This window comes from Pseudomonas sp. PDM32 (genome assembly GCF_019219225.1).
GTDB classification, from domain to species: Bacteria; Pseudomonadota; Gammaproteobacteria; order Pseudomonadales; family Pseudomonadaceae; genus Aquipseudomonas; species Aquipseudomonas laurylsulfatiphila.
The window spans coordinates 1-43487 of record NZ_JAHUWE010000022.1 but is presented as its reverse complement, the minus strand read 5'-3'; the positions used below and the strand labels follow the sequence as shown (position 1 = coordinate 43487).

The window sequence follows — 43487 nt, the reverse complement described above, 5'->3', positions numbered from 1 at the left end:
GACCGGCACATCCAACAGAGATGTCGACGGACCCACCGCTTTCGCGAGCAAGCCCGCTCCCACAGTTTTGATCTTCAGTGAACGCCAATCCCACGGCTGGCCACAATCCCTGTGGGAGCGGGCTTGCTCGCGAAGAGGCCGGCACATCCAACAGAGATGTCGACGGACCCACCGCTTTCGTGAGCAAGCCCGCTCCCACAGTTTTGATCTTCAGTGAACGCCAATCCCACGGCTGGCCACAATCCCTGTGGGAGCGGGCTTGCCCGCGCAGAGGCCGGCATATCCAACAGAGATATTGGCTGAACTACCGCCTTCGCGAGCAAGCCCGCTCCCACAATTCTGATCTTCAGTGAACGCCAATCCCGCGACCGGCCACAGTTGACCTGTTTACTTCAAATACCACCCCCACGGCTGGTCACTGACGTACTCGGTCACCTGCTTGACCTCCAGGTAATTGTGCAACCCCCATTGCCCCAGTTCCCGGCCGATGCCGCTGTGTTTCATGCCGCCCCAGGGGGCTTCGACGAAGGTCGGTTGCGAGCAGTTGACCCAGACGATCCCGGCGCGCAGCTGGTTGGCGACCCGGGCGGTGCGCTGCAAGTCGGCGCTCATCACGGCGGCGGCCAGGCCGAAGCGGCTGGCGTTGGCCATTTGCACGGCTTGCTCTTCGGTCTTGAAACGCTTGATGCACAGCACCGGGCCGAACACTTCTTCGCGCCACAGAATGCTGCTGTGGCCGGGTTCATCGAAGATCGTCGGTTCGACGAAGTAACCTTCGCGCAAGTGCGCCGGGCGCCGTCCGCCGGTGAGCAAACGGGCGCCACTGGCCAAGCCCTGGTCGATGAAACCGAGCACCTTGTCGTACTGGCCCTGGCTGACCAGCGGCCCCAGCAGAACCCCGGGCTGCATACCGGGCCCGATACTGATCTTGCGAGTTTCCTCCACCAGCCGTTCGACCAGGCGCGGGGCGAGGGATTCCTGCACCAGCAGGCGTGACGTGGCGCTGCACACCTGGCCTTGATTCCAGAAAATCCCAAACAGAATCCACTCCACGGCGGCGTCGACATCGGCGTCATCGAAGACGATGAAGGCCGACTTGCCGCCCAGTTCCAGGCTGATGTTCTTGATGTCCCGCGCTGCCGCCGACATGATTTTCGCCCCGGTGGGCACGCTGCCGGTGAAGGCCAGTTTGTCCACGCCCGGATGCTCGGTGAGCGGGCTGCCGGCGTCGGCACCGAGGCCGGTGACCAGGTTCAACACCCCGGCTGGCAGGCCAATACGATCGGCGGCGGCGGCCAGTTCCAGGGCGGTCAGCGGCGTCAGCTCGGACGGTTTCAGCACCACCGTGGCCCCGGCGGCCAAGGCCGGTGCCACTTTCCACGCGGCCATCAGCAGCGGGTAGTTCCAGGGGATGATCTGCCCGGCCACGCCAATCGGTTCGTGGCGGATGCGGCAGCGGAAACGTTCGTCCGGCAAGGTCAGCGGCTGGTCCTGTTGCTGGTCCAGATCGCGGGCCAGGCCGGCGTAGTATCGGAAGCAGGCAATGGCGTCGCCGATGTCCCACTGCGCTTCGGGCAGCGGTTTGCCGTTGTCGCGCACTTCCAGTTCTGACAGCGCTTGCTGGCCATTTTCGAGCTCGGCAGCCAATGCTTCCAGCCACTGCGCACGCTCGGCGCCGCTGGTTTGACCCCAACCATTGTCGAAGGCCCGCCGGGCCGCGCGCACGGCATGGTCGACATCTTCCTCAGTCCCCGCCGCTACGCGGTGGAAGACCTGTTCGGTGGCCGGATCGATCACGTCCAGATAGCCGCCCAGGTCCGGGCTGACCCATTCGCCGTTGATGTAGAGCTGATCACGCATGGTGCGACTCCTGGACGCCGGTGCGGCGGTTTTGCAGATGGCGGGAAGTGAACAGCAGGGCCAGCGACACGCAGATGATCACCGTGGAAATCGCGTTGATCTCCGGTGTCACGCCGCGGCGGATGGAGGAAAAGATGTAGATCGGCAGCGTCGTTTCGGAACCGGCGACGAAGAAGGCGATGATGAAATCGTCGAAGCTGAAGGTGAAGGCCAGCAGGAACCCGGCCATGATCGCCGGGCTGATCTGCGGCAGGGTCACCCGCCAGAAGGTGTCCATTGGTGGCGCGTACAGATCCGCCGAGGCTTCCAGCAAGGCCTTGTCGAGGGAATCGACGCGACTGCGCACGATCACCATCACCAGGGCCATGGTGAACAGCGAATGCGCGGCGATCACGGTGAAGAAGCCCATGTTCAACTTCGGCACAGTCGGCAGCCAACTCGCCAGCAGCGGGTTGATCAGGTCGAACAGGCTGATGAAGGCGATCAGCGTCGAGATGCCGATGACGATGCCCGGCACGATGATCGCGCAGTAAGTCAGCGCATCGAACAGCAGGCGTACCTTGGCGCCGCAGCGCTGCAAGCCGAACACCGCCAGGGTGCCGAACAGCGTGGCGATCACCGCTGAACTGAAGGCGATGAGTGCGCTGTTGCCCAGGGCTTCCATGATGAACGGGTTGCCGAACGCGGTGCCGAACCATTGCACCGAGCAGCACTGGAAGGCCAGGCCACTGCGCCCGGCGTTGAAACTGAACAGCACGATCAAGGCAATCGGCGCGTAGAGGAACAGGTACAGCGAAGTCGAATAGCTGCGCAGCCACATGTCACAAGCCTCCGTCGGCAGGGCGGCCGCCGTAGCGCGCCACCAGTTTCAGATACACGCCGATGATCAGCAGCATCATCGCCACCAACGTCATGGCCAACGCACTGCCGAATGGCCAGTTGCGCGATTGCAGGAACAGGTCGACCAGCGCATTGCCGACAAAGAACACCTTGCCGCCGCCGAGAATGGCCGGGATCAGGAACTCGCCCATCAGCAGGATGAATACCAGCATCACCCCGGTGATGATCCCCGGCGCGGACAGCGGCAGGGTGATCCGGCGAAAGCTTTCGAAGGCGCTGGCGCCCAGGTCGGCGGACGCTTCGAGCAGGCGCTTGTCGAGTTTTTCCAGGCTGACGTAGATCGGGAACACCATCAGCGGCAGGTAGCCGTAGACGATGCCGATCAGCACCGCCCACGGCGTGTTGATCAGCCGCACATCCTCGAGACCCAGGCTGGCCAGCAGCGCCGGAATGCCCTTGCCGCTGAGGATGAAAATCCACGCATAGGTGCGGATCAGAAAACTGGTCCAGAACGGCACGATCACCAGGGTCAGCAACAGCGAACGGTTCCTGCTGACCTTGACCGCGAGGAAGTACGCCAGCGGATAGGCCGCCACCAGGCACACCAGGGTGCCCAGCGGCGCGAGCATCAGCGTGTTGCTGAACGCTGCGCCGCGAGAGCCGAGGTTCAGGTAGTTGGCCAGGGTGAAGCCACCGGCGTAACCGCCCACGGCGCTGCGCTCGCCGAAACTGAAGACCAGGATGATCACCAGCGGCATCAACAACAGCAGCAGGAACCACAGGGTCGAAGGCAAGAGCATCAGCAGGGTGATGCGCCGGCCGAGGCTGCGCCGTTGGCGAATCTCGGCCGACAGGGCATGGCCCGGCTGCACCGTTTGCGGGTGGGCGGCGGCATTCATGGATGACTCCTCATTGGCCATGGTCAGGCGATCAGGCGGACTTGAAACGCGCCATCAGTTCGGCACGCGCCGGGCTGGTCAGCGTCGCGGCGGCACCGAACTCCAGCGGGCTCAAGGCCTCGGCGGCCGGGTACATGATCGGATCGTCGAGCATCGCCACCGGCAGCAGCGCGTCGACACGCTTGTCGCCGCTCGGGTAGCCGTGGCTCAGCACCTCCAGCTTGTTGTGCTGCGGGTCGAGCAGGTAGTTGATGAACGCGTAGGCGGCATCCTTGTGCGCCGAACTTTTGGGAATCGCGAAGAAGTCGCTCCACAACTCGCCACCTTCCTTGCCCAGTTCGAACTGCATTTGCGCGTTGTCGCGGTGCAGTTGCGAAGCGTCGCCGGTCCAGGACATCGCCAGCCAGGCATCGCCGCTGCGCATCGACGGCTGAATGTCGGAGTTGATCGCGAACAGGTGCGGCTTGACCTCGATCAGCAGCTTTTCCGCGTCGGCCAGTTCTTTCGGGTCCAGGGAGTTGAAGCTGTAGCCGAAGCTTTTCAGGGCATTGCCGATAGCGGTCAACTGGTAGTCGTGGACCATCGTCCGGCCACTGGCCGGGCCCTGGGCGGCGACCCAGAATTCCTTCCAGCTGGTCGGGCCGTTTTTCAGTTTGCCGGTGTCGTAGAGCATGCCGGTGGTGCCCCAGTTTTTCGGCACCGCGTAGACCTTGCCATCCACCGTGCCCTGGGCCATGAATTTCTGCTGGAACGCCGAGGCATCGAAGTTGGGAATGCGCGACAGGTCCAGCGGTTCGATCAGGCCCAGCCCGACATAGGTGCTGATGGTGTAGTTGGTCGGCACCAGCACGTCCCAGCCACTGCCGCCGGCCTGCAATTTGGCGAGCATTTCCTCGTTGGAACCGAACACGCTCATCGACACCCGGGCGCCGGTGGTCTTGCCGAAGGCGTCGAGGTTTTCCTGGCTGTGGTAGTTCGGCCAGGTCGCCAGCGACAGGCGATCACCGAGCTTGGCCTGCTCGGCAGCCTCGGCGCTGGAGGTCAGCAGGCCGGGCATGTTGGTCGCGACCACGGCAGCGGCGATGCCGAGGCCGGTGCGGCCAAGAAACTCGCGGCGGCTGATCGAGCCGTTCTGCCAGCTGCGCAGGGTTTTTATAAAAGTCTTCTGGTCCATAGCACGCTCCACATCCGGTTGATGAAACGAATCGATGATTTACAACGCCATGGCCAGGCCATTGGCGTGATCCCAGCCGACGCGAACCGCTGCGCCGTGTTCGAATGCATTGGCGCCGTGATCCTGCTGGCGCGGCACCCGTACACAGACCACGCCAAAGGCCTGGGTGCGTACGCGGTATTCGGTGGAATTGCCCAGGTAAATGCGGTCTTCGACGCAGCCTGGCAGTTTCACTTCGCGGCTCATTTCGGCATGGGCGCCGGCGATGCTGATCAGCTCCGGGCGCACCGCAATGCAACCGGCGGCGTTGGCGCTCAGGGCTTTGCCGGTAGGCGTCAGCGGGCTGGTCAGTTCCAGCCCTTGCTCGGTACGCAGCACCACCGAATTGCCGTTGAGCTGGCGCACCGTGCCGTCGAACAGATTGGACTCGCCAATAAAGTCGGCGACGTAGCGGCTGGCCGGGGCTTCGTAGAGTTGTTCCGGGGTGGCGGTCTGGATGATCGAACCGTTGTGCATCACGCTGATGCTGTCGCTCATCGACAGGGCTTCTTCCTGGTCGTGGGTGACCAGCACGAAGGTGATGCCGACCTCGCGCTGCAACCGCAGCAGTTCCGATTGCATCTCCTTGCGCAGCTTGCGGTCCAGCGCGGCCAGCGGCTCGTCGAGCAGCAACACCGTCGGCTTGTTCACCAGTGCGCGGGCGAGGGCGACACGCTGTTGCTGGCCGCCGGAAAGCTCGCTCGGCTTGCGCTGGCCAAAGCCGCTCAGGCGCACCATTTCCAGCGCTTCATCGGCCATGCGCAGTTGCTGTTTCTTGTCCGGGCGCGGTGTGCGATAGCGCAGGCCGTAGGCAATGTTCTGCGCCACGGTCAGGTGCGGGAACAGCGCGTAATGCTGGAACACCATGTTCACCGGCCGCTCGAACGCCGGCACCCCGGCCACGCTTTTACCGGCCAGACGGACCTCGCCGCTGGTGGGCTGCTCGAAGCCGGCGATCATGCGCAGGGTGGTGGTCTTGCCACAGCCCGAACCGCCGAGAAAGGAATGAAACGAGCCACGTCGCACCGCGAAATCCAGACCGCTGACGGCCTGTACCTCGCCATAGCGTTTGACCACATTGCAGAATTCGATATCGCTTGGCGGGGTGTTGTTCACGAGGCGGGCTCCCTGGCAGTGATGAATCAGTGCGTCGGGGGCCAAACTAGCAATGGGGGTTTTGCGGTGTATATATCCCTACGGGGATAGAAGCAGATTGTTGTAGGAGCGAGCTTGCTCCGGGCGGCGTTCCGACGATGGACTCAAGAGCGCTGCGTTCAGCCAGTCATCCCGCGTATTCGTTAACGACCATCGCGAGCAGGCTCGCTCCTACACAAAATGCAGGTGCGTGTTTAAAGACATCCGGGGTTACTTCCCGCAAGCTACAACGGCTTGCGTCATTGCCTACAGGTACGCCAGAATCCGCCGGCTTGTGCGTCTGGAATGCGGGTCTTATCGTTTGCCGGTCACTGAAAAACAGTGATCGGGTTTGGTAGCCCGAGTTCGTTCTAGGCGCATTACGCCACCTGAATACAGTCATTTTTTTGGACTGTGCTTTATATGGTGGCCATGCGCGGGGCTCCCTTGCGGGCGCCGGGTTCTAGTGCGACCGGTCTACCAACCCGCGTGTGGCCGCCACCCTTCGTTTGGTAGCGAGGGTGATGGCTCCTTACATTCGCGCTAGAGGTCTATTCCATGTTCAAAGTCACACCCAACCCGCCGGACACCGATCCGGCATCCCCGTACGAAAGCCTCGATTCAAGCAAGCTCCACGAAGCCGCCGAGCGCGCGCTCAACCCAGGCCCCCACATCATGGCCACCCCTCACAAACCCAGCACGATGTTCATCGTCAATCCCGAGCTCAATGCCGAAACCTTGCTGGTGCACGCCTGCGAGTCGCTGGCGTCGGCCAATGTCATGGCCAACGATCTGGTGGATCATCTGGAGGGCACGAGCCGCAATGCGCTGCTTGGCATCGCGCAAGTGATCATGCTGGGCGAACTGGCGGTGAACCGGGCACTGGATCAACTCGATCCGCCTGAATAACCACACCTATCCAGGCAACACAAAGACCTGTGGGAGCGGGCTTGCTCGCGAAAGCGATATTCCAGTTGCCATATCAGTTACCTGACACACCGCTTTCGCGAGCAAGCCCGCTCCCACAGGGGGGGTGTGTTAACTGACAGGTATCAGGCCTGCAGTCTGAGGCCGGGCGCCTGCAATGGGTCCTCCGTCAGCTCCCGAATGAACAACCCCAGCAACTCCGACTGGCTGCCAATCCCCAGTTTGGCGTAGATGTTCTTGCGGTGAATTTTCACCGTGCCCGGGCTGATGTTCAGTTGTTCGGCCACCGAGGCGCTGGAGTGGCCGCGCAGCAATAGCTGCACAATCTCCTGCTCGCGCCCGGTGAGGATGTGCGCGCCGAAGTGGTCGAAGGCTTCGCGGATCTTGAAGTCCAGGTCTTGCGCCGGTCGCGGTTGCTGGGCCTGGCGCAAGCGCCAGGCTTCACTGATGACTTGCTCGACCACCGCTTGCGCGCACTCGACCAGTTGCATTTCGTCCCGGCTGAAGGCGCAACTGGCACTGGAGCGCATCAGCGATAACACCGCCATGGCACCACCACCGAGGTCGACGAAAAACGCCACTTCCTCGGCCAGGCCGGTCTGCTGGTAATAGGTCAGGAAGTATTCGCCAAGGTAGAAATGGTCGGGGGCGAACTGGCGCAGACGCCACAGTCCCGGTGCCTGGCCACGGGTGCAGGCCAGGTAGAAGGGATCGAGCAGGTAAGGCCCGCACTGGTAGTCGTCGACATACACCGCGCGCTTGTCCGCCGAAAACGTATCGAACAACGCCAGGGGCCGGTGATTGCCTTCGTAGACAAACAACACGAAATGATCGACCGGGCAGATTTGTCGAAGCCAGTGGCTCAACCCCGACAGCCGCGCATGCCCGGCAGGCAGGTCGAGCAGGTGGGCGACTCCGGTGGTCCAGAGTTTCAGTTCCTTGGGGCGCATGGCGGCTACAGGCAGAAGAGGATGGCCTTTGGATGCACAAAGTACGCCATGGCGGGTGGCCCCCTGTGGAGCGGGGTGGCAGACGGCAAGGCGTTTAAAAGATGCACCGCATTGGGGCCTGGTGTTACCGAGTGCTACAGGGCTGGTAGCAAAAATGATCAGGCGGTCGAGTGGTGCTGGACGATCTGGATGAGGTTGCCGCAGGTGTCGTCCAGTACCGCGAGGGTGATCGGTCCCATCACCGTCGGTGGGCGGGTGAACTGAACCCCGGCGGCGCTGAGCCGGGCATATTCGGCCTGCACGTCCTCGACACCGAAAAACGTGCAGGGAATGCCGTCCTGCTTGATCGCGCTCTGGAAGGTTTTTGCCGCGCCGTGGGCATTGGGCTCCAGCAGCAGTTCGACGCCATCGGGATCGCCCGGGGACGTCAGCGTCAGCCAGCGGTGTTCGCCCATGGGAATGTCGTGCTTGAGTTCAAAGCCGAGTACATCCCGGTAGAACGCCAGTGCCTTGGCCTGATCATCGACGAGCACGCTGGTGACTACGATTTTCATGGGGTGTTCCTCCTGATGGCTGGCCTGCAAAACCGAAAGGGTGCGCTCCTTTTCGGGAGAACACCATTTTGGCCATTCAAGCTCCCGACGGGCGTTGTCCAGTAGACGGCAACAGTATGGTCAGAATTCCCAGCAGCGGCAGGTACGAACACAGCGTGTAGACGTACTCGATGCCATGGATATCGGCCAGATGCCCCAGCAGCGCGGCACCGATCCCGCCGAAACCGAACATCAGGCCGAAGAACACCCCGGCGATCATGCCGACGTTGCCGGGCACCAGTTCCTGGGCGAAGACCACGATGGCCGAGAATGCCGAGGCGAGGATGAAACCGATGATCATGCTCAACACGCCCGTCCAGAACAGGTCGACGTAGGGCAGGGCGAGGGTGAACGGCGCTGCGCCGAGGATCGAGAACCAGATCACCCGCTTGCGGCCGATCCGGTCGCCGATCGGGCCGCCAAAGAACGTACCCGCCGCGACGGCACCGAGGAACAGGAACAGGTACAGCTGCGAACTGGCCACCGACAGGTCGAATTTCTCGATCAGGTAGAAGGTGAAGTAACTGGTGAAGCTGGCCATGTAGAAGTATTTGGAAAACACCAACAGCGCCAACACCACCAGGGCGAAGGTCACCCGCCGTTTCGACAGGCCGTGGGTGGCCTTGCTGCCTTGCTTGAGCTTGAACAGGTTCAGGTGATTGCGATACCAGAGGCTCAGACCGTATTGCACGAGGATGGCGAACACCGCGAACAGGCCGAACCAGGCGACGTTGCCCTGGCCATAGGGAATGATGATCGCGGCGGCCAGCAAGGGGCCGAAGGCGCTGCCGGCGTTGCCACCGACCTGAAAGGTCGACTGCGCCAGGCCGTAGCGACCGCCCGAGGCCAGGCGTGCCACCCGCGAGGTCTCGGGGTGAAAGGTCGACGACCCTACGCCCACCAGTGCCGAGGCCACGAGAATCGCCGGGAAGGTGCCGACCATCGACAGCATCAGGATACCGATCAGGGTGCAGACCATGCCGGCCGGCAGCAGCCACGGTTTGGGATGACGGTCGGTGTAGAAACCGATCCAGGGCTGCAGCAGTGAGGCGGTGAGCTGGAAGGTCAGGGTGATCAGGCCGACCTGGGTGAAGCTCAGGCCATAAGTGGCCTTGAGCATCGGGTAGATCGACGGCAGCACGGCCTGGATCAGGTCGTTGATCAGGTGCGCCAACGCACAGGCGCCGATCACGCGCATGACCAGGGGGCTGGCCTGGCTGGCGACCGAGACGGCGGGTGAGGGCGAGCTGAGGGTGGTGGTCGACATGGGCGGGTTTCCGGATAAAAAACGCGAGCGCGAACGCAAGGCGCAGCCAATTACAGGGTTCGGCGTTATCCTATGGCCCATAAGGTCGCCCGTCTCGCGCAACTCGGGCGCCGACCATCGCAAAAAGGGCGTCATGATCAAGCCATTGCAGACATTTCTTGCGGAGATCGACCAGGGCGGCTGGAGCGTTCGCAGCAGTGCGACCGACTACCCGGAAAACTGGTTTATCGCGCCGCATTCCCATGAAAAGCATCAACTGATCTATGCCATCGAAGGTGTGATGGTGGTGCACGCCGCCACCAGCCAATGGACGGTGCCGCCGAGCCGTGGCATCTGGATGCCGAGTGGGGAAGTGCACTCGATTCGCTGCGTGGGGCCGATCAAGATGCGCAGCGTGTTTGTGCATCCCGGCGCCAGCCCGGACCTGCCCGGCGAAACCCGCGCGGTGAGTGTGTCCGCATTGCTCAGTGAGCTGATCAAGGTCTCGGTGGACTTCGATTTCAATGGCGATCCGGACTCGCGGGAAGCCCGGGTGCTGCGGCTGATCCTGGATGAACTGACGATCCTGCCGACCTTGCCATTGAACCTGCCGCAGCCCACCGATCAACGGATCAACCAGATCTGTAGCGCGTTGCAGCAGGACCCAGGCGATGGCTCGACCTTGTCGGACTGGAGTGCGCGATTGAGCCTCGACGCCAAAACCATCCAGCGCCGCTTCCGCAAGGAAACCGGCATGACCTTCGGCCAATGGCGCCAGCAAGCGCGACTGCTGCTGGCGCTGGAACGCATCGCCGTCGGGGAGAAGATCATCGACATCGCCGGGGAGCTGGGGTACGACAGCCCGAGCGCGTTCACGACCATGTTCAAGAAGCAGTTCGGCAAGACGCCGAGTGATTTTTTCAAGTAAGGCGGCCGCCCGTGGGACGGCCGCTTGACGTCTGAATCCGTTCAGGACCCTTGCGGTGTTTCACCCCGCGCCAGTCGGGCATTGATGTCTTCGATGACCGCCGGCAGATCGACGATGGTATCGATCAGGTAGTGCGGGCGGGAGCCTTCGAACATCTTGACGATGCGGGCCCGCTCACTGTCCAGCCTGTCGGAAGGCAGGGCCTTGTATTGTTCGTAGGTCAAGCCCAGGGCATTGCCGGAACAGGTCAGCGCGACTGTCCACATCCCGGCGGCGCGGCCTTCGAGAATGCCGGGCCAGGTGTCGTCGACCTTGACGCAGGCGGCGACGTCGCTGATCCCCAGGGCAATCACGTTGGCCAGGGCCTGAGCCGGGTAGGGGCGGCCGTTCGGCACTTCGTCGGTGGCCACCACATGGTCCGCCACGTAGCCATTGTGCCGCGCCAGTTCGACCACCTTTTCCATGACCACGGCCGGGTAACCGGAGCAGGAACCGATTTTCAGGCCCTTGTCGCGCAAGGCATCGATGGTGTTCAGCGCGCCGGGAATCAGGGCCGAGTGCAGGGCGATTTTCTCGATTTGCAGCGGCATGAAGCGCTCGTAGAGTGCGGTGACATCGTCATCGGTCGGCAGGCGGTCAAACACGGCACGGTAGCGCTCGGCGATCTGCGGCTGATTGCACAGGGTGCGGATGTGATCCCACTTGCCCATGCCCATCGGGCCCCGCGCTTCTTCCAGCGAAACGGCGACGCCGAACTCGGCAAAGGCTTCGACGAAAATCTGCGTGGGGGCGAAGGAGCCGAAATCGACAACGGTGCCGGCCCAGTCCAGGACCACGGCTTGCAGTTGGGTCGGTTGTTGGTAATTCATGGTGTTTCTCCATTTTTTGTTGTGGGCAGGCCGTCCCTCCTGTCACCAGGAAGTAGGCCTGTGGATTGCTCAAGGGTGAGACGAAATCAGGTGGCCGGCGTTGGGCTCGAGTCGAACAGCTCGGCGATCATCGGCCGGTTTCGGCGAATGCCCAGGCAGCACAGGTGGTAGTCGATGGAAAACGGGTGATTGACGAAGGTGATCGGTTTGGTGCCGGGCGTTTCGGCGTACTCGACGGCCGAGACGAAACCGATACCGATGCCCTTGGCGATGGCATGGACGATGGCCTCGCGGCTGTTCAACTGCATGACGCAATTGAGGGCGACGCCCAGGCGCTTGCAGCTTTCCTCTACCAATTGGCGAGTGCGGGAGCTTTTTTCCCGCAGCACCCATTTCTCTTCGCTGATCTGCTCGACATGTACTTCTTTCTGCCGGGCCCAGGGATGGTCCTCGCGCACCACCGCAATGATCGGGTAGCGCCGGTAAAGCTGCGTGTCAAAACGCTGGTCGAATTCGGACAGGGCCAGGATCGCCACATCGATATCGAAGTTGAACAGGCGATCCAGGGTCTCTTTTTCCGGAGAAAACGAGGTTTCCAGCTCGATGTCCGGGTGCCGCTGCATCAGTTCGTAGGTCAGGTTCATCGCAATGGGCGGGGACACCGCGCCCAGGCGCAGCATGCCGGTCTTGCGTTGCTTGAAACTCTGCAGCAGTTGCACGGCTTCATCCTCCTGGCCGAACAGGCCTTGGGTGATCGCATAGAGTTGGTGCCCGGCGGCACTCATTTCGATAAAGCGGCCGCGGCGATGGAACAGCTCCACGGAAAACTTCTTCTCCAGGGCATTGACCTGCTCACTGACCGTGGGCTGGCCGACGCTCAAATACTCGGCGGCGAGGGTGAAGCTGCCGGTCTTGGCCACCGCATGAAATGAACGTAGCCACTTGTGGTACTGGTACATAGACAATCCTGTTCCTGAGCCGCTGCCACTGATTCAATCTGTCCAGCCAGGCAATCAACGCCTGATGAACAGCGCTACCGACGCGCTGCAGAGACAGGCAGCGGTGACCACGATGAAGATCAGCGAGGTGTTGCCGGTACTGTCGAGCATACTGCCGATCAGCGGTTCCGCCAGGCCGGCGAACAGGTATGACGAGAAGTTCATCACCCCGGTCGCCGTGCCGGCGCGCTTGGCGCCCACCAGGTCCGGGCACAGCGCCCAGAAGCTGGAAGCGGGGCCGTACACGAAGAAACCGCAGAGGAACAAGGCCACAAGGCCGGTCGCGCTGTGGGGGGCAAGGGTCCACATCCACAAGCTGGTAGCTGCACCGAGGAACATGTAGAGCATGATCGCCAGGTAGCGCTTGGAGCCGAACAGCTTGTCCGAGATCCAGCCGTTGCTCAGCGCGCCGATGGCCATGCCGACCGGAAGGGCCACGGTGATCCATTTCGGATCGATCATGCTGTCGCCGCTTTTCCAGTTGGCGCCCAGAAAGTGCACCGGCACCCAGACGATCAAACCGTAGCGGGCAGCGTTCTGGAACCCCAGGGACACGGCGGCGATGATCAGGCGAAGGTTCTTCAGTACCGCTTTGTAGCGTTGCGCCGATGTTTCGGTTTCACCGTGCGCCACCTCATGGTTCTTGTCCTCGGCGTTGGCCACGCCTGTGTCGGCCAGCGGTTCGAATCCCAGGTCTTGCGGACGCTCGCGGGCTACCAGGTAGAAGATGATGCCGCCGGCCAGCATGAGCAACACGGGCAGGCGGAAGATCCAGCGCCATTCCAGATGCATCACTTCCAGCACGACGATCGAGGTCACGTAGGAAAGAACGGAAGCGCAACCGGCCGCGAACACGTAGAAGCCGTAGACCTTGCCGCGTTCACCCGCGCTCCACCAGTTGGAGATCAGCCGGCTGCCCGGTGCCCAGCCCAATGCCTGGAAGTAGCCGTTGATGCCCCAGGGCAGGATCAGCCCGGCGAAGCCGCTGGCGAAACTGGTCACCCAGTTGGCGCCACAGGACAGCACGGCGCCCATGGTCATGATGCGTCGGCCACCGAATTTGTCGGCGAGGTTGCCGTTGATGGCCTGGCCAATGGCGTAGGCCCAGAGCATGGCGGCCGATGCCCAGCCAAGGTGCTCTTTGGTAAAGCCGAACTCGGCCTGGATACCGGGGATGGCGAAACCGAACGTTTGTCGCCCAGTATAGAAAAACAGATAACAAAACATGGCTGCCAGCAGCATGCGCCACTGGGCGACGCGAAACGATGCGCTGTGTACGGCGAGACCTGGCATGGTTTGGGCACGATTCATGATCTTTTCCTTATTCTTGTTCGTTCCCTGCGAGTTGCGTCGCAGGGTGCACTCTTTTTCAGGTGCGGCAGGAAATCGTCGCGGCTCGTTACGCCGCTGGCAGTGTAGTGTTTTGGGGGCTGTCGAGCCCTAGGCCGCTCGTGAGCCGATGAAGTTCTTGCCGCGTGCACCCTGCAGGGCGAAGTCGATCATGGCTTGCGCCTCTTCGGCTGTTACGCCGTAGTCGGCGAACTCGGTTTTCACATCCAGGCTGTGCAGGAAGGCGCGCAAGCGGGCCTGGGCTTTATCCAGGTCTGGCCCGAAAACCCGTTGCAGGGTCTTGTCGCGCGTTGCGTCGTGGCCCCAGGCGAGGCCCAGTACCAGTGGCAAGGTGAAGGAGCAGGCGATGCCATGGGGCAAGCCGTAGTGCAGGGTCATCTCATAGGAAATGGAGTGGGCCAGCGCGGTCTTGGTGTTGGAGAACGCCATGCCCGCCTTGAGTGCGGCGAGGGCCATCCGTGAACGCAGTTCCTGGCTGGACAGTTCACGCCGCAGCAAGGGCAGGCATTCGAGGATGTCTTCGATGGCAGAGATGGCGAAGGTGTCGGAAAGCGGGTTGGCGTTGATGTTCCAGATCGATTCCAGTGCGTGGGACAAGGCATCCAGGCCGGTGGATACGGTGACGCCGGCCGGCACTGTGAGCATCAATTGCGGATCGATGATCGCGACCTTTGGCCAGGTGCAGTCCAGGTGCAGGGAATACTTCTTGTGGTTGGCCGCGTCCCAGATCGTCGCCCAGGGCGTGACTTCACTGCCGGTGCCTGCCGTGGTCGGGGCTGCGATCAGCTGTTTGCTGCGTACCGGAACGAAGGGTTTGCCGCTTGCCAGCAATGCCAGCAGCTCATCGAAGCGGCCTGACTCGGTGCCGACAATCAGCGCTTTTGCCGTGTCGATGGCACTGCCACCACCGACGGCAATCACCGCATGGCAATCGCCGGCTTCCTGCCAGAAGCGTTCATAGGTCGCGCGCAGTTGCGCGACGTCGGGATTGGGCTGGACATCTTCGATCACGTAGACCAGACGTTCACCCAGCAACGCCTGGAGGCGATCCACCAGCCCCAGGTCACGGGCTTCGGGAAAGGTCACGACGGCAACGTTCTGGTGTTCGGTGATGGCGGCAAGCTCTTGCAGGCTGCCCCAGCCGAAACGGGTATCCACTGGGTTGTGAAATCGGGCGGTCATGGCGGGTCCTTGTTTTTGTTGTTGGAAGTGACGCCATGCTCGCGGTCCACGCACTGCTGCACAAATCGATAATTCGCAGGTTTGAATCGGCTGGGCCGATAGTGGGGCGAGCTCACGGGACACGTATCCACCTGTGATTCGAATGAACGAAAGCTGTCCGGCGTAAAGGAACTACCTAGAACACTGCGGAAAATGCCGTCACTGATGGGGTTAGTCTCAATATCCCGCCTGCGGGGGCTGCCTTAGGCTGTGGGCTTTTGGCAAACCAATGGGCGGAGTCGCCATGCGTTTTTATGAACTGATCACTTTCACCGTGCGGGTGCGCACGGTGGCGCAAGCATTGGCGCAGATCGAGGCGGCGCTGGACGATCCGAAAGTCGGCGGTACGCTGATGGGCTGCTGGGCCTCTGAGATCGGCCAGTTGAACCATATCGCTGTGCTGCGCGGCTACGCAGATGAGCACCTCAGGCAAGCGGAACGCGAGCGCTTCCTGCTGGGGGGCGGGGCGTTTGGCGTCAACGAGTTCATCACCGACCTGCGCATCGAAAACTACACGCTGTTTCCCTTCCTCAAGCCCTTGAGTGCCGGCCAGCACGGTCCGTTCTATGAGTTGCGCGTTTACGATCTGGTCAGTAGCGGCTTGCAGCCGACACTCGACGGCTGGAGCAACGCCATCGAGGCGCGAACCGCCGAGCAGTATTCGCCGGTGTACGCGGCGTTTTATGCCACCGACGGCGCGCTGCCGCGTTACCTGCACATCTGGCCGTGGCCCAGCCTTGAGCAGCGCTTGCAGGTGCGCACCCAGGCGGTTGCCGACGGCGTCTGGCCGCCGGAAAACTCCGGCCCGCAACTGCGCGACATGTGCTCGACGATCTACCTGCCGGCGAAGTTTTCGCCGTTGCAATGACGAGGGCTCGGCTCATGCGCAGTTGAGCGATGCGGATTAGCGACGCGCTGGGAATGGCTCTGTAAACTGGCGGCGCAAAAGGCGCTCGCCTTACCCTTTCCAGCAAGAGAACTTCCAATGGCAAACCACGACCTGACCTTTACGCCTGACCTCGATGCCGATTCGATTTCCTCCGACGTCGTCGGTTTCGCCGGTGTGCTGGTCTCCACCCAGATCCCCACCCGTGCCGACGGCAGCCTGGAACTGGGCGACATCACCCTGCAAAGCGAATGCACCCTGCAAGCGCTGAAGGTTGCCCTGGAACGTGCCGGCAGCTCCATGGACCGCGTGATGCACCTGACCATCTACCTCACTGACATGGCCGACCGCGCTGCGTTCAACGAGGTCTACAAGCGCTACTTCGCCAAACCGTGGCCGGTGCGCGCCGCTGTCGGGGTTGCCTCGTTGGCGGTGGAAGGCATGCGCGTGGAAGTGACCGCGATGGCGGCCAAGGCCTGATCGCTGCGATACGCACAAAACCCCTTGTGGGAGCGAGCCTGCTCGCGAAGGCGGAGTGTCAGCTTGCACAAGTGTTGACTGACCCAGCGCTTTCGCGGGCAAGCCCGCTCCCACAGTTGAATGTTGTTGTGCACAAATTCTGAGTACGACATAAGACCTTTTGTGGGAGCGGGCTTGCCCGCGATGGCGGCGTGTCAGTCGACATCAATTTTGGCTGTCACACCGCTTTCGCGAGCAGGCTCGCACACAGGGGATGTTGGGCGTGGGCTAAATTTTTGGTCAACGCCGATCAAATGCAGGAGCGAGCTTGCTCGCGATGAACACAAGGGCGACGCGTGCATACAGAATGCCCGCGTCATGGTTAACGTCCATCGCGAGCAGGCTCGCTCCTACAGGGATTGAGGCTGGCCAGGCTTGCCCGAAACGCCACCTGGCAGCATACGGGTGCCGGTCGGGCGTTTCGCCGCTACAATGCACGCCTCGACCGTGACAAGCCTGACTAAAAAAACTATGTCTTTGCCCAAACATCACCTGGAATTGCTCAGCCCCGCCCGCGATGTCGCCATCGCCCGCGAGGCTATCCTGCATGGTGCCGATGCCGTGTACATCGGCGGCCCGAGCTTCGGCGCCCGCCACAACGCCTGCAACGAGGTGAGCGAGATTGCCGAGCTGGTGGAATTCGCCCGTCGTTATCACGCGCGGATCTTCACCACCATCAACACGATCCTGCACGACAACGAACTGGAGCCGGCCCGCCAGCTGATCCACCAGTTGTACGACGCCGGCGTCGATGCGCTGATCGTCCAGGACCTGGGTGTGATGGAGCTGGACATCCCGCCGATCGAACTGCACGCCAGTACCCAGACCGACATCCGCACCCTGGAGCGGGCGAAGTTCCTCGATCAGGCCGGTTTCTCGCAACTGGTGCTGGCCCGTGAGCTGAACCTCAAGGAAATCCGCGCCATCGCCGACGAAACCGACGCGGCCATCGAGTTCTTTATCCATGGCGCGTTGTGCGTGGCGTTTTCCGGTCAGTGCAACATTTCCCACGCGCAGACCGGGCGCAGCGCCAACCGTGGCGACTGCTCCCAGGCTTGCCGCCTGCCGTACACCCTCAAGGACGAAAAGGGTGGGGTGATCGCTTACGAAAAGCACCTGCTGTCGATGAAGGACAACAACCAGAGCGCCAACATCCGCGCGCTGGTCGAAGCGGGTGTGCGCTCGTTCAAGATCGAGGGCCGCTACAAGGACATGGGCTATGTGAAGAACATCACCGCCTACTACCGCCAGCGTCTCGACGACGTCCTCGAAGACCGTCCGGACCTGGCCCGCGCTTCCAGCGGCCGCACCGCGCACTTCTTCCTGCCCGACCCGGAAAAGACCTTCCATCGTGGCAGCACCGATTACTTCGTCACTGACCGCAAGATCGATATCGGCGCCTTTGACTCGCCGACCTTCACCGGTCTGCCGGTGGGTGTGGTCGAGAAGGTCGCCAAGCGTGACATGCAGGTCGTGACGCACGAGCCGCTGTCCAACGGTGACGGCCTCAACGTGCTGGTCAAGCGTGAAGTGGTGGGTTTCCGCGCCAACATCGCCGAACCCAAAGGCGAATTCGAGGAAGACGGCGAGAAGCGTTATCGCTATCGCGTCGAGCCCAACGAGATGCCGGAGGGGATGTACAAGCTGCGCCCCAACCATCCGCTGAATCGCAATCTCGATCACAACTGGCAGCAGGCGCTGCAACGGACCTCGGCCGAGCGTCGCATCGCCCTGAGCTGGGTCGCTCGCCTGCGCGAAGAGCAGCTGGAGCTGACCGCGACCAGCGAGGAGGGCATCAGCGCCAGCGTCACCCTGGCCGGCCCGTTCGGCGCGGCCAACAAGCCGGAGCAGGCGCTGGAGCAGTTGCAGGATCTGCTCGGCCAGCTGGGGACCACCCAGTACCACGCGATCGACATCAAGCTGGATGCGCCGCAGGCGTTCTTCATCCCGAACTCGCAGCTCAAGGCCTTGCGCCGTGAAGTGATCGAGGCCTTGACCCAGGCGCGGGTCGCCGCCCACCCGCGCGGCAGCCGCAAAGCCGAAACCACGCCGCCGCCGGTGTACCCGGAGTCGCACCTGACCTTCCTGGCCAACGTCTACAACCAGAAGGCTCGCGACTTCTATCACCGCCATGGGGTCAAGCTGATCGACGCAGCCTACGAGGCCCACGAGGAAGCCGGCGAAGTGCCGGTGATGATCACCAAGCACTGTCTGCGCTTCTCCTTCAACCTGTGTCCGAAACAGGCCAAGGGCGTGACCGGCGTGCGCACCAAGGTCGCGCCGATGCAGCTGATTCACGGCGATGAAGTGCTGACGCTGAAGTTCGATTGCAAGCCGTGCGAAATGCACATCATCGGCAAGATGAAGGGCCACATCCTCAACCTGCCGCAACCGGGCAGCGTGGTCGGTCACATCAGCCCCGAAGACCTGCTCAAGACCATCCCGCGCGCACCGCACTGAGTGACCGGTGAGCGCGCTGCAACGGCGCGCTCACCTGTTGTTCAATACCCCGTGTAATTGAAGTAGACGACTGCCACAGCAGCCGCGAGGCCAAAGGCTGCCAGGGCTTTTGCCTGTGCGCTGGCTTGAAATTCACTCGACGCCTGCTCAAGGGGGGGCGCGTACGCGGTGGCGTCCTGGCGGCGCTGCCGCATGGCCCGATAGCTGTAGCGCAAGCCGATCAGCAGGGAAATGGCGATCAGGCCGAGGATCAGTCTGCGTATCGGTGGTTTTCCAGTGGCAGCCAGGCTGCCCTCGTGTTCACAGGCCGAGCTCCCGAATTCCACCACGGAAACCGGTTGGTAGGCCGCCGGGGACTGCTTTGCATCTTGCATCGCCGCCATCTGCTCCAGATCCAGTGCCTGATACTTCCACAGTGTCGACGATCCTTCCCGGCAGAAAGTGAACGCAACGGGGCTCGAGGCGCCAATGACGCACGCGTCACTGATGCCGATTTTTTTCAGGGTTTCGGTCGCAGACCGGGTGAAGTCCAGTTCGAGGACAGGAATGACGCCGTTGGCAGACACCGCGACCGACACCAGCAGGCCCGCGATGGCGCAGAGGGTTGATATTTTCAAGGTGTGGGCGTCCTCGTTTGTAGTTTTTTTTGTTTTAAACGCGGAGTCTGGTTGCAACCTGCTCTTGCTGGAGTCTAGACGCTGGCGACAAACCCGCAGCAGCAGTCGTTGCTATCCACAGGTCTCGAGGACGGCTTTTTCAGCTCGTTTGAATTCCTGTTTGATGTCGGTGGGGATGCGTTGCTTTTTGAGTTCCTGGCCGAGGAAGGGTTGATCGCTGCGGGAGTGGACTTCGGCGTCTTCGGCCGTTATCTGTGCTTCGATGGCGGCGGCGTGTTTGTCGATGACGGCATTGACCTCGGCTTCGTTCCTGGCCGTATCGAGTGCCAGTACCAACTGGCCGGCCTCGGCTTTTTCGGCCTCGGCATAGGCTTCGACCGTCAACCCGGAGGCCAGGGCCCGCGCCTGGGTTTCCAGGCCGTTGAGATGCTCCCGGGCGGCCCTGCAGACCGCTTCCTGTCGCTGGCTCTCGATGTGTTCCCAGGTGTTCAGTCCATAAATCGCGGCCCCGACCACCAGGATGGTTGCAAAGGTGCCCATCAGTTTGCCTTTCACATTTTGCGCCCTCAAATGGTAAAGGAGGGGTGTTGAGCAAACGATTTCCGATTCCATCCCCTAAAGGAAAAGCGTAGCAGACGTGATCGGGCCGAATGTGCGCCGAGCACTTCCCCGGGACTTGGCTGAACACTAAGCGTCTGTTTTAAAAAACAAATTGTTTTATTGGGGCTTCCCATACAAGGCAAAAGTTGGTAAATTGCCGCCCACTCTTGCACAGGCCCTCAGGGAGCCTGTCACGCAAGCCGGCAGCAGCGCTTGTTGCCACTCAGGAAAGCGAGTGCCTGGCACTCATCGCAACAGATACAGGGGCGTCGCCAAGCGGTAAGGCAGCAGGTTTTGATCCTGCCATGCGTTGGTTCGAATCCAGCCGCCCCTGCCATTTTTTCTTCCTGCTCAATCAGAAAACACTCGACCGACGGTTGTTATTCGTCGATTCGCCGGTTTTTTGCGCTCGTTATTCATGTTCCGGATGTTCCCTCGCAAACCCGCGTGCAGCCAATGCTCGCGCAAGGTCTTTGTGCGCGAGCCTCTAGCGAAAGCGCTCCGGGATGGCCTCGGCAAACGGATACCAGGCAAACCAGGGCCTTGCCTCGTCGATCACCCGCTTGACCGAGGGTCTTTCGGTCAACCTGTCGAAATAAGCGCGCAAGTGGCGCTGATCGTCGGCAAAGGGGACGAGGGTGCTGGCGTAGAACAGCGCCGGGGCGGCGGCGCAATCGGCCATGCTGAATGCCGGGCTGGCCACCCAGGTTCTAGCCGCCAGTTGCCGTTCAAGCAGGCCGTACGCCGTTGTCAGCGCGGCGCGCTCGCGGGTCAGGTCGCCGTTGGCGGCGTTCAGGCGGTCAGCGACGATCTTCTGCATCGGCACCTGGACATGGAGGTCGAAAAAGCGATCCCACAGCCGTACTTCCAGGGCGGCTTCCCAATCGTGGGGAATCAGGTGCGCCTGGCCGGCATGAAGCCGGTCCAGATATTCAATGATCACACTCGACTCCGGCACGTTCTTTTGCCGGGTGTGATCGCGAAGCACCGGGAACTTGCCGATCGGCCACAGCGCTTGAAGTTCGGCCCGATCGGCGTCGTTGCCCAGGTCGATCACCCTTTTTTCAAACTCGATGTCCAGTTCATAGAGAGCGATCAATGCTTTGTGGCAGAACGACGAGAGTGGGTGGAAATAAAGAGTCAGTGACATCCTTCCATTCCTCGGTGAGATGCAAACCGCTTCATTATCCGTCGCCATCGGCCAATGCGCGAGGCGCTCCATGATGTCCGGTGCGGGCTGTTCGGGTTAGAGTGTAGATCCTGGCCTGAATATCAGGCATGCCACGTTCAGGGTCATACCGCCATGCACCAGATCGGACTCATCGTTCATCCCGGTTTTCAGGTTCTGGGCCTGGCCATGTGTGCCGCCTTCGAATTGGCCAACAGTGCCGGTGACGAGCCGTTGTACCGCATTGCCTTGTTATCCGAGCCGGGTGGCCTGGTGCAAACGTCCGCCGGTTTTGCTGTGCAGACCGAAGCGTTCGACCAGCGTGCGTTCGATACGCTGTTGGTCCTGGGCGACAACCTGATCCGGCCGACCACTGCGGGCATGCTGGCGTTTTTGCGCCACGCCAGTCAGGGTACCCGACGCCTGGGCTCGATTTGCACAGGGGCGACGGCCTTGGCGGAGGCCGGTTTGCTTGATGGTCGGCGGGCGACCACCCACTGGGCGCATGTGCCGGCCTTTCGCAAGGCGTACCCGAACGTGAAGGTCGAGCAAGACCGGATCTTCGTCAATGATGGTCATCTGTGGACGGCGGCGGGCATGAGCGCGTGCGTGGACCTGGCGTTGGCGCTGGTGGAGCAGGACCTGGGCGCCGACCTTGCACGCAAGGTGGCCCGGCAATTGGTGGTGTACCACCGGCGTTCCGGCGGACAGTCGCAGTTTTCAGTGATGCTGGAACTGGCCCCCAAGACCGATCGGATTCAGGCCGCGCTGAACTACGCCCGGCAGAATCTCAAGTCCGCGTTGTCGGTCGAGGAGCTGGCCAGCGCGGCCAATCTCAGCCCCCGGCAATTCAGCCGGGTGTTTCATGCCGAAACCGGCCAGTCTCCGGCCAAAGCCATCGAACGCCTGCGGGTCGAGTCGGCCCGCTTGATGATGGAAACCGGGCGGCACTCCATCGATGTGGTGGCGACGGACACCGGTTTTGGTGACCGGGAGCGGATGCGTCGTGCTTTCATTCGTGCCTTCGGGCAACCGCCACAGGTGGTTCAGCGGGCCAGTCGAGGTTGATTTGTTGATGTCCTGAAAAGTGGTGTATACGACATTCAGGCCTTAATATGATGGGCGTAATCTGTATCTCGTTGAAACCCTTCCCTCAGTGAGATCACCGTCATGACCATTGTTAAAGCCGCCGCCGTACAAATCAGTCCCGTTCTTTACAGCCGTGAAGGCACCGTCGACAAAGTGGTGCAGAAAATTCTCGAACTCGGCGAACAGGGCGTGCAATTTGCCGTGTTCCCGGAAACCGTCGTACCGTACTACCCGTACTTTTCCTTCGTGCAGGCGCCGTTCGAAATGGCCGCCGAACACCTCAAGCTGCTGGACCAGGCTGTCACCGTGCCTTCGCCCGCCACCGATGCCATCGGCGCTGCGGCCAGGCAGGTCGGCATGGTCGTGTCCATCGGCGTCAACGAGCGTGATGGCGGCACGCTGTACAACACGCAGTTGCTGTTCGATGCCGACGGCTCGCTGATCCAGCGTCGCCGCAAGATCTCCCCGACCTACCATGAACGCATGATCTGGGGCATGGGCGACGGCTCCGGCCTGCGGGCCGTCGACAGCGCGGCAGGGCGCATCGGGCAACTGGCCTGCTGGGAGCATTTCAACCCGCTGGCCCGTTATGCCTTGATGGCCGATGGCGAACAGATCCATGCGGCGATGTACCCGGGGTCGTTTGCAGGTCCCCTGTTCGCCTCGCAAATGGAAGTCAGCATTCGCCAGCATGCCCTGGAGGCCGCGTGCTTTGTGGTCAATTCCACGGCATGGCTGTACCCCGAGCAACAGGCGCAGATCATGGCGGATACCGGCTGCGCCATCGGCCCGATATCCGGCGGTTGCTATACCGCGATCATCAGCCCGGATGGCACGGTGCTGGGTGCGTTGCAGGAAGGTGAGGGCGAGGTGATCGCCGACCTCGACATGGGCCTGATCGACAAGCGCAAACGCATGATGGATTCCCGCGGCCACTACAGTCGCCCGGAACTGCTGAGCCTGCTGATTGACCGTACACCGCATGCCCATGTGCATGAACGCAATGCGCATCCGACGCTGGCTGAACAGACCGGGATGGAAGAAGTGATGGGGTAGGTTGTTCAGGCAACTGCGGGGAGCCTGATACCCCGCGGTGCTCTCGGGTTTTTCGCGAGCAGGCTCGCTCCTACAGGGCCTCGTAGTTTGGTGGTGCACGCGCTCCCCTGTAGGAGCTGCCGAAGGCTGCGATCTTTTGATCTTGATCTTCAGCAATCTCCAGATCGCAAAAGCAAGATCAAAAGATCGCAGCCTGCGGCAGCTCCTACAGATATTTCGTGATCTGTCAGCGACGCCAGAAGTAACGCGCCAGCAAGGCATCGAGGCTGAGTTTGCCGGCACCGGACAGCAACAGCGGAGTGAGGGCCACAAGGTAGATCAAGGGCAGTTTGAAGTTGCCGTAACCCTTGTTGCTGATGGCGTAACCTTGGGCAAGTTCACTCAGGGTGTGCCAGTCGGCGGGCCAATGCACGGCGGCGGTGGCGACGACGGTCACCACCATCAGGCTCAACGCCGAGAAGCGTGTGCCAAGGCCCACCAGCAAGGTCATGGCGAAGATCAGTTCGGCCCACATCGACAGTTCCCAGTTCAGCGTCGCCGGAAGGTGGTCGAACGGAAACGGGAAGCGCTCCTGGATATCGGCGAACCAGTTCTGGCCGTTGAATTTTTCCAGGCCCGACTCGAGAAATTCCCAGGCAAGGAACACTCGCAGCGCCAGGGGCGCAACCCAGTTGCCGGCACGGTCGAGGTTCAGGTTCAGGCCTTTGACGGTCGAGGAAAGGGTGGTGTTCATGGACGATGATCTCCTTCAGGTCGGGGAGGCGGGGCAAGGGCATGACCCGTGAATTGGGCGTTTTGATCGGCCAGGCCAATCGACCGGCGTATTTCATCAACGGGGTGTATCTGCGGTGTGTCGTTGGGGTGGGGTTTTGCGTGCGGGGTGTGTCCGGGGCGGGGCTGTATACATTGAGATACGTAAGTGCACGATCAAACCAAAAAACACCACTGAACCCTTGTGGGAGCGAGCCTGCTCGCGAATAGCGGAGGTTCAGGCAGCATCCATGTGACTGATCTGACGCTATTTGCGAGCAGGCTCGCTCCCACAGGGAAATTGCTATACATTTTCCGGCCGCCCACTGCATGGTGAAACCGCTTCATGTCTCTCGCGCTCGAACGTCTAGTCGCTGGTACGCCCATCCCTTTTGCCGGCAATCGTGTCACTGTCGTCAGCCCCGAACTGGCGCAACGCTTCCAGCCCGGTGATCACCTGCTGGTGGAGCAGGTCAGCGGCGAGTTGTTGTTGATCCCCGTGGCGGACCAGCAAGCGGCCAACGTCGCGATCGAGCGTGCTCAAGCGGCGTTTACCGCGCTGTCGGCGGTGTCCGATCAAGCGATCAGCGCCTTCTTCGACCTGTTTGCCCAACGCCTGGAAACCCCGGAATGCTGGTCCTTGATCGAGGCCGCCAACCTGGCCGACATCGAACGGGCCAAGGCGCGCGGCCGCTCGACTACCCGGTTGCTGGCCGATGAGCGCATGCGTCGCGACATGATCGCCGGCCTGCGCGCGTGGCGTGATGCAGCGGCCAGTCGTGGCAAGGTGATCAGCTGCGTCGAACACGATGGCTGGAAGGTCGAGCAAGTGGTGTCACCGTTGGGCATTGTCGCGTTCGTCTTCGAAGGCCGGCCGAATGTGTTTGCCGATGCGGCCGGTGTGTTGCGCACTGGCAACACCGCCGTATTGCGCATCGGCAGTGATGCGTTGGGCACCGCCCAGGCGATCGTTACCCATGCACTGAACCCTGCATTGAACGACGCTGGCTTGCCGGCCGGTGCGGTGTCGCTGGTGGAAAGCGTCAACCACGCCGCCGGTTGGGCGATGTTCGCTGACCGGCGCCTGTCATTGGCGGTAGCCCGTGGTTCGGGGCGCGCCGTCAGCCAGTTGGGCAGCATCGCGCAGCAGGCCGGCACGGCGGTCAGCCTGCACGGCACCGGTGGCGCCTGGCTGATCGCCAACGCCGATGCCGACGCCCAGCGCTTTGCCGCGGTGGTGCGCAACTCCCTGGACCGCAAAGTCTGCAACACCCTGAACGTCTGCCTGATCCACCGCGACCGCGCCGCTGAACTGGTGCCGCTGTTCCTCGACGCACTCAAGCAGGCCGGCACCGCGCGGGGGCAGGGCTGCAAGCTGCACATCGTCGAAGGCAGCGAGTCGCATCTGCCGCAAGACTGGCTGACTGCAACGGTGGAGGTGTACCGCGCCGAGGGCTATCAGACCGAAGCCCAGGCCGAGCCGTTGCCGGAAGATCAATTGGGCCGCGAATGGGAGTGGGAAGAAACCCCGGAAGTCAGCCTGAAAATCGTCGACGACCTGGACAGTGCCATCGCCTTGTTCAATCGCTACAGCCCGCAGTTCACCGTGTCCTTGATCAGTGAAAGTGCCGAGACCCAGGAGCGTTTCTACAACGCGGTCAACGCGCCTTTTGTCGGCGATGGCATCACCCGTTGGGTCGACGGCCAGTACGCGTTGAACAAGCCGGAACTGGGTCTTTCGAACTGGGAGAGCGGGCGCCTGTTTGCGCGCAGTGCGATTCTCTCGGGTGATGGCGTGTTCACCATCCGTAGCCGCATGACCCAGATCGATCTGGGCGTCAAACGCTGAGACAGTGGAACCCGTGACCGCTGCAAGGGCGGTCACTTTTTTCAATAACCGGTGGTTCCGGTCAAGCGGCTTTGATCGCCTTGGCCGATACCGCACAAGTGCCCGGATGCTCGACCAGCGACACAAAGCTGCGACTGTCGGCATCCAGCGCGTCGATCGAACCGGTCTCGATGTCGTACACCCAGCCATGCAGGTTCAACAGGCCTTTTTCCTGGGCCAGTCGCACGCTCGGGTGCGTCTGGATGTTGGCCAGTTGGGCGATGACGTTCTCCCGCACCATCGAACTGACCTTGGCCGCTTCACTGGCGTGTGGCCGGGCTTCGTTGATCACTTTCGCCGACTCGGCGTGTTGCAGCCAGCCGCTGACGGCGGGCAGGTGATCCATGCAGGTGCACTTGGCCACCGCCGTCATGGCGCCGCAGTCCGAATGGCCGCAGATCACGATGTCGGTCACGCCGAGCACCGCGACGGCGTATTCGACCGTGGCCGATACGCCACCCGGATGCGGGCTGTAGGACGGCACGATGTTGCCGGCGTTGCGGATCACGAACAGTTCACCGGGTTCTTGCTGGGTCAGCAGTTCCGGCACGACACGGCTGTCGGAGCAGGTGATGAACAGCGTGCCCGGATGCTGGGTGGTGGCCAGGTGCTTGAACAGGTCGGTGCGTTGCGGAAAGGCTTCTTTCTGGAACTTCAAAAAACCGTCGATGAGCGCTTTCATGATCGAGTCCTCATGGGTGGGCAGGGTTCGGCCCGCACGGAGCGTACGGGCCGGTATCAACTTAGAAAGGACGCAGTGGCAGGAACTTGCCGTCGAGGGTGATGACGGCGCGGGAGCCGCCTTCCGGATCTTCGACTTTCTTCATGTCGAGCTTGAAGTTGATCGCGCTGATGATGCCGTCACCGAACTGCTCATGGACCAGGGCTTTGAGGGTGGTGCCGTAGATCTGGATCATTTCGTAGAAGCGGTAGATGGTCGGGTCGGTCGGCACACCCGAAAGGCTGCCGCGCAGCGGGATGATCTGCAACCGGGCCACGGCGTCGGCGTCCAGTTCGAGTTTGTCGCCGACCACTTTGGCGGCGCTTTCCGGCAGCGGGTGCTGACCGAGCAGGGCGGCGGTGACGTAGGCCAGGCTCAAGCCGGTGCCATCGGCGAGGTCCTGCCACGACAGGTTCTTGCGCGCCTTGGCATCAAGGACAGAAGTGGTCAGGGCCAGGCTTGGGTCGTTGTAGGCGTGGGACTGTTGCATGGTGATTCTCCTATCGGGAGTGGCGTTGCTTCGGTGTGGGGCCATCTTCTGCCGATCCATCCATAGCGTCCAAGACCGATGTACAATGCAACGCATAAGCACTGCCTATAGATGGAGAGTCCGATGTTGCTTCGCCATTTGCGTTACCTGCTGGCGGTGGCCGACCAGGGCGGTTTCACCCGCGCCGCCGAAGTGTTGCATGTGTCCCAGCCGACCTTGTCGCAGCAGATCCGCCAACTGGAGGAATCACTGGGGGTGAGCCTGTTCGACCGCACCTCGCGCACGGTCAGGCCCACCGATGCCGGCCAGGCTTACATTGAATGCGCGCGGCGGGTGCTGGTGGAGCTGGAGGCGGGCAGGCGTGCGTTGCATGACGTGAAGGATTTGTCTCGTGGCACCTTGCGCCTGGCCATGACGCCGACCTTCATGGCTTATCTGGTCGGGCCGTTGGTGCGTGACTACGTGGCGCGCTACCCGAACATCCACCTGGAGATCTTCGAGTTGTCGATGGACGGGATCGAAGCCGGGCTGGCGGATGATTCGCTGGACATCGCGATTGCGTTCGATCAGGTGCGTAGCACCGACATCGAATCGATCCCGGCGTTTACCGAGACCCTGGGGTTGATGGTCGGGCGCGATCACCCGCTTTACGAGCATCAGGACGCGTTGTCCGCGCAAGAGGTGGCTCAAATGGAGTTTGCGCTGTTGACCCCGGACTACATCACCCGCACCTGCATCGATGAGTTTTTCGCCAAGGCGCAGATCACGCCCAAAGTGGTGATTGAAGTGAACTCGGTCAACACGCTGCTGGAAGTCATCCGGCATTCCGCCATTGCCACTATCCTGCCGGAACCTATCGCCACGCAGGATCGGGTATTGCGCAAGCTATCCATGCAGGGGGCAGCGCCAGAACGCGGGGCTGCGTTGCTGCGGCGCAAGAACAACTACCACAGTGCGGCGTCGGTGGCGTTTATGGATCTGGTGTTGGGGACCGATTTCTCATAACCACTACAAAACCCTGTGGGAGCGGGCTTGCTCGCGAAGGCGGTGTGTCAGATTACAATATTTCAACTGACACGCCGCCTTCGCGAGCAAGCCCGCTCCCACAGTTGATCTTCGTTCAGGCATAAAAAAAGGCCTGCTCCTTAATGGGAGCAGGCCCTGTTTTTCAATAAGTCAGTGACGACTCATTCAATTAGTAGAACCGGTCAATCACCCGAACTTCGTTCTGATTCTGCATCGAGGCCCAGGCCTGTTTCAGGGTTTGCAGAACATTACCGATGAAGTCCTTGTCGGCCGCGGCCTTCTTGCCGACATAGCCCTGGCCGCGACGGTACATCTTCAGTCGGGCCAGCAGGTTCTGGTTGTTCTGGTCGAACTCTGCTTCATGAGCGTGCGGCGACAGGGGGTCGATATGAACCTGGCCACACTTGCTGATCCAGAGAATATGGCTGTCGTGGCTGTCTTTCTTTGCAGCGAACATACGAGCCAGTTCATCGATAGTTGGTTGATTGTTCAGATTCATCATAAAGCCCCTTGACCAATTGGTGATCTTTCAAAGTTGATTCGCTAATACAGGTAGCCCATCGGTTAGTTGATCCCTGGCACCGAAACCAGGACGTCAGCGTTCGACCGCCTTATCGGGCGGGGTCCTGCGTCTGTTGCATGTAGTCGTGTTGAATAACTGCTACGCAATAGCGTCACAACGAAGAGAAGCGGCGAAAACCTTAAGGCCACTGCCGACATTTTCAGGGTCGGCCACAAGCATCATGAGGATTGCTCGCCAAGACTTCTCGCCCTTGTACTGGACGTTCAGGCCAGGTCAGCTTCTTCAATCTGCCTTGTGGGCAGCGTGTATCCGGGAAAAACAGCTCGGCGGTCAGACGAGCTTGCTCAAACGTGTTGCCTGTACTCCCGATCGGGGAGACGTCTGCATCATGCAAGGGCAAAACGGAGGCGTCAACGGTTTTGTAGTGATTATTTTCAGTCACTACATATTGTCGGACAAAGCTGTTCGGAATTAGCGGTGGGAGGCGAGGGTGTGTCGGTCAGGACGACAAAGGCGGACACTCAAAGCGGTAAAAAGTGCAGGGATGACCGTCTACCCGCTGCTGATGCAAGGTGAGCCCGCCAACGCCGAGCCCCGGCATCACGGTCGCCCAGAACAGGCGTGCCGGCTGATTCGCCTCGAGATGGAAAATCTGCCATTGACCGGGTAATTGGCTCAAGAGGGTGGAAACGACAAATCGCGCGACACCCCGGCCACGAAAGCGTCGACTGACAAACAGATAGCCGATGTTGTAGTCGGCACCGGCGAGATGAGTCCGGTTATCCACGGTCACGAAGCCGGCCAGTTCCCCGTCGACCTTGATCAGGAAAGGGCGGGTGGCCGGGTGTCGCCAGTACTCCGGCATGTGCAGGATGTTGAAGAATCCGGATTCACCCAGCTTTAGCGGCAGCCATTCGCTGAAGTCGTAGGTGTAGAACTGCATCAGGTTTTCGATGGTTTCCAGTTCGTCGCGTTGGGCGGCGTGCAGTGCTATCGAAGACATACGGGGGTGGCTCCTGACCGGCCAAGGGACACCATTGATTATGGTCGGCGTCGCACGATCCGTGGCGAGGGAGCTTGCTCCCGCTGGACCGGTCCGCGTTTGGGCGCAGCAGACCCATTCATTTTGTTAGGGAATGGGGCCGCTCTGCGGCCCAGCGGGAGCAAGCTCCCTCGCCACAAGGGCTCAGTGTCAGGTCTGCGTTTTGCTTGCCGGTTTTGCCCTGCGCTTGGTGCCGCTCGCGGATTTGCGCGCGGTGCCTTTGCGCTTTTTCCTCCAGGGGGCTGCGGCGGATCCGCTGGGCGGCGGACCGCTGATGGTCAGGCTAAGTCCGGCGCAACGGCTGACCTGCTTGCTCATCCACGCCGCCTGTTTGGTGACGAACTCCTCAAGGCTCATTTCCCCGCTTTGCACCATGTCCAGGGCCTGTTCCCAGATCGCCGTGGTGCCCGGGTCAGCGATGGCTCGCGGCACGGCGTCGATCAGGCTGAACGCGGCTGGCGTGGCGGCCAGGGCCTTGCCGTTCTTGACCAGATAGCCACGATCGAGCAGGCCCTGGATGATCGACGCGCGGGTCGCTTCGGTGCCGATGCCGGTGGTGTCCTTGAGCTTTTGCTTGAGCAGCGGGTCTTCCACCAGTTTGGCGACGTTCTTCATGGCCTTGATCAGATCGCCTTCGGTGAACGGCTTCGGCGGTTGCGTCCAGAGGTCCTTGAGTTGCACGCCGGCCACTGCGCATTCGATGCCTTCGGCCAGGTTGGGCAGTGTCTGTGGCGCTGGAGCTTCGCGTCCCTTGGTCGCAGCCAGTGCCTCGGGCAGGGCGCGCTTCCAGCCCGGCTCGATGATCTGCTTGCCGACAGCGCGCAAGGCTTGGCCTGCGCAATCGAAGTCGGCCTGGGTGCGGTCGTATTCGTGATTGGGCAGGAACTGCGCCAGATACCGCGCGCGGATCAGCGTGTAGACCGCGCGCTGCTTGCCTGCCAGCTTCTCGAGGTTCTTCGCCGCCGCGGTGGGGATGATGCCGTGGTGAGCGCTGACCTTGGCATCATTCCAGGCCCGTGAGCGCCGTTGCGGGTCAAGGTGATCGTGCAAGGCGTTCAGCGCCGGGTCGGCCTGGCGCAGCGCCGCCAGAATGGCCGGTGCCTCGCTGTGCTGACTGAGGGGCAAGTAGCCGCAATCGCTGCGCGGATAGGTGATGACTTTGTAGGTTTCGTACAGCGCCTGGGCGATGTCGAGGGTTTCCTGGGCACCGAGGCCGAGTTTCTTTGAACAGACCTCCTGCAGGGTGCCCAGGTCGAACGGCAGCGGGGCCACTTCGCGCATCCGTTCGGTGCGCAACTTGATCACCCGCGCACTGGCAGCGCCGCGCATGGCGTCTGCCGCTTGTTGGGCCAGCGCCTGATTCAGGCAACGGTCCTGATCGTCGCAAACCTCGGATGCCGCGCGCCATTGCGCGGTGAACGCGGTGCCGTTGTGCAGCAGTTGCACATCGATCGCCCAATAGGGGGCGGGCACAAAGTCGGCGATGCTGCGATCGCGATCCACCACCAGGCGCAAGGTCGGCGTTTGCACCCGGCCCACCGGCAGCACGCCTTGATAGCCGGACTGGCGCCCCAGCAAGGTGAACAGCCGGCTCATGTTCATGCCGATCAGCCAGTCGGCCCGGGAGCGCCCCAGGGCCGAGTGATAGAGGCTGAATGTCTCGTTGCCCGGTTTCAGTGCCGCGAGGGCCTTGCGGATGGATGCATCGTCCAGGGCCGACAACCAGAGGCGGCGGATCGGCCCGCGATAGCGGCAATGCTCCACCAGTTCCCGGGCGATCATCTCGCCCTCACGGTCGGCGTCCGTGGCAATGATCAGTTCGCTCGCCTCACCGAGCAGGCGCTTGACCGCCTTGTACTGGCTGGCGGTGCGCGGCTTGACGGTCATTTTCCACTTTTCGGGAATGATCGGCAGGTCGGCCAGCACCCAGCGCTTGTAGCGCGCGTCGTAGGCATCCGGCGGCGCGGTTTCCAGCAGGTGGCCGATGCACCAGGTCACCGTGACATCCGTTCCAAGCCAACAGCCATCGCCCCGGCGCCGGGCGCCGAGGACTGCCGCAATGTCTTTGGCCTGGGAAGGTTTTTCACAGAGGTACAGCCGCATAACCACCATCGTCGATCTATGTGTCAGGGGTGCACAGAATGGCGCTTGATGGACGATGGAGCAATCTTTATCTGTATGGATGTACAGCCTGATGTGTAGCTCCCGTTCGGCTGCGAAGCCGTCGCGAGGGTAAAACTTGGGTTATACCTGATAAACCGTGGTCTCAGGTTTTGGGGCTGCTGCGCAGCCCATCGCGGGCAAGCCACGCTCCCACATCATCGATTTGCAGGTCCATCACCGTCATGAGGAACGTATTCCATGAAAAGCTCCGGTCCTAGTCCTGTCATTACCATCGCCGAGCAGCCTGGCTGTCTGCTGGTGAGGTTCCACGGCATTCAGGTCGCCGCTTCGGCTCGCGCGCTGGTGTTGCTGGAAGCCAACTACCCGCCGGTGTACTACGTGCCGCGGGAGGATATCGACGAGAAATATTTCGCCCGTACCGACCACACCAGCTATTGCCCGTACAAGGGCGATGCGAGTTATTTCAGTCTGCAGGTGCCGGGGCATGAGAGTGCCAATGCGGTGTGGAGTTACGAGGATCCCAAGATATCGGTGCAGCAGATACGCGAATACGTGGCGTTCTACCCGGATCAGGTGAAGTTCGAGTTGCTTGACGCCGAGGTCTGATCGGGGTTGATCGCCGCGACGAGGGAGCCAGCTCCCTCGTCGGCAGGCATGACCTCAGTTCTTGTCGAGGTCGACGTTACGCGTCTCACGCAGGCATATCATCCCCACCACCAGGCTCACCCCGGTGATCACCACCGGATACCACAGCCCGTAGAAGATGTCCCCGGTGTACACCACCAGCGCGAACGACACCGTCGGCAGGAAACCGCCGAACCAGCCGTTGCCGATGTGGTAGGGCAGGGACATCGAGGTATAGCGGATGCGGGTCGGGAACAGTTCGACCATCAACGCCGCCAACGGGCCGTAGCACATGGCCGAGATGATGATCAGCGCGACGATCAGCGCCACGATCATCGGTTTGTTGATCTGTTGCATGTCCGCCTGTTGCGGGTAGCCGGCGAGGGTCACGGCACCGCGCAAGGCGGCTTCGTCGAAACCATCGATCTTCACGTCGCCGACGCTCACCTGCACGCCACTGCCGGCCGGGGCCGCTGCGCTCTGGTACGGCAGGCCCTGCTTGACCAGGAAGGTCTTGACCTTGTCGCAGGGACTGTCGAATTTCGCCTTGCCCACCGGGTCGAACTGGAAGGTGCAGGTGGCCGGGTCGGCCATCACGGTGATCGGTGCCTGGCGGCTGGCCTGGTCGATGGCCGGGTTGGCGTAGTGGGCCAGGGTCTTGAAGATCGGGAAGTACAGCGCGGTGGCCAGCAGCAGGCCGATCATCAGCACCGGTTTGCGTCCGACCTTGTCCGACAGCCAGCCAAAGAAAATGAAGAAGGGGGCGCCAATGGTCACGCTGACAATCAGCAAGCCGTTGGCCACGGCCGGGTCCATTTTCAGGAACTGGGTGAGGAAGAACAGCACATAGAATTGCGCGGCGTAGAAGGTCACCGCTTGCCCGGCATTGATGCTGAACAGCGCGATCAACACCACCTTGAGGTTTTCCCATTTGCCGAAGGAGTCGCGAATCGGCTGTTTGCACAGCTTGCCTTCCTCTTTCATTTTCACGAAGGCCGGCGACTCGTGCAGGCTCAGGCGAATCCAGGTGGAGATGCCCAGCAGCACGATGGAAAACAGGAACGGAATGCGCCAGCCCCAGACTTCGAACTGGTCGCCGGTGAAGTAGCGGCAGCCCAGCACCACCAGCAGCGAGAGCAGCAGGCCCAGGGTCGCGGTGGATTGAATCCAGCTGGTGTGGAAGCCGCGCTTGCCGATGGGCGCGTGCTCGGCGACATAGGTCGCGGCGCCACCGTATTCACCGCCCAGGGCCAGGCCCTGGAGCATGCGCAGCATCACCAGGATGATCGGCGCGGCGATGCCGATGCTGGCGTAGGTCGGCAGCAGCCCGACACAGAACGTCGCCAGGCCCATGAGGATGATGGTGGCGAGGAAGGTGTACTTGCGCCCGATCATGTCCCCCAACCGACCGAACACCAGCGCGCCGAAAGGCCGCACGATGAAGCCGGCGGCGAAGGCCATCAGCGCGAAGATGAACGCCGTGGTGTCGTTGACCCCGGCGAAGAACTGTTTGCTGATGACCGCCGCGAGGGCGCCATAGAGGAAAAAGTCGTACCACTCGAAGACGGTCCCGAGGGACGAGGCGAAGATGACTTTCTGGGTTTCCTGGCTGGTGCCCGCGCTGCGCACGGCTTCCAGGGGCTGAACGTGTTCTGACATACCGGTATCCCTCACAGTGATTGTTTTTGTTGTTCCACTGTCGGCGCCGGCCTTGTGGGCGGGTGCCGCTACTGTCCATGCATCGGGTTTGCTTATGTACTCGTTCGTTGAATGGCCGGTGTAGGAGCTGCCGAAGGCTGCGATCTTTTAAGAGCAAGATCAAAAGATCGCAGCCTTCGGCAGCTCCTACGGGGACCGTGTGTGGTTTTCAGGCGTTGGTGGGTATCTCCTTTTCCGGGGCAAAGGTCCTTGTTTCGGGGTTGAGGATCAGTTGAGCCGCTTTCTCTGCAATCATCAGCGTCGGCGAGCAGGTGTTGCCTGAGGTGATGCGCGGCATGATCGAGGCATCGGCGATGCGCAGGCCGGGGATGCCATGGACCTTGAGTTGCGCATCGACCACGGCCTCGGCGTCGTTGCCCATGCGGCAGGTGCCCACGGGGTGGAAAATCGTGGTGCCGATGCGCGCGGCGGCTTCGTGCAGTTGTTCCTCGCTTTGCAGGCTGGCGCCGGGCAGGTATTCCACCGGATTGAAGGCGCGCAGGGCCGGCGCGGCGACGATGCGCCGGGTCAGGCGAATGGCGTCGGCGGCGACCCGCAGGTCTTCCGGGTGGCTGAGGTAATTGGGCTGGATCAGCGGTGCTTGTTGCGGGTCAGCCGAGCGGATATCCACCCGGCCACGGCTTTGCGGGCGTAGATCGCAGACCGATGCGGTGAACGCCGGGAACGCATGCAGTGGTTCGCCGAAACGCTCCAGCGACAGCGGCTGCACGTGGTATTCGAGGTTGGCTGAAGTCTGTTCCGGCCCCGAGCGAGCGAAGGCGCCCAACTGGCTCGGCGCCATGGACAGCGGGCCGCTGCGGTCATACAGGTAGCGCAGGCCCATGCCCAGCTTGCCCCACAGGCTGCCGGCCATCTGGTTCAGGGTGCGGGCATTTTCCAGCTGGTAGATCAGCCGCAGTTGCAGGTGATCCTGCAGGTTGCCACCGACACCGGGCAGTTCATGGGCGACGCCAATGCCCAGCCGTTCCAGCAGTGGGCGCGGGCCGATGCCGGAGCGTTGCAGGATGCCTGGCGACCCGACCGAGCCGGCACAGAGGACGATTTCCTTGCGCGCCTTGAAGGTCTTCACCGCGCCTTGCCAGCGGGCGCTGACGGCAGAGGCGCGGCCATTGTCCAGCAGCACGCGGTCGACTTCGACCCCGGTCAGTACGGTGAGATTGGAGCGTTGGCGAATCGGCTTGAGAAACGCCTTGGCCGCGTTCCAGCGGATGCCGGCTTTCTGATTGACCTGGAAATACCCGCAACCTTCGTTGTCACCCTGGTTGAAGTCATCGATGCTGGCGATGCCGCTTTGTTCGGCGGCGCTGCGGAAGGCGTCGAGAATCGGCCATGACAGGCGCTGGCGTTCGACTCGCCATTCGCCTGCGGCGCCGTGAAATTCGGCGGCGCCGGCGAAGTGGTTTTCGCTCTGCTTGAACAGCGGCAACACGTCTTGCCAGCTCCAGCCGGGGTTGCCTTCGGCGGCCCAGCGGTCGTAGTCACTGGCCTGGCCGCGCATGTAGATCATGCCGTTGATGGAGGAGCAGCCGCCCAGTACCTTGCCTCGCGGATAGCTCAGGGCGCGACCTTGCAGGCCCGGTTGCGCTTCGGTCTTGAAGCACCAGTCGGTGCGCGGGTTGCCGATGCAGTACAGGTAACCCACAGGGATGTGAATCCACGCATAGTTGTCGCGGCCGCCGGCTTCGAGCAATAACACGCGATGCTGAGGGTTGGCCGACAGTCGATTGGCCAGCAGACACCCGGCCGGCCCGGCTCCGACCACGATGTAATCGTATTCATCAAGGGAAGCCTGCATCCCTGACCTCGTTTTGTTGTTCTTGTTGTCTGTCATCCTAGTTGTTAGCTTTCGTCAAAAGAATGTTAGTTTTTGCGCAGCCGCTGTGCGTTTTTAAACAGCATCCCGAACGGCAACGAACAAGGACGCTTCATGTTCGACTGGAATGACCTGCGGTTTTTTCTCGAGTTGCAGCGCAGCGGGCGTTTGCTCACGGCTGCCCGGCGCTTGAACACCACCCATGCCACCGTGGCGCGACACATCGAGGCCATCGAAAAGAGCCTGGGTACGGCATTGTTCGTTCAGCATGCCCAGGGTTATGAGATGACCCCGGCGGGCGAGGCGTTGCTTAAACACGCCGAGGCGATGGAGAACGTGGCGCTGCTGGCCCAGGAGGAAATCACCCAATCCACCGCGCCCCTGGGCAAGATCCGCGTCGGGGTGACCGAAGGCCTGGGCATCATGTTCCTGGCCAGTCGCATGAACGGCTTGTTCGAACGCTATCCGGGGCTGGAAGTGGAGCTGGTGGCGGTGCCGCGGTTTGTCAGCATCCTCAACCGCGAGGCGGAAATCAGCATCCACCTCGAACGCCCGGCCGCCGATATGCTGGTCACCCGCAAACTCACGGACTATCGCCTGGCGTTGTATGCCAGCCAGGAGTATCTCGACCGGTCACCGCCGTTGCGCAGTCGCGAGGACCTGGGGCGTCATGCGTGGATCGGCTATGTCGACGACTTGCTGTTCAGCCAGGAACTGATGTTCCTCAACAGCTTCTGCCGCAACCCGCAGGTGGTGTTTCACAGCACGAGCGTGATCGCCCAGCAACAGGCTGCGCGCTCGGGTCTGGGGATCGCGGTGCTGCCGTGTTATATGGCCAGTGCCGATCCGGGACTGGTGCCGCTGTTGCCAGCCGAAAGCATCCAGCGCAGTTACTGGATCAGCACTCGCCGGGAGTTGCACAAGTCGGTGCGGCTGCGGGTGTTGTGGGATTATGTGGTGGAGTTGTGTGAGCGGGAGCAGGGGTTGTTGTTGGGCGGTGCCTGAACTGACGCCTTCGCGAGCAAGCCCGCTCCCACAGGGGGAACGCATTCCAATGTGGGAGCGGGCTTGCTCGCGAAGGCGTCGGTAGATTCACAATTGATCTAATGGTTTAAGCGAGAATCTCGAATGCGGTACTGGCCAACCGCTCTCCATTGACCATGACATGCACTGCATGGCGCCCCGCATAATGCCGGCGGGTGGTGAGTTCCTTGATGTGCTGCCCACGGCTGACGACTTCACTGGCGTTGCCGGGCAGTGTCAGTGCCTTTAGCTTGAAGACCTTCGCCGAGGTGCTGCCGTTGGCCTTGACGTAATCGATGGCGTAGTCGATCACCAGGCGCTGGCTGCTTTCTACCGTGGATCTGATGGCAAACGACAGGGTGATCTTTTCTCCCAGGCCAATCACCGGCGGTTCGACTTTCACATCGACGATCTCGACTTCAGGCTTGCCGCCCGCGCCGATGATCGCCAGTGCCCGCTGGTTGCCCTGTTTGATCAGGCTGCGCAGGGCGTGCCTGGCGATCCATGCGGTGTGCCGGTTGTCCAGCGACCAGCCTTCGATCAGGTCCAGCACCCAGCCTGGGTGGTCCTTGGTGATGTCGTTGAGGTGGTTGGCCACGGATTTGCGTACGTACAGGCTGGTGTCGGCCTTGAGGTTGTCGAGGATCTTCGCGGCGAGTGTCGGGTCGGCCTGGACGGGTTCCAGGCGGAATGACCAAGGCAGGCGTGGGCGGCAGCCTTCACTGGCCAGGCGTCGTACGTGTTCGTTGTCATCCAGTGACCAGTCGTGCATCAGCTTGAGCGAACGTTCGAGGTCGTTTCGCAGAAAGTGGCGGATCGCGAATTCCGAAGAGCCAAATGCGGTGAAGTACTTCAGCGCGTCCATCGACTGCTCGAACGCATGGGCGCCGTAGCGGGCGACGTAGTGCGGCAGGCACATGCTGACGAAACCGCTGTTCAGGCGCGGGGCGAGGGCGCGCAGCACCTGCAGCGATGCTTCATAGTCCAGCGGCAGCACTGCGTGCAGGCATTCGCTGACCCGGGCCATGCGCTGCATGACGCTGAGGTCTGCCAGGCCGGATTGGGCCAGCTTGAGGAATTTCTTGCGGTCAAAATCTGGGTACACCGCCGTCATTTCTGTGGCGATGTGCTTGAGGCGCTCGGCGTTGAAGATTTCCTTGAGGGCGGGGGCAGGTTGGTCAGCCATGGTGGTTCCTTGGTAGTTGTTGATCCGTCACACCGCGTTATCGTTCTTCGCGAGCAAGCCCGCTCCCACACTGGATCTTTGTCGCGCACAAGCTCTTCTGTGGGAGCGGGCTTGCTCGCGAAGGGGCCCTCAAGTCCGCCTCATTTCTTGCCCGCCTGCTCCTGCAATTGATCCGACTCGAACAACCTGGCCAGTTCCACCCGCGCTTCCTGCGCCGTCTGCATCACTTTCACCGCGTCGTCATACACCGCGTGCTGGGCTTCCAGCACCTCTTCGTCGTGCTGCTTGAAACGCTTGATCCGTGCATCGGCCTGGGCCTGGGTCAATCCCAGGCCGATCAGGGTTTGCCGGCTCATTTCCAGGCTGGAAAAAAAGGTCTCGCGCACAGCGTGAGCATCGACGTCCATCAGTCGGTGCACATGCTGACGGTTACGGGCGCGGGCGATGATTTTCATATGCGGATAGAGCTTGCGTACCAGCTCGGCGGTCTTGATGTTGGTGTCCGGGTCGTCGGTGGCGATCACAAAAAACTCGGCTTCGCCGACCTTGGCCGCGCTGAGGATTTCCGGGCGCATCGGGTCGCCGTAGAACACCGGCACGCCACCGAAGCTGCGGGACAGTTCGATGGTTTCCACCGAGGTGTCGAGGGCCACGAACTTGATGTTCTGCGCGCGCAAAATCCGCGCAACGATCTGGCCCATGCGGCCCATCCCGGCGATCACCACCCGCGGCGCGTCGGCGTCGATTTCGCGGAACTTCTCCGGCACTTCCACCGGTTGCACCTTCGGGCTGACCAGGCGTGCGCAAATCAGCAGCAATAGCGGCGTCACGGCCATGGACAGGGTGATGGTCAACACCAGCAAGTCATACAGCCCGGCGGCGAACAGCCCATGGTCGCGACCGATCTTGAACACCACAAAGGCAAATTCACCACCGGCCGCCAACACGATACCCAGGCGGATCGCACTGACGTTCTTCAACCCTCCGGCCAGGCGGCCGACAATAAACAGCAGCGGCAGTTTGATCGCGATCAGCAGCAGGGTCAGGCCCAGCACCGCGACCGGCGTGCTCAGCAACAGGCTCAGGTTCGCGCCCATGCCGACGCTGATGAAAAACAGCCCCAGCAGCAGGCCCTTGAACGGTTCGATCTGGGCTTCCAGTTCATGGCGATACTCGGAGTCTGCCAGCAGCAGGCCGGCGAGGAAGGCGCCAAGGGCCATGGAAATACCGACCAGCTCCATCAACCAGGCCGTGCCAATCACCACCAGCAACGCCGTGGCGGTGGAGACTTCCGGCAATGCGGTCTTGGTCACCACGCGGAACACCGGTCGCAGCAAATAACGCCCGCCGATCACCACCACGGCGATGCTGGCCAGCACTTGCAGGCCGTGGTTCAGGTTTTCGCTGGCGCTGGTGCTGTGATCGCCACCGGCCAGCAACGGCACCATGGCGATCAAGGGGATTGCGGCGATGTCCTGAAACAACAGGATCGCGAACGCCAGTCGCCCGTGAGGGCTGGTCAGTTCCTTGCGTTCAGCCAGGCTTTGCAGGCCGAACGCCGTGGACGACAGTGCCAGGCCCAGGCCGAGGACGATCGCGGTGTTCAACGGCTGGCCAAACAAATACAAAGCCACCACGCCAATCACCGTGCCGGTCAGCAGCACTTGCGCCAGGCCCACGCCGAACACTGATTTGCGCATCACCCACAAGCGTCGCGGCGACAGCTCCAGGCCGATGATGAACAGCAGCAGCACCACGCCGAGCTCGGAAATGTTCGCGACGCTTTGCGGGTTGTCGATCAACCCCAGCACCGACGGGCCGATGATCACCCCGGCAAACAGATAGCCCAGGACCGCCCCCAGCTGCAGGCGCTTGGCCAATGGAACGATGAGCACGGCCGCCATCAGGAACACGACAGCGGCTTGTAGCAGGTTGCCTTCATGGGGCATGGGCGAAACTCCAGGACTCGGGACAGCGGGGGGCGTCAAGGATAAGGTCGGGTTCTGTGAAGATCCACTGCGGTTGTGGTCTGTCATGTCGATTGATGGCGAATCTTGCCGGCCTCGCAGGAGATGGGAGGGGTAGATCGGGTTCTCGATAAATCCGGAAAGAATCGGCGAATGACCTGCGCTGGCGTTTCGGGACAAGGTCAGACAGCGGCAATACGCTCGGCGTGTTGCCGCTGTCCTCAGTCGCCTGTGGACAGCCCATGCTTGTGTGCGTAGGCGTACAGATCTACGCGGTTCGTCAGGCCCAGCTTGCTGTAGATCGATGTCAAATGATTGCGCAGTGTGTGCTCGCTGATGTGCAGCTTTTCGGCCACCAACTTGCCAGGCGCTGAGGGGTCGCGGGCCAGCGACGCAATGGTTTGCTGCTCGCGGCGCGTCAGCCTGGCGATTTTTTGTTGCTCCGGGTCTATATCGCGCTCGGCTTTATTGCGTGCCAGTTCCAGAAAGATACGGCTGGTCGCATTGCGGTCAATCCAGAGTTCGCCTTCATGCACTTTTTCTATGGCTTTGAGCAATGTTGATGCGGATGCCGAATCCCGCTTATCCACCACGCCACGTGCGCCCGCCAGCACCGCACTGTCATGCAGCGCCACGTCGCTCGACCCGGTCACGACCAGAATCCTGGCTTTGGTCTGGCTGTGCAAGTCGGCCAGCGACTCGATACAGCCCTCGCTGTCCAGGTCCAGCACTACCACATCCGGCGCGTATTGGTGCGGCGAAAGCAGGTATTGCGCCACCGACGCCACCGAACCCGCCAGCGCCAACCTTGGTCGAGCGCTTTCCACCAGACGCTCAAGGCCCCAGGCCACGAGCGGTAGAGCTACTAACAGGACTTGAATTGGCATGCGTGTCGCTGCCCCTTTAGGCGGGTTGTGTTAGCTGATCATGATAGCAATCGTTGCAGCCTGTAGCTTTTTCCATAGCGCTTGACTCCCCCCTCCCATGACATTTGTCCCGTAAAACACTGTTTTGATGGGTGATTGACTCCCAGAAAAAAGGGGATATCGCGCTCATGTAATAAACAGCGGTGGTTTTTAGACTGCCGACATGAAAGACACACTCCGCATTGAGCCCCGTGAACAAGTCACCCTGCAGCTGCAACTGATCGGCGGGGGCAACGGTGTCACCCGTGACATCAGCGCCTCAGGTTTGTATTTCGAAACCGATAGCGAGCAGCAGGTGGGTAGCTTGATTGACTTCGAGATCGAGCTCGACGCTCCCGGCGGCCCCATGAAGTTCAGGGCGCAAGGACAAATCGTGCGCATTGAGTCGCTGGGCGGCAGGGCCGGGGTGGGCGTGAAGCTACTGGCCAGCCGGCTGGTACCGGTGGAGTGAAGTGTTCGTGGGTTGAGGAAAAATCGGCTTGCGGCTGTTGGCGGCCCACAGCGGTTTTTTGCTCTGAGTGACATTCTTGGGAGAAAGACATGGCTAGCACCACCACTACCAGCGGCGGAACCGTTACCTCGTTTTCCAACACGCCGCAGGCGAAGGATGACGTCTTCACCACCACTGAAAATCTGCTGGGGGTCATGTATTGGGACGTCATGTCCAATGACCTCGGCGGCAACGCGAAGACACTCTGGTCGCTCGACAACGCGGACAGTCTTTCTACTGCCACCAAGGCTTATGCTCCGGCCGACCTCCTGGCCCAGGATACGGCGAGGGCTGAGGAGATGAGTTCTGACACCAGTTTGAATGGGGCCAGGATCTGGATCACCCCGGACGGTAAGGTCGGCTACGACGCCGCTACTTTCACCCCTGCTTTCAAGGCACAACTCCAGGCGCTTGCTGCTGGCGATGTCCTGACGGACAGCTTTACCTATGCGATGCGTCTGGGCAACGGCACGCTCAGTTGGGCCACCGCGACAGTGCAGTTCTCGGGCGTGAATGATGGTGTGACGATCAGCCTCGGCGCGCAGACCGGCACGGTGACCGAAGACGCCGACACCACCGCGAGTGCGACCGACTCGCTGACGGCCAGCGGCACGATTGTGTTCAACGACGTCGACCTGAGTGACACGCACATGGCGACGTTCGCACCGGCGGCGGGCAACGCTACTCATCTTGGTACGCTCGTGCTCTCGCCGGTAAGCGAAGCCGCGAACGCGGCCAACGGTTCGGTGCAATGGACGTACAACCTGAGCAATGGGGCGGCGCAGTACCTGGCCCAGGGACAGACAGTTACCGAAACCTACCTGGTCACTATCAGCGATGGTCATGGTTCGACGGTAACGCAGGATGTGACTATCACCATCACCGGCACCAATGACACGCCAACGGTGACGGCGGCAGAAATCGAAAGCGGTGCGGTGGCCGAAGACGGCACCACGGTGACCAGCGGCAGCTTCGCCTTCGGCGACGTGGACCTGGCCGATGACGCCCATGTGGCCAGCGTGAGCGCGCCATCCGGTGCGCTGGGCACGCTGGTGGCCACTGTGAGCGACGAGAGCACGGGCGACGCGGCGGGCAGCGTGGGCTGGACCTATACGCTGAACAACAGCGCGGCGCAGTACCTGGCCGAGGGCCAGACCAAGACCGAAGTGTTCACGGTGACGCTGACCGACGACTTCGGGGCGACGGTGACCAAGGCTGTGACGATCACCCTGACCGGCACCAACGACGCGCCCGTGCTCAGTTTCGCACCAGGTAATGATGTCGGCGCAGTGCAGGAAGACACCACGCTCAGCGTGACTGGCCAGTTCAGCTCGGCCGACATCGATCACGATGCCACGGCGACCTGGAGCATCAATGGCTCGCCAACCGGCACCTACGGCTCGATCGCCGTGGACAACAGCGGCCAGTGGACCTACACGCTGGCCAACGGCACCGATGGCGTTGCCAATGCGGTGCAGGCGCTGAAGGCGGGCGAGAGCCACAACGAAGTGTTCAGCGTACAGGTCAGCGATGGCCTGGGCGGCGTCGACACCCAGCAGGTGACGATCACTGTCACCGGCAGCAACGACGCGCCGGTGCTCAGCTTCGCGACCGGCAACGATGCCGGCGCGGTGCAGGAAGACACCACGCTCAGCGTGACTGGCCAGTTCAGCTCGGCCGACATCGATCACGATGCCACGGCGACCTGGAGCATCAATGGCTCGCCAACCGGCACCTACGGCTCGATCGCCG

Annotated in this window: 39 protein-coding genes and 1 tRNA gene; 14 read left to right on the top strand and 26 right to left on the bottom strand. The window is 61.7% G+C overall.

Annotated elements, in window-relative coordinates; all coding sequences use genetic code 11:
• Nucleotides 1-387 precede the first annotated feature (387 nt).
• The 5 genes from KW846_RS29230 to KW846_RS29210 are packed head-to-tail and all read right to left on the bottom strand — an operon-like array spanning nucleotide 388 to nucleotide 5928.
• Complete coding sequence (locus tag KW846_RS29230) at nucleotides 388-1860, bottom strand: aldehyde dehydrogenase family protein (protein ID WP_218486403.1); 1473 nt, start codon at nucleotides 1858-1860, stop codon at nucleotides 388-390.
• On the bottom strand, nucleotides 1853-2680 hold the full coding sequence (locus KW846_RS29225) for an ABC transporter permease (protein ID WP_015095519.1): 828 nt from the start codon (nucleotides 2678-2680) through the stop codon (nucleotides 1853-1855). Before KW846_RS29225 ends, KW846_RS29230 begins: the two co-directional genes overlap by 8 nt.
• A gap of 1 nt (nucleotide 2681) precedes the next feature.
• On the bottom strand, nucleotides 2682-3599 hold the full coding sequence (locus KW846_RS29220; RefSeq protein WP_218486402.1) for an ABC transporter permease: 918 nt from the start codon (nucleotides 3597-3599) through the stop codon (nucleotides 2682-2684).
• Nucleotides 3600-3630: 31 nt separating this feature from the next.
• The gene (locus tag KW846_RS29215) at nucleotides 3631-4773 is read right to left on the bottom strand and encodes a PotD/PotF family extracellular solute-binding protein (RefSeq protein WP_218486401.1); all 1143 of its coding nucleotides are present in this window, start codon (nucleotides 4771-4773) and stop codon (nucleotides 3631-3633) included.
• A 39-nt stretch (nucleotides 4774-4812) separates the two neighbouring features.
• Nucleotides 4813-5928 (bottom strand): ABC transporter ATP-binding protein, encoded by a 1116-nt coding sequence (locus KW846_RS29210; protein WP_218486400.1) that lies wholly within the window; start codon nucleotides 5926-5928, stop codon nucleotides 4813-4815.
• 576 nt (nucleotides 5929-6504) lie between these two features.
• Between KW846_RS29210 and KW846_RS29205 the strand changes: the two genes are divergently transcribed.
• A complete protein-coding gene (locus KW846_RS29205) occupies nucleotides 6505-6855 on the top strand; it encodes a DUF6124 family protein (RefSeq protein WP_218486399.1) in 351 nt (116 codons plus the stop codon).
• Nucleotides 6856-6998: 143 nt separating this feature from the next.
• Here the strand turns inward: KW846_RS29205 and KW846_RS29200 are convergent, their stop codons facing one another.
• The 3 genes from KW846_RS29200 to KW846_RS29190 form a co-directional block, all read right to left on the bottom strand.
• Complete coding sequence (locus KW846_RS29200; protein ID WP_218486398.1) at nucleotides 6999-7823, bottom strand: LuxR C-terminal-related transcriptional regulator; 825 nt, start codon at nucleotides 7821-7823, stop codon at nucleotides 6999-7001.
• A gap of 158 nt (nucleotides 7824-7981) precedes the next feature.
• Entirely contained in the window at nucleotides 7982-8377 is a 396-nt protein-coding gene (locus tag KW846_RS29195) for a VOC family protein (protein ID WP_218486397.1), read from the bottom strand.
• Between the two features lie 76 nt (nucleotides 8378-8453).
• Nucleotides 8454-9683: an MFS transporter gene (locus tag KW846_RS29190; protein WP_218486396.1), complete on the bottom strand. Its 1230-nt coding sequence runs from the start codon at nucleotides 9681-9683 to the stop codon at nucleotides 8454-8456.
• A 133-nt stretch (nucleotides 9684-9816) separates the two neighbouring features.
• Between KW846_RS29190 and KW846_RS29185 the strand changes: the two genes are divergently transcribed.
• Entirely contained in the window at nucleotides 9817-10590 is a 774-nt protein-coding gene (locus KW846_RS29185) for a helix-turn-helix domain-containing protein (protein ID WP_218486395.1), read from the top strand.
• Between the two features lie 41 nt (nucleotides 10591-10631).
• Here KW846_RS29185 and phnX read toward each other — a convergent pair whose 3' ends face one another.
• The 4 genes from phnX to psrA all read right to left on the bottom strand — a co-directional run bounded on the left by phnX (nucleotide 10632) and on the right by psrA (nucleotide 14989).
• Entirely contained in the window at nucleotides 10632-11459 is an 828-nt protein-coding gene (phnX, locus tag KW846_RS29180) for a phosphonoacetaldehyde hydrolase (protein WP_007980567.1), read from the bottom strand.
• 86 nt (nucleotides 11460-11545) lie between these two features.
• Nucleotides 11546-12418: a LysR substrate-binding domain-containing protein gene (locus KW846_RS29175; RefSeq protein ID WP_007980564.1), complete on the bottom strand. Its 873-nt coding sequence runs from the start codon at nucleotides 12416-12418 to the stop codon at nucleotides 11546-11548.
• Between the two features lie 54 nt (nucleotides 12419-12472).
• Nucleotides 12473-13768, bottom strand: a complete 1296-nt coding sequence (locus tag KW846_RS29170) for an MFS transporter (RefSeq protein WP_218486394.1) — start codon at nucleotides 13766-13768, stop codon at nucleotides 12473-12475.
• Between the two features lie 129 nt (nucleotides 13769-13897).
• The gene (gene psrA, locus KW846_RS29165) at nucleotides 13898-14989 is read right to left on the bottom strand and encodes an iron-containing alcohol dehydrogenase PsrA (protein WP_218486393.1); all 1092 of its coding nucleotides are present in this window, start codon (nucleotides 14987-14989) and stop codon (nucleotides 13898-13900) included.
• A 283-nt stretch (nucleotides 14990-15272) separates the two neighbouring features.
• Here psrA and KW846_RS29160 point away from each other — a divergent pair, with 283 nt between their 5' ends.
• From KW846_RS29160 to KW846_RS29150, 3 genes are all read left to right on the top strand, one after another.
• On the top strand, nucleotides 15273-15896 hold the full coding sequence (locus KW846_RS29160; protein ID WP_218486392.1) for an NIPSNAP family protein: 624 nt from the start codon (nucleotides 15273-15275) through the stop codon (nucleotides 15894-15896).
• A 117-nt stretch (nucleotides 15897-16013) separates the two neighbouring features.
• On the top strand, nucleotides 16014-16394 hold the full coding sequence (locus KW846_RS29155) for a RidA family protein (protein WP_116582778.1): 381 nt from the start codon (nucleotides 16014-16016) through the stop codon (nucleotides 16392-16394).
• 510 nt (nucleotides 16395-16904) lie between these two features.
• Complete coding sequence (locus KW846_RS29150) at nucleotides 16905-18893, top strand: U32 family peptidase (protein WP_102702707.1); 1989 nt, start codon at nucleotides 16905-16907, stop codon at nucleotides 18891-18893.
• Between the two features lie 41 nt (nucleotides 18894-18934).
• On the opposite strand, the gene KW846_RS29145 is transcribed toward KW846_RS29150, so the two are convergent.
• Complete coding sequence (locus KW846_RS29145) at nucleotides 18935-19567, bottom strand: hypothetical protein (protein ID WP_371321785.1); 633 nt, start codon at nucleotides 19565-19567, stop codon at nucleotides 18935-18937.
• 54 nt (nucleotides 19568-19621) lie between these two features.
• Complete coding sequence (locus KW846_RS29140) at nucleotides 19622-20050, bottom strand: hypothetical protein (RefSeq protein ID WP_007980517.1); 429 nt, start codon at nucleotides 20048-20050, stop codon at nucleotides 19622-19624.
• A gap of 322 nt (nucleotides 20051-20372) precedes the next feature.
• Here KW846_RS29140 and KW846_RS29135 point away from each other — a divergent pair.
• Nucleotides 20373-20447: transfer RNA gene (locus KW846_RS29135), tRNA-Gln, on the top strand.
• Nucleotides 20448-20597: 150 nt separating this feature from the next.
• Here KW846_RS29135 and KW846_RS29130 read toward each other — a convergent pair.
• On the bottom strand, nucleotides 20598-21260 hold the full coding sequence (locus KW846_RS29130) for a glutathione S-transferase family protein (RefSeq protein ID WP_218486391.1): 663 nt from the start codon (nucleotides 21258-21260) through the stop codon (nucleotides 20598-20600).
• Nucleotides 21261-21413: 153 nt separating this feature from the next.
• On the opposite strand from KW846_RS29130, the gene KW846_RS29125 reads away from it, so the two are divergent.
• On the top strand, nucleotides 21414-22346 hold the full coding sequence (locus tag KW846_RS29125) for a GlxA family transcriptional regulator (RefSeq protein ID WP_218486390.1): 933 nt from the start codon (nucleotides 21414-21416) through the stop codon (nucleotides 22344-22346).
• Nucleotides 22347-22448: 102 nt separating this feature from the next.
• On the top strand, nucleotides 22449-23423 hold the full coding sequence (locus tag KW846_RS29120) for a carbon-nitrogen hydrolase family protein (RefSeq protein WP_218486389.1): 975 nt from the start codon (nucleotides 22449-22451) through the stop codon (nucleotides 23421-23423).
• A 226-nt stretch (nucleotides 23424-23649) separates the two neighbouring features.
• On the opposite strand, the gene KW846_RS29115 is transcribed toward KW846_RS29120, so the two are convergent.
• Complete coding sequence (locus KW846_RS29115) at nucleotides 23650-24156, bottom strand: DoxX family protein (RefSeq protein WP_218486388.1); 507 nt, start codon at nucleotides 24154-24156, stop codon at nucleotides 23650-23652.
• 363 nt (nucleotides 24157-24519) lie between these two features.
• Here KW846_RS29115 and KW846_RS29110 point away from each other — a divergent pair, with 363 nt between their 5' ends.
• Entirely contained in the window at nucleotides 24520-26022 is a 1503-nt protein-coding gene (locus KW846_RS29110; protein WP_218486387.1) for an aldehyde dehydrogenase family protein, read from the top strand.
• Nucleotides 26023-26083: 61 nt separating this feature from the next.
• Here the strand turns inward: KW846_RS29110 and KW846_RS29105 are convergent, their stop codons facing one another.
• Both KW846_RS29105 and cynS read right to left on the bottom strand, forming a co-directional pair.
• Complete coding sequence (locus KW846_RS29105; protein ID WP_095967594.1) at nucleotides 26084-26743, bottom strand: carbonic anhydrase; 660 nt, start codon at nucleotides 26741-26743, stop codon at nucleotides 26084-26086.
• Between the two features lie 61 nt (nucleotides 26744-26804).
• On the bottom strand, nucleotides 26805-27272 hold the full coding sequence (cynS, locus tag KW846_RS29100) for a cyanase (protein ID WP_007971791.1): 468 nt from the start codon (nucleotides 27270-27272) through the stop codon (nucleotides 26805-26807).
• Nucleotides 27273-27395: 123 nt separating this feature from the next.
• Here cynS and cynR point away from each other — a divergent pair, with 123 nt between their 5' ends.
• Complete coding sequence (cynR, locus tag KW846_RS29095; RefSeq protein WP_218486386.1) at nucleotides 27396-28277, top strand: transcriptional regulator CynR; 882 nt, start codon at nucleotides 27396-27398, stop codon at nucleotides 28275-28277.
• 190 nt (nucleotides 28278-28467) lie between these two features.
• Here the strand turns inward: cynR and KW846_RS29090 are convergent, their stop codons facing one another.
• From KW846_RS29090 to KW846_RS29080, 3 genes are all read right to left on the bottom strand, one after another.
• Nucleotides 28468-28797, bottom strand: a complete 330-nt coding sequence (locus tag KW846_RS29090; protein ID WP_033047536.1) for a hypothetical protein — start codon at nucleotides 28795-28797, stop codon at nucleotides 28468-28470.
• A 523-nt stretch (nucleotides 28798-29320) separates the two neighbouring features.
• Nucleotides 29321-29824 (bottom strand): GNAT family N-acetyltransferase, encoded by a 504-nt coding sequence (locus KW846_RS29085; protein ID WP_218486385.1) that lies wholly within the window; start codon nucleotides 29822-29824, stop codon nucleotides 29321-29323.
• Between the two features lie 189 nt (nucleotides 29825-30013).
• Entirely contained in the window at nucleotides 30014-31966 is a 1953-nt protein-coding gene (locus KW846_RS29080; RefSeq protein ID WP_256356909.1) for a DNA topoisomerase III, read from the bottom strand.
• 258 nt (nucleotides 31967-32224) lie between these two features.
• On the opposite strand from KW846_RS29080, the gene KW846_RS29075 reads away from it, so the two are divergent.
• A complete protein-coding gene (locus KW846_RS29075) occupies nucleotides 32225-32593 on the top strand; it encodes a DUF427 domain-containing protein (protein ID WP_218486383.1) in 369 nt (122 codons plus the stop codon).
• A 54-nt stretch (nucleotides 32594-32647) separates the two neighbouring features.
• Here the strand turns inward: KW846_RS29075 and KW846_RS29070 are convergent, their stop codons facing one another.
• Nucleotides 32648-34270, bottom strand: coding sequence for an MFS transporter (locus tag KW846_RS29070; protein WP_218486382.1), 1623 nt, complete (start codon nucleotides 34268-34270; stop codon nucleotides 32648-32650).
• A 208-nt stretch (nucleotides 34271-34478) separates the two neighbouring features.
• Nucleotides 34479-36125: a GMC family oxidoreductase gene (locus tag KW846_RS29065; protein WP_218486381.1), complete on the bottom strand. Its 1647-nt coding sequence runs from the start codon at nucleotides 36123-36125 to the stop codon at nucleotides 34479-34481.
• A 132-nt stretch (nucleotides 36126-36257) separates the two neighbouring features.
• Between KW846_RS29065 and KW846_RS29060 the strand changes: the two genes are divergently transcribed.
• On the top strand, nucleotides 36258-37148 hold the full coding sequence (locus tag KW846_RS29060) for a LysR family transcriptional regulator (protein ID WP_007971778.1): 891 nt from the start codon (nucleotides 36258-36260) through the stop codon (nucleotides 37146-37148).
• A gap of 106 nt (nucleotides 37149-37254) precedes the next feature.
• Here the strand turns inward: KW846_RS29060 and KW846_RS29055 are convergent, their stop codons facing one another.
• The 3 genes from KW846_RS29055 to KW846_RS29045 form a co-directional block, all read right to left on the bottom strand.
• Nucleotides 37255-38352, bottom strand: a complete 1098-nt coding sequence (locus KW846_RS29055; RefSeq protein ID WP_218486380.1) for a DNA alkylation repair protein — start codon at nucleotides 38350-38352, stop codon at nucleotides 37255-37257.
• A 140-nt stretch (nucleotides 38353-38492) separates the two neighbouring features.
• On the bottom strand, nucleotides 38493-40301 hold the full coding sequence (locus KW846_RS29050) for a monovalent cation:proton antiporter-2 (CPA2) family protein (protein ID WP_218486379.1): 1809 nt from the start codon (nucleotides 40299-40301) through the stop codon (nucleotides 38493-38495).
• A gap of 239 nt (nucleotides 40302-40540) precedes the next feature.
• Entirely contained in the window at nucleotides 40541-41206 is a 666-nt protein-coding gene (locus KW846_RS29045) for a response regulator transcription factor (protein WP_218486378.1), read from the bottom strand.
• Between the two features lie 202 nt (nucleotides 41207-41408).
• Here KW846_RS29045 and KW846_RS29040 point away from each other — a divergent pair, with 202 nt between their 5' ends.
• Together KW846_RS29040 and KW846_RS29035 are read left to right on the top strand one after the other, a co-directional pair.
• Entirely contained in the window at nucleotides 41409-41696 is a 288-nt protein-coding gene (locus KW846_RS29040; RefSeq protein ID WP_218486377.1) for a PilZ domain-containing protein, read from the top strand.
• 89 nt (nucleotides 41697-41785) lie between these two features.
• Nucleotides 41786-43487: VCBS domain-containing protein (locus KW846_RS29035; RefSeq protein WP_218486376.1), on the top strand; the 1702-nt coding region annotated here is incomplete at its 3' end.

Excerpts from the sequence above, each read along its gene's own strand:
- KW846_RS29230 (WP_218486403.1), bottom strand. The coding sequence starts at position 1,860 with ATGCGTGATCAGCTCTACATCAACGGCGAATGGGTCAGCCCGGACCTG.
- KW846_RS29225 (WP_015095519.1), bottom strand. The coding sequence starts at position 2,680 with ATGTGGCTGCGCAGCTATTCGACTTCGCTGTACCTGTTCCTCTACGCG.
- KW846_RS29220 (WP_218486402.1), bottom strand. The coding sequence starts at position 3,599 with ATGAATGCCGCCGCCCACCCGCAAACGGTGCAGCCGGGCCATGCCCTG.
- KW846_RS29215 (WP_218486401.1), bottom strand. The coding sequence starts at position 4,773 with ATGGACCAGAAGACTTTTATAAAAACCCTGCGCAGCTGGCAGAACGGC.
- KW846_RS29205 (WP_218486399.1), top strand. The coding sequence starts at position 6,505 with ATGTTCAAAGTCACACCCAACCCGCCGGACACCGATCCGGCATCCCCG.
- KW846_RS29200 (WP_218486398.1), bottom strand. The coding sequence starts at position 7,823 with ATGCGCCCCAAGGAACTGAAACTCTGGACCACCGGAGTCGCCCACCTG.
- KW846_RS29195 (WP_218486397.1), bottom strand. The coding sequence starts at position 8,377 with ATGAAAATCGTAGTCACCAGCGTGCTCGTCGATGATCAGGCCAAGGCA.
- KW846_RS29190 (WP_218486396.1), bottom strand. The coding sequence starts at position 9,683 with ATGTCGACCACCACCCTCAGCTCGCCCTCACCCGCCGTCTCGGTCGCC.
- KW846_RS29185 (WP_218486395.1), top strand. The coding sequence starts at position 9,817 with ATGATCAAGCCATTGCAGACATTTCTTGCGGAGATCGACCAGGGCGGC.
- phnX (WP_007980567.1), bottom strand. The coding sequence starts at position 11,459 with ATGAATTACCAACAACCGACCCAACTGCAAGCCGTGGTCCTGGACTGG.
- KW846_RS29175 (WP_007980564.1), bottom strand. The coding sequence starts at position 12,418 with ATGTACCAGTACCACAAGTGGCTACGTTCATTTCATGCGGTGGCCAAG.
- KW846_RS29170 (WP_218486394.1), bottom strand. The coding sequence starts at position 13,768 with ATGAATCGTGCCCAAACCATGCCAGGTCTCGCCGTACACAGCGCATCG.
- psrA (WP_218486393.1), bottom strand. The coding sequence starts at position 14,989 with ATGACCGCCCGATTTCACAACCCAGTGGATACCCGTTTCGGCTGGGGC.
- KW846_RS29160 (WP_218486392.1), top strand. The coding sequence starts at position 15,273 with ATGCGTTTTTATGAACTGATCACTTTCACCGTGCGGGTGCGCACGGTG.
- KW846_RS29155 (WP_116582778.1), top strand. The coding sequence starts at position 16,014 with ATGGCAAACCACGACCTGACCTTTACGCCTGACCTCGATGCCGATTCG.
- KW846_RS29150 (WP_102702707.1), top strand. The coding sequence starts at position 16,905 with ATGTCTTTGCCCAAACATCACCTGGAATTGCTCAGCCCCGCCCGCGAT.
- KW846_RS29140 (WP_007980517.1), bottom strand. The coding sequence starts at position 20,050 with ATGGGCACCTTTGCAACCATCCTGGTGGTCGGGGCCGCGATTTATGGA.
- KW846_RS29130 (WP_218486391.1), bottom strand. The coding sequence starts at position 21,260 with ATGTCACTGACTCTTTATTTCCACCCACTCTCGTCGTTCTGCCACAAA.
- KW846_RS29125 (WP_218486390.1), top strand. The coding sequence starts at position 21,414 with ATGCACCAGATCGGACTCATCGTTCATCCCGGTTTTCAGGTTCTGGGC.
- KW846_RS29120 (WP_218486389.1), top strand. The coding sequence starts at position 22,449 with ATGACCATTGTTAAAGCCGCCGCCGTACAAATCAGTCCCGTTCTTTAC.
- KW846_RS29115 (WP_218486388.1), bottom strand. The coding sequence starts at position 24,156 with ATGAACACCACCCTTTCCTCGACCGTCAAAGGCCTGAACCTGAACCTC.
- KW846_RS29110 (WP_218486387.1), top strand. The coding sequence starts at position 24,520 with ATGTCTCTCGCGCTCGAACGTCTAGTCGCTGGTACGCCCATCCCTTTT.
- KW846_RS29105 (WP_095967594.1), bottom strand. The coding sequence starts at position 26,743 with ATGAAAGCGCTCATCGACGGTTTTTTGAAGTTCCAGAAAGAAGCCTTT.
- cynS (WP_007971791.1), bottom strand. The coding sequence starts at position 27,272 with ATGCAACAGTCCCACGCCTACAACGACCCAAGCCTGGCCCTGACCACT.
- cynR (WP_218486386.1), top strand. The coding sequence starts at position 27,396 with ATGTTGCTTCGCCATTTGCGTTACCTGCTGGCGGTGGCCGACCAGGGC.
- KW846_RS29090 (WP_033047536.1), bottom strand. The coding sequence starts at position 28,797 with ATGAATCTGAACAATCAACCAACTATCGATGAACTGGCTCGTATGTTC.
- KW846_RS29085 (WP_218486385.1), bottom strand. The coding sequence starts at position 29,824 with ATGTCTTCGATAGCACTGCACGCCGCCCAACGCGACGAACTGGAAACC.
- KW846_RS29080 (WP_256356909.1), bottom strand. The coding sequence starts at position 31,966 with ATGCGGCTGTACCTCTGTGAAAAACCTTCCCAGGCCAAAGACATTGCG.
- KW846_RS29075 (WP_218486383.1), top strand. The coding sequence starts at position 32,225 with ATGAAAAGCTCCGGTCCTAGTCCTGTCATTACCATCGCCGAGCAGCCT.
- KW846_RS29070 (WP_218486382.1), bottom strand. The coding sequence starts at position 34,270 with ATGTCAGAACACGTTCAGCCCCTGGAAGCCGTGCGCAGCGCGGGCACC.
- KW846_RS29065 (WP_218486381.1), bottom strand. The coding sequence starts at position 36,125 with ATGCAGGCTTCCCTTGATGAATACGATTACATCGTGGTCGGAGCCGGG.
- KW846_RS29060 (WP_007971778.1), top strand. The coding sequence starts at position 36,258 with ATGTTCGACTGGAATGACCTGCGGTTTTTTCTCGAGTTGCAGCGCAGC.
- KW846_RS29055 (WP_218486380.1), bottom strand. The coding sequence starts at position 38,352 with ATGGCTGACCAACCTGCCCCCGCCCTCAAGGAAATCTTCAACGCCGAG.
- KW846_RS29050 (WP_218486379.1), bottom strand. The coding sequence starts at position 40,301 with ATGCCCCATGAAGGCAACCTGCTACAAGCCGCTGTCGTGTTCCTGATG.
- KW846_RS29045 (WP_218486378.1), bottom strand. The coding sequence starts at position 41,206 with ATGCCAATTCAAGTCCTGTTAGTAGCTCTACCGCTCGTGGCCTGGGGC.
- KW846_RS29040 (WP_218486377.1), top strand. The coding sequence starts at position 41,409 with ATGAAAGACACACTCCGCATTGAGCCCCGTGAACAAGTCACCCTGCAG.